Annotated in this window: 51 protein-coding genes and 3 pseudogenes; 37 read left to right on the plus strand and 17 right to left on the minus strand. The window is 60.5% G+C overall.

What is annotated here, in order from left to right:
• Positions 1 to 347, plus strand: a pseudogene (locus NW860_RS00965) (hypothetical protein); the annotation flags it as partial.
• 489 nt (positions 348 to 836) lie between these two features.
• On the opposite strand, the gene NW860_RS00970 reads toward NW860_RS00965, so the two are convergent.
• Both NW860_RS00970 and NW860_RS00975 read right to left on the minus strand, forming a co-directional pair.
• Complete coding sequence (locus NW860_RS00970) at positions 837 to 1,271, minus strand: hypothetical protein (protein WP_414511949.1); 435 nt, start codon at positions 1,269 to 1,271, stop codon at positions 837 to 839.
• Positions 1,261 to 1,956: a hypothetical protein gene (locus NW860_RS00975; RefSeq protein WP_414511950.1), complete on the minus strand. Its 696-nt coding sequence runs from the start codon at positions 1,954 to 1,956 to the stop codon at positions 1,261 to 1,263. Before NW860_RS00975 ends, NW860_RS00970 begins: the two co-directional genes overlap by 11 nt.
• A gap of 209 nt (positions 1,957 to 2,165) precedes the next feature.
• On the opposite strand from NW860_RS00975, the gene NW860_RS00980 reads away from it, so the two are divergent.
• Both NW860_RS00980 and murI read left to right on the plus strand, forming a co-directional pair.
• The gene (locus tag NW860_RS00980) at positions 2,166 to 3,980 is read left to right on the plus strand and encodes an N-acetylmuramoyl-L-alanine amidase (protein WP_414511951.1); all 1,815 of its coding nucleotides are present in this window, start codon (positions 2,166 to 2,168) and stop codon (positions 3,978 to 3,980) included.
• A 70-nt stretch (positions 3,981 to 4,050) separates the two neighbouring features.
• The gene (gene murI, locus NW860_RS00985; RefSeq protein ID WP_414511952.1) at positions 4,051 to 4,929 is read left to right on the plus strand and encodes a glutamate racemase; all 879 of its coding nucleotides are present in this window, start codon (positions 4,051 to 4,053) and stop codon (positions 4,927 to 4,929) included.
• Positions 4,930 to 4,970: 41 nt separating this feature from the next.
• Here murI and NW860_RS00990 read toward each other — a convergent pair whose 3' ends face one another.
• Complete coding sequence (locus NW860_RS00990; protein ID WP_414394184.1) at positions 4,971 to 6,185, minus strand: argininosuccinate synthase; 1,215 nt, start codon at positions 6,183 to 6,185, stop codon at positions 4,971 to 4,973.
• Positions 6,186 to 6,341: 156 nt separating this feature from the next.
• On the opposite strand from NW860_RS00990, the gene NW860_RS00995 reads away from it, so the two are divergent.
• On the plus strand, positions 6,342 to 8,261 hold the full coding sequence (locus NW860_RS00995) for an FAD-dependent oxidoreductase (RefSeq protein ID WP_414394186.1): 1,920 nt from the start codon (positions 6,342 to 6,344) through the stop codon (positions 8,259 to 8,261).
• 15 nt (positions 8,262 to 8,276) lie between these two features.
• Here NW860_RS00995 and secF read toward each other — a convergent pair whose 3' ends face one another.
• Both secF and secD read right to left on the minus strand, forming a co-directional pair.
• Positions 8,277 to 9,242, minus strand: coding sequence for a protein translocase subunit SecF (secF, locus tag NW860_RS01000; protein WP_414511953.1), 966 nt, complete (start codon positions 9,240 to 9,242; stop codon positions 8,277 to 8,279).
• On the minus strand, positions 9,239 to 10,585 hold the full coding sequence (gene secD / locus NW860_RS01005) for a protein translocase subunit SecD (RefSeq protein WP_414394188.1): 1,347 nt from the start codon (positions 10,583 to 10,585) through the stop codon (positions 9,239 to 9,241). Before secD ends, secF begins: the two co-directional genes overlap by 4 nt.
• Positions 10,586 to 10,746: 161 nt before the next feature.
• Between secD and NW860_RS01010 the strand changes: the two genes are divergently transcribed.
• Positions 10,747 to 11,577, plus strand: coding sequence for a hypothetical protein (locus NW860_RS01010; protein ID WP_414511954.1), 831 nt, complete (start codon positions 10,747 to 10,749; stop codon positions 11,575 to 11,577).
• Positions 11,578 to 11,584: 7 nt separating this feature from the next.
• Here NW860_RS01010 and chlP read toward each other — a convergent pair whose 3' ends face one another.
• Both chlP and NW860_RS01020 read right to left on the minus strand, forming a co-directional pair.
• The gene (gene chlP, locus NW860_RS01015; protein ID WP_414394192.1) at positions 11,585 to 12,805 is read right to left on the minus strand and encodes a geranylgeranyl reductase; all 1,221 of its coding nucleotides are present in this window, start codon (positions 12,803 to 12,805) and stop codon (positions 11,585 to 11,587) included.
• Positions 12,806 to 13,026: 221 nt separating this feature from the next.
• A complete protein-coding gene (locus NW860_RS01020; protein ID WP_414511955.1) occupies positions 13,027 to 13,938 on the minus strand; it encodes a cation diffusion facilitator family transporter in 912 nt (303 codons plus the stop codon).
• A 143-nt stretch (positions 13,939 to 14,081) separates the two neighbouring features.
• Between NW860_RS01020 and NW860_RS01025 the strand changes: the two genes are divergently transcribed.
• The 3 genes from NW860_RS01025 to NW860_RS01035 all read left to right on the plus strand — a co-directional run bounded on the left by NW860_RS01025 (position 14,082) and on the right by NW860_RS01035 (position 17,478).
• The gene (locus NW860_RS01025) at positions 14,082 to 15,512 is read left to right on the plus strand and encodes a UDP-glucose dehydrogenase family protein (RefSeq protein WP_414511956.1); all 1,431 of its coding nucleotides are present in this window, start codon (positions 14,082 to 14,084) and stop codon (positions 15,510 to 15,512) included.
• Entirely contained in the window at positions 15,509 to 16,456 is a 948-nt protein-coding gene (locus NW860_RS01030; protein WP_414401785.1) for a UDP-glucuronic acid decarboxylase family protein, read from the plus strand. Before NW860_RS01025 ends, NW860_RS01030 begins: the two co-directional genes overlap by 4 nt.
• A 125-nt stretch (positions 16,457 to 16,581) precedes the next feature.
• On the plus strand, positions 16,582 to 17,478 hold the full coding sequence (locus NW860_RS01035; RefSeq protein ID WP_414511957.1) for a diguanylate cyclase: 897 nt from the start codon (positions 16,582 to 16,584) through the stop codon (positions 17,476 to 17,478).
• Between the two features lie 3 nt (positions 17,479 to 17,481).
• On the opposite strand, the gene gcvH is transcribed toward NW860_RS01035, so the two are convergent.
• Positions 17,482 to 17,871 (minus strand): glycine cleavage system protein GcvH, encoded by a 390-nt coding sequence (gene gcvH / locus NW860_RS01040; protein WP_414394202.1) that lies wholly within the window; start codon positions 17,869 to 17,871, stop codon positions 17,482 to 17,484.
• Positions 17,872 to 17,949: 78 nt separating this feature from the next.
• Positions 17,950 to 18,855, minus strand: a complete 906-nt coding sequence (locus NW860_RS01045) for an alpha/beta fold hydrolase (RefSeq protein ID WP_414394204.1) — start codon at positions 18,853 to 18,855, stop codon at positions 17,950 to 17,952.
• Positions 18,856 to 18,983: 128 nt separating this feature from the next.
• Between NW860_RS01045 and NW860_RS01050 the strand changes: the two genes are divergently transcribed.
• On the plus strand, positions 18,984 to 19,916 hold the full coding sequence (locus NW860_RS01050) for an NAD(P)H-dependent glycerol-3-phosphate dehydrogenase (protein ID WP_414511958.1): 933 nt from the start codon (positions 18,984 to 18,986) through the stop codon (positions 19,914 to 19,916).
• Positions 19,917 to 20,132: 216 nt separating this feature from the next.
• Complete coding sequence (locus NW860_RS01055; protein WP_414511959.1) at positions 20,133 to 20,339, plus strand: response regulator transcription factor; 207 nt, start codon at positions 20,133 to 20,135, stop codon at positions 20,337 to 20,339.
• Between the two features lie 258 nt (positions 20,340 to 20,597).
• On the opposite strand, the gene NW860_RS01060 is transcribed toward NW860_RS01055, so the two are convergent.
• The gene (locus tag NW860_RS01060) at positions 20,598 to 21,974 is read right to left on the minus strand and encodes a cobyrinate a,c-diamide synthase (protein WP_414511960.1); all 1,377 of its coding nucleotides are present in this window, start codon (positions 21,972 to 21,974) and stop codon (positions 20,598 to 20,600) included.
• An 11-nt stretch (positions 21,975 to 21,985) separates the two neighbouring features.
• Positions 21,986 to 22,651: a cob(I)yrinic acid a,c-diamide adenosyltransferase gene (gene cobO, locus NW860_RS01065; RefSeq protein WP_414411294.1), complete on the minus strand. Its 666-nt coding sequence runs from the start codon at positions 22,649 to 22,651 to the stop codon at positions 21,986 to 21,988.
• A gap of 308 nt (positions 22,652 to 22,959) precedes the next feature.
• Here cobO and metK point away from each other — a divergent pair, with 308 nt between their 5' ends.
• A complete protein-coding gene (gene metK / locus NW860_RS01070; protein ID WP_414404830.1) occupies positions 22,960 to 24,219 on the plus strand; it encodes a methionine adenosyltransferase in 1,260 nt (419 codons plus the stop codon).
• On the opposite strand, the gene NW860_RS01075 is transcribed toward metK, so the two are convergent.
• Positions 24,199 to 24,759, minus strand: a complete 561-nt coding sequence (locus tag NW860_RS01075; RefSeq protein ID WP_414511961.1) for a hypothetical protein — start codon at positions 24,757 to 24,759, stop codon at positions 24,199 to 24,201. The genes metK and NW860_RS01075 overlap by 21 nt on opposite strands.
• 126 nt (positions 24,760 to 24,885) lie before the next feature.
• Complete coding sequence (locus NW860_RS01080; RefSeq protein WP_414511962.1) at positions 24,886 to 26,886, minus strand: hypothetical protein; 2,001 nt, start codon at positions 26,884 to 26,886, stop codon at positions 24,886 to 24,888.
• A 381-nt stretch (positions 26,887 to 27,267) separates the two neighbouring features.
• On the opposite strand from NW860_RS01080, the gene rplC reads away from it, so the two are divergent.
• The 22 genes and pseudogenes from rplC (at position 27,268) to infA (ending at position 39,372) form a co-directional block, all read left to right on the plus strand.
• Entirely contained in the window at positions 27,268 to 27,912 is a 645-nt protein-coding gene (rplC, locus tag NW860_RS01085) for a 50S ribosomal protein L3 (RefSeq protein ID WP_414394218.1), read from the plus strand.
• A gap of 11 nt (positions 27,913 to 27,923) precedes the next feature.
• Positions 27,924 to 28,553: pseudogene (gene rplD / locus NW860_RS01090) on the plus strand (50S ribosomal protein L4); the annotation flags it as partial.
• 136 nt (positions 28,554 to 28,689) lie between these two features.
• Positions 28,690 to 28,989 (plus strand): 50S ribosomal protein L23, encoded by a 300-nt coding sequence (locus NW860_RS01095; RefSeq protein WP_414359244.1) that lies wholly within the window; start codon positions 28,690 to 28,692, stop codon positions 28,987 to 28,989.
• A 16-nt stretch (positions 28,990 to 29,005) separates the two neighbouring features.
• A complete protein-coding gene (rplB, locus tag NW860_RS01100) occupies positions 29,006 to 29,890 on the plus strand; it encodes a 50S ribosomal protein L2 (RefSeq protein WP_414511963.1) in 885 nt (294 codons plus the stop codon).
• Between the two features lie 72 nt (positions 29,891 to 29,962).
• Complete coding sequence (rpsS, locus tag NW860_RS01105) at positions 29,963 to 30,244, plus strand: 30S ribosomal protein S19 (protein WP_414394222.1); 282 nt, start codon at positions 29,963 to 29,965, stop codon at positions 30,242 to 30,244.
• Between the two features lie 25 nt (positions 30,245 to 30,269).
• Positions 30,270 to 30,641, plus strand: coding sequence for a 50S ribosomal protein L22 (gene rplV, locus NW860_RS01110; RefSeq protein WP_414394223.1), 372 nt, complete (start codon positions 30,270 to 30,272; stop codon positions 30,639 to 30,641).
• Between the two features lie 32 nt (positions 30,642 to 30,673).
• Positions 30,674 to 31,417: a 30S ribosomal protein S3 gene (gene rpsC / locus NW860_RS01115; protein WP_414411287.1), complete on the plus strand. Its 744-nt coding sequence runs from the start codon at positions 30,674 to 30,676 to the stop codon at positions 31,415 to 31,417.
• A gap of 44 nt (positions 31,418 to 31,461) precedes the next feature.
• Complete coding sequence (gene rplP, locus NW860_RS01120) at positions 31,462 to 31,938, plus strand: 50S ribosomal protein L16 (RefSeq protein WP_414394227.1); 477 nt, start codon at positions 31,462 to 31,464, stop codon at positions 31,936 to 31,938.
• Between the two features lie 15 nt (positions 31,939 to 31,953).
• Positions 31,954 to 32,190, plus strand: a complete 237-nt coding sequence (gene rpmC / locus NW860_RS01125) for a 50S ribosomal protein L29 (RefSeq protein WP_414394229.1) — start codon at positions 31,954 to 31,956, stop codon at positions 32,188 to 32,190.
• The gene (gene rpsQ, locus NW860_RS01130; RefSeq protein WP_414394231.1) at positions 32,190 to 32,441 is read left to right on the plus strand and encodes a 30S ribosomal protein S17; all 252 of its coding nucleotides are present in this window, start codon (positions 32,190 to 32,192) and stop codon (positions 32,439 to 32,441) included. The genes rpmC and rpsQ overlap by 1 nt, the downstream gene beginning before the upstream one ends.
• Complete coding sequence (gene rplN / locus NW860_RS01135) at positions 32,438 to 32,806, plus strand: 50S ribosomal protein L14 (RefSeq protein ID WP_414394233.1); 369 nt, start codon at positions 32,438 to 32,440, stop codon at positions 32,804 to 32,806. The genes rpsQ and rplN overlap by 4 nt, the downstream gene beginning before the upstream one ends.
• Positions 32,806 to 33,204 carry a 50S ribosomal protein L24 gene (gene rplX, locus NW860_RS01140; RefSeq protein WP_414394234.1) on the plus strand — a complete coding sequence of 133 codons (399 nt, stop codon included), beginning with the start codon at positions 32,806 to 32,808 and terminating at the stop codon, positions 33,202 to 33,204. Before rplN ends, rplX begins: the two co-directional genes overlap by 1 nt.
• A gap of 48 nt (positions 33,205 to 33,252) precedes the next feature.
• A complete protein-coding gene (gene rplE / locus NW860_RS01145) occupies positions 33,253 to 33,795 on the plus strand; it encodes a 50S ribosomal protein L5 (protein ID WP_414394236.1) in 543 nt (180 codons plus the stop codon).
• A 55-nt stretch (positions 33,796 to 33,850) separates the two neighbouring features.
• A complete protein-coding gene (rpsH, locus tag NW860_RS01150; RefSeq protein ID WP_414394238.1) occupies positions 33,851 to 34,261 on the plus strand; it encodes a 30S ribosomal protein S8 in 411 nt (136 codons plus the stop codon).
• Between the two features lie 25 nt (positions 34,262 to 34,286).
• Positions 34,287 to 34,832 carry a 50S ribosomal protein L6 gene (gene rplF / locus NW860_RS01155; protein WP_414404822.1) on the plus strand — a complete coding sequence of 182 codons (546 nt, stop codon included), beginning with the start codon at positions 34,287 to 34,289 and terminating at the stop codon, positions 34,830 to 34,832.
• Between the two features lie 8 nt (positions 34,833 to 34,840).
• Positions 34,841 to 35,209, plus strand: coding sequence for a 50S ribosomal protein L18 (gene rplR / locus NW860_RS01160; RefSeq protein WP_414394401.1), 369 nt, complete (start codon positions 34,841 to 34,843; stop codon positions 35,207 to 35,209).
• Positions 35,210 to 35,227: 18 nt separating this feature from the next.
• Complete coding sequence (rpsE, locus tag NW860_RS01165; RefSeq protein WP_414394242.1) at positions 35,228 to 35,764, plus strand: 30S ribosomal protein S5; 537 nt, start codon at positions 35,228 to 35,230, stop codon at positions 35,762 to 35,764.
• A 9-nt stretch (positions 35,765 to 35,773) separates the two neighbouring features.
• Positions 35,774 to 36,241, plus strand: coding sequence for a 50S ribosomal protein L15 (gene rplO / locus NW860_RS01170; RefSeq protein ID WP_414394244.1), 468 nt, complete (start codon positions 35,774 to 35,776; stop codon positions 36,239 to 36,241).
• An 82-nt stretch (positions 36,242 to 36,323) separates the two neighbouring features.
• Positions 36,324 to 37,622: a preprotein translocase subunit SecY gene (gene secY / locus NW860_RS01175; protein WP_414394246.1), complete on the plus strand. Its 1,299-nt coding sequence runs from the start codon at positions 36,324 to 36,326 to the stop codon at positions 37,620 to 37,622.
• The gene (locus tag NW860_RS01180) at positions 37,622 to 38,203 is read left to right on the plus strand and encodes an adenylate kinase (protein WP_414394248.1); all 582 of its coding nucleotides are present in this window, start codon (positions 37,622 to 37,624) and stop codon (positions 38,201 to 38,203) included. Before secY ends, NW860_RS01180 begins: the two co-directional genes overlap by 1 nt.
• Positions 38,200 to 39,018 carry a type I methionyl aminopeptidase gene (gene map / locus NW860_RS01185; RefSeq protein ID WP_414511964.1) on the plus strand — a complete coding sequence of 273 codons (819 nt, stop codon included), beginning with the start codon at positions 38,200 to 38,202 and terminating at the stop codon, positions 39,016 to 39,018. The genes NW860_RS01180 and map overlap by 4 nt, the downstream gene beginning before the upstream one ends.
• Positions 39,019 to 39,144: 126 nt before the next feature.
• A complete protein-coding gene (infA, locus tag NW860_RS01190) occupies positions 39,145 to 39,372 on the plus strand; it encodes a translation initiation factor IF-1 (RefSeq protein WP_414394403.1) in 228 nt (75 codons plus the stop codon).
• Between the two features lie 158 nt (positions 39,373 to 39,530).
• Here the strand turns inward: infA and NW860_RS01195 are convergent, their stop codons facing one another.
• From NW860_RS01195 to NW860_RS01210, 4 genes are all read right to left on the minus strand, one after another.
• Entirely contained in the window at positions 39,531 to 40,406 is an 876-nt protein-coding gene (locus NW860_RS01195) for a PRC-barrel domain-containing protein (protein ID WP_414511965.1), read from the minus strand.
• 97 nt (positions 40,407 to 40,503) lie between these two features.
• Positions 40,504 to 41,625, minus strand: a complete 1,122-nt coding sequence (locus NW860_RS01200; protein ID WP_414511966.1) for a glycosyltransferase family 4 protein — start codon at positions 41,623 to 41,625, stop codon at positions 40,504 to 40,506.
• 53 nt (positions 41,626 to 41,678) lie between these two features.
• Positions 41,679 to 42,134: a ubiquinol-cytochrome c reductase iron-sulfur subunit gene (locus tag NW860_RS01205; RefSeq protein WP_414394406.1), complete on the minus strand. Its 456-nt coding sequence runs from the start codon at positions 42,132 to 42,134 to the stop codon at positions 41,679 to 41,681.
• A gap of 479 nt (positions 42,135 to 42,613) precedes the next feature.
• Positions 42,614 to 43,045 (minus strand): SHOCT domain-containing protein, encoded by a 432-nt coding sequence (locus NW860_RS01210; protein WP_414404816.1) that lies wholly within the window; start codon positions 43,043 to 43,045, stop codon positions 42,614 to 42,616.
• 124 nt (positions 43,046 to 43,169) lie between these two features.
• Here NW860_RS01210 and glmU point away from each other — a divergent pair.
• The 4 genes and pseudogenes from glmU to NW860_RS01230 all read left to right on the plus strand — a co-directional run.
• A pseudogene (glmU, locus tag NW860_RS01215) lies at positions 43,170 to 44,519 on the plus strand (bifunctional UDP-N-acetylglucosamine diphosphorylase/glucosamine-1-phosphate N-acetyltransferase GlmU); the annotation flags it as partial.
• Positions 44,502 to 44,999, plus strand: a complete 498-nt coding sequence (locus NW860_RS01220) for a PPC domain-containing DNA-binding protein (RefSeq protein ID WP_414394408.1) — start codon at positions 44,502 to 44,504, stop codon at positions 44,997 to 44,999. The pseudogene glmU and the gene NW860_RS01220, both read left to right, overlap by 18 nt.
• Before the next feature lie 94 nt (positions 45,000 to 45,093).
• Entirely contained in the window at positions 45,094 to 45,570 is a 477-nt protein-coding gene (locus NW860_RS01225; RefSeq protein WP_414511967.1) for a pentapeptide repeat-containing protein, read from the plus strand.
• 22 nt (positions 45,571 to 45,592) lie between these two features.
• Complete coding sequence (locus NW860_RS01230; protein WP_414394255.1) at positions 45,593 to 45,868, plus strand: lipopolysaccharide assembly protein LapA domain-containing protein; 276 nt, start codon at positions 45,593 to 45,595, stop codon at positions 45,866 to 45,868.
• The last annotated feature ends 155 nt before the right edge of the window (positions 45,869 to 46,023 follow it).

The following is a 46,023-nucleotide window of genomic DNA, read 5'->3' on the forward strand; positions in this document are numbered from 1 at the left end:
CCTCGTGTCCACAGCTAGCTCCAGTTCCAAGCGACACAGCAGCGGCTGGCCAGTTACAGCGGTGCTGCTGGTGCCACAGCTTGGAAGCTAGCACCCTAGAGGACAGCCACATTGACCTGGAGTGGCTTATCTGGCCCACGGTGCCCGGCGGCATTGGCTGTGTCAGTTTACAGAGCCGATCACTGCTGGGGTATTTGCGGGTGAGTCACCCTTGGTTTGAGGTGAGCAAGCCGACGCGCCAGTTGATCCAAGATCCCGCCCTCTGGGTGGCAGCCAGTTTAGCCTGGGTGAGGGGAATCGGCAACAGTTGGAAGTTGGTACTCCGGAGGCTGCCTAAACTAGAATGAATGCAACCTCCACCCTCAGGATCCTGCCAGCAGTAAGATAAGACGAGGATCTCAACTAGCCAGCACCCCTTTCTGCAGGGAGGGAGATGGAAAGCCAGGTCGGCTCCTGCCTGAGTCATGCTGTTTAAATACACCCATCTCTTGCTGTTGTCCCTCCAGGGAGCCGCTGTGCAAATGAGACCCACATAATTCACAACGATTTTCAGGGCATTTTAGGATCCCCAATATTTGTACTACAGCCCTACAGATTGCCACCATCTATCACAGCAACAGAGTTTAATCCCAAGCGCCTGCATGCAGCTCCAGAACATTGACAGTACTGGGCAGGCGTTCTGAGAGAGATCTCCCATTAACCGAGGGTTTCTGGCTCTTTTCTAGTGCCCTCGACAAGTCTATTGGTCTACAGTCGCTTTGAGCAAGATCTAGAGCCTTCGCTGCTGCGCCTCGACTCAGTCTTTTTCCCAAAAAAGGTGAGAAGATATGGCTTTTTTAGCGATGCTTACTCGGTTCAAAGAGAGCATCGACCCAGAGGATAAATCTTGCTTGTAGAGACAACCAAATCTGATTGTTCATGCGCAGTAGAAACAAGATATACAAGCCCAATATGAACAAAACACACCAGTTTCCTAGGCTTCTGTAGGTTTGGACAATTTGGCTTTCGCTCCAACCAAACTCATAAACCAGGCGGTTCATATCCCCAGCAGCATCTCCTTGGCCGCATAGTAGGGTTCCCCAAGGGATTGGGGCTAACCCTTGCTGAATAAGATGCCACTGCCAAAAGCTTTTCCAGAGGCTGCTGCTCGCGATCCCCAACACGACAAATCGCCAAAAATCCCATCTCCAGCGATCTGGCAAGGGAAAATAAAAGCTGGCCATCAGAAAGGTGCTGAGATAAAATTCTCCTCCAACGCCGCTAAAAGACAAACAACATCTCCCAGGTGCGATTGGGCATCAGCCAGGTCATGTAAAACTGCAATAGAGCAAGAAAGATGGCCAGCACCTGCAGCCACCCAATCCGCTCCTTGCGGGCTGACCAGAAGAGTAGAATCAGTAAAAAGAGGATTCCAAAATACACAAAGGGATCCCTCTGCGAGCTAACGCTTGTCCAGCCGATGGGCAGAGGCAAAGCCCGATACCCGCTCCACCAGGCGACGGTGGCATGGCCAAACTCATGAATCCAGATGTGCAAAGGCAAATGCAACAACTGCAATAAGTCGATGTTGTTTACCATCAGGGCCACCGCAAACGCAGCCGGGTAAGCCCAAGCGTTGACTGCCCAGTTATCGAAGGAAAACCGATCCCAGCGCTGCTGGGAGCCTATTCTCAGTCTGCGTCGCCAGAGCAACTGGGAGCCGAGGAAAGCACAAATTTCCACTTGTTCCAGCCGTGGGATCCGCAGCTGCTTCAACATTAGAAAAAGCCGGGCGGTCACCACTTGAGGGGAGGGTTGTCCGGGAAGGGATCCCAGCAGGTAGATGTGCAGGGTGTTATCAGCAAAGCGAACTTGGGCAGGCCACTTTTGCCGCAGCAGCTCCAAGCGGACAACCTGCACAATTGCTTGAATATTACCGGCGCGGGCCAGAGAGAGGGGATCAGGTGGGCCTGTCATTCATTACTTGGCGAAATCTCAGGGGAAGGATCCCCACTATCCTCAGCTAGCTCCGCCGGCAGCAGCAAGAGGGCGCTCCCTTCAGGTCGCCTTGGGGGGAGGTTGGTATAGTTGAGGGCAGCAGGTAGGCAGAGTGGGTGGACGGTATGCCTGGCTTGGACAAGCGGGGAATAAGATGGGATCCCAAGCCGTGCTCCCTTTGGGGAGCAATGCTGCTGTGGGGCCTAGCTGGAGCGGGTCTATTTTCCCCCTTGCCCGTTCAAGCCCAACTGACTACCGTTACCGGTCTGTCTCGCATTGACCGCTGGCACTACGACCCGCAGCGGGGATGGCTGGAGGTCAACACCCAAGGAGAGGTGCGGCCTTTTCTGTTTGTGCTGCAAAACCCTCCTAGGGTGGTTCTGGATTTTCCCAACACCCTTTTTGGACGCGAGCCCCAAAGCCAGACCTTTCCAGGGCGAGTTACCTTGTTGGAGATCAAACAGCTCACCCCGACCATCACCCGCTTTGTCCTCCACCTGCAGCCAGACCAGCCCCTTAGCCTTGACCAACTGCAACTCCTTACCGCCGGCCCTTCCCGCTGGGCTGTTCAGTTCCTCCAACCTGAGCAACCCTCGCCCGCTGCCTCGCTATTTCCTCCTTCCCCTGCTTCCCAAGAGCCCACCGCCTCGTCCCTGCCCCCATCCTCAGGGCCGCCCCCCCGCCCTGAAGCCAGCCCACTCCCTCCTCCTGCAAGCTCCCGTTCCAGCCATCAGATCTTGGCCATCTCTCCCCAGGCGGAGGGCTTTTTCATTCGCACCCAGGGCAACCCTTCCACCACGGTGCGGCGCCTCTTCGATCCAAATCGGGTGGTTGTGGATTTTCTCAACACCACCCTTAGTCCTGCCCTCACCCAGCGGGTCTATCCTGTCAACCGCTTGGGGGTTTTGCGGCTGCGTGTTGGGCAATTCGAGCCTACGATTGCCCGCGTGGTGTTGGATGTGGATCCTTCCAGTGGGGATTGGGAGGCCCGCTACGACCCACAGCAGGGAGGAATCTGGATCCAGCCTGCTGGGGGTGCTGCCCAGGCCAGCCTTTTGCCTGATATCAGCCTAACTGATTCCCAAGGGCCGCTAGCCACCTTGCGCTCTGTGGAGCTGCGGGGAAATCAGCTCATCATCAGCGCCGATGGGTTTATGTTCTACCGGGCTGGCTGGGATCCCGAAAGCGGCAGCTACCGCATCAACGTGGCACCGGCGCGCCTGCCCGAGTCCTTGCCGGATCCCGGCTTGCCGGTCGGGGGACCGGTGCAGCGGATCCGCCTTGTGCAGGAAGATGCCCGCACGGTCAGCATTCTGGTGCAGCCCGCCGAGGACTTCAATGTCTTTGAGCCCAATCCCGGCCAGGGATCCCGCCGCATCACTTTGGAGTTGCGTCCTCTAGGCGCTCCTTTTCCCCCATCCCAGCCGCAGCCGCCTGCCCAGGCTTCCCGTCCTCGCCAAAGCCGGCCGGCTATTGCCCTTGATCCAGGCCACGGGGGACGGGATCCCGGTGCTGTTGGGGTAGATGGGATCTTGGAGAAGGACATTGTGCTCCTTGTTGCCCACCAGGTCCGACACCTGCTGCAGGAGCGGGGCTATGAGGTGGTGATGACCCGCACCGACGACCGTGAGGTGCTGCTGCGGCCGCGGGTGGATATAGCCGTGCAGGCCAACGCCACGCTGTTGGTGAGCATCCACGCCAACGCTCTGGATCGCTCCAGCGTCCACGGCATCGAGACCTACTACCTACGGCCGGATAGCGCCGAGCTAGCAGCAATCTTGCACCGCAGCCTGGTGCGAGCTACTGGCGCTGCGGATCGGGGGGTGCGACGGGCCCGCTTTTTCATGGTGCGGGAAACGCCCGTGGGCATGCCCTCGGTGCTGCTGGAGCTGGGGTATGTTACCAACCCCACGGAAGGGCGAAAGTTGGCCACCCCCGAATACCAGGCCGTTTTGGCGGGAGCCATTGCCGAGGGCATCGAGACCTTCTTGCGCAACCGCTAGAGCGTGCCACCCGTCTCAAGGCAGGGTAGGATACAGCAGCTTAGGCCAAGGTAGTGAGGGAGGAAGGAGCATGCGTTGGGGGTGGACAAGAGAGCCAGATCCCAGTTGGCCAATTGGGGTGTTTGACAGTGGCCTGGGGGGGCTCACCGTTTGGCGGGCCCTGCGGCGGCAATTGCCCCAAGAGCGCCTTGTCTATTTTGCTGATACGGCGCGGCTGCCCTATGGGGATCGCTCGCCTGAGGAGATCTTGACCTTCGTGCGCCAGATCCTACGCTGGATGCAGGCGCAGCCGGTGAAAGTCGTGGTGATGGCCTGCAACACCAGCTCGGCGCTGGCCCTAGAGCAAGTGCAGCAGGAGTTTGCCCTACCCATCCTTGGCCTCATCCTGCCCGGCGCCCAGGCGGCCTTGGCCCAAGGATCCCGCATTGGGGTCATTGCCACGGCGGCTACGGTTAAAAGCCGCGCCTACTCCAAGGCCATCCGTGAGTACAGCGCCCTGGATCCCAAGCGCTTTCCCCAGCCTGTCCACTGCTGGGAGCAGGCCTGCCCGGCGTTTGTTCCCCTCATCGAAGCCGGTCAGTTGAACAGCCTCGAGCTGCAGCAGGCCGCCAAACGCTACTTACAGCCGCTTCTACGGCAAGGGATCGACACCCTTGTCTACGGCTGCACCCACTATCCTCTCCTTGATCCCCTGCTGAAGTCTCTGCTGCCCCCTTCGGTCAAGCGGGTGGATCCCGGCGTGGCCCTGGTGCGCTCGCTAGCCCGTGAACTTAGCCTCTGGGGTCTCCGCCGGCCCCCAACAGCCCTCCGCGACGAACCGCACTGCTTCTATGTCAGCGGGGATCCAGAGCGCTTTGCCCAGTTGGCCACCCCTTGGCTGGGCTTTCGACCTCAGGTGGAACAGGTAGAGTTGCCAGCCCTAGACGTCAACAACTTCCGCCGAACCTAGACAAGAACAGCCATCTGCTCGAGAACGCCGGCGGAATAGGCCTATCTCCCTTCGCGCCAGCGGTGAACCTCAGCCCAGACACGGGTAGGCAAGCCCCAAATATAGATGAAGCCTTCGGCAGCGCGATGGTCGAATTGATCCCCTTCCCCGTAGGTGGCCAGCTCTGGGTTGTAGAGGGAGTAAGGGGAACGGCGGCCCACGCAGACCGCTTGGCCCTTGTGCAGACGCATCCGCACGACGCCGGTGACGCTTTTCTGGGTGGTGCGGACAAAGGCGTCAAGAGCCTCCCGCAGCGGCGAATACCAAAGGCCGTTGTAGATCAACTGGCTGTAGGTGGTCTCGATGCCGTACTTGTAGTGGAGGACCTCGCGGGGAAGGGTGAGGCTTTCCAGCTCGCGGTGGGCTTGAATGAGCACAGTTAGAGCGGGGCACTCGTAGATCTCGCGCGACTTAATCCCCACCAGCCGATCCTCAATCATGTCGATGCGGCCCACGCCGTGGCTGCCGGCCAAGGCATTGAGCCGCTCAAAGAGGACTCGGGGGCCAAGGCGCTGCCCGTCCAGCTCCACTGGGATCCCCTCTTCAAAGGCAATCTCCACATAGGCGGGTTCGTCGGGGGTTTGAGAAAGAGGCCGGGTGAGGGCATACACTTCCTCCGGCGGCTCTTGGTCGGCGTCCTCCAGGATCCCGGCTTCGACGCTGCGGCCTAGAATGTTGAGGTCGATGCTGTAGGGGCTGGACTTCTGCACCGGCATGGGGATCCCGTAGCGCTCCCCATAGGCAATGGTCTCCTCGCGGGTCATGCCCCACTCGCGCGCTGGGGCCAGCACCTTTAGCCTAGGGTTTAGGGCGGCAATGGCCAGGTCGAAGCGCACTTGGTCGTTGCCTTTGCCGGTGCAGCCATGGGCCACTGCGTCGGCACCCACTTCCTCTGCCACCTCTACCAGCAGCTTGGCAATCAGGGGCCGGGCCAGGGCAGTGGAGAGAGGGTAGCGCTGTTCGTAGAGGGCGTTGGCCTGGAGGGCGGGGAAGGCATAGTCGGTAATTAGGGTCTGGACAGCCTCCCGCACCAGCGATTGCTCTGCCCCTGCCCTAAGGGCCTTGGCCTGGATGGCCTCCAGCTCTGCTCCTTGCCCCAGATCCACCGCCAGGGTAACCACCGATTCCACCCCCCACTCGTGTTTGAGGTAGGGGATACAGACGGAGGTGTCAACGCCGCCGGAGTAGGCCAAAACCACCTTCTTTGCCCGTCCCATAGTGCTGTGGATCCCTGTTGGAGACAAGTTGCTAGCCCATTATGCCCTGTAGCTTGCCCAGTCTGACCCCTGGGGGCAGCTTGTCGAGTATTCTCCTCATAGGCTTGGGATCGCTGTCTAAGCAGGTGTTGGCGCGGCGTGGGGGGTGGGGCTCCAGTGAGCAAGGCCAGCAGAGGGATCCGAGCAGCGCAGCGGAGACTTAGCCAGAAACGAGCTCTGGGACTGGGGATCCTGTCGCTGCTGAGCTTTGTGGCCGGGGCAGGGTTTGCCGCCCTCTCCCAGCCGGAAGGGGGATCCCCGCCAGAGCTGCCCCGTTTTACCGCCCACGGCTGGCCCCTGCTGGATCCCCTGCCGCAGCCGGAGGAGATCTGGGAGTGCGAGCTGGTGGTGGTGGGCGGATCTCTGGGGGGCGTGGCGGCAGCAGGCCAAGCCATGCGGGGGGGCGTGCAAACCTGCCTCATCGAGCTCACTCCCTGGCTAGGGGGGCAGATCACTTCCCAAGGGGTATCGGCCCTCGATGAGTCTCTCCTCATGCGGCAGCGGGGCAATTTTTCCCGCCACTGGCTGGAGTTTAAGGCCCTCATTGAAAGCCAGCCGGTGCATCTCCCGTCCTGGACAGGGATCCCGCCCGGCACCCGCGTGGCCAAGATCAACAGTTGCTGGGTAGGGAGCTTGTGTTTTCCGCCCCAGGCAGGTCTGCAGGCGGTGGATACCTGGCTGCGGCAGGCAGCTCAGCATGCTCCCCAGAGTCGCTGGGCCACCCAGACGGCTTTTAAGGGGGCCACCTTCAGCGCCGACGGCTCCCGGATTGAGAGCATTTATGCTGTGCAGCGACAACCACGGGATCCCAACTTCGTGCCGCCAGGACGGCTGTGGCGCGAATTGGTGAGCTGGTATAGCTGGCAGGAGACGGAAGTGTTTGCCAAACGGGTGCTGCGGCTACAGGCACCGCCGGGCCGTCCCTTCTTCGTCATCGACGCCACCGATACCGGCGAGCTGGTGGGCTGGGCTGGCATCCCCTACCGGCTGGGCTCGGAAGGGCGGGATCTAACCGGAGAGCCCAATGCCGCCCCGGCCAGCAACCCGGAGTGTACCCAGGCCTTTACCTTTCCCTTTGTGCTGGCCATCCGCGACGATGGCGGCCGCTCCCGCGCCGAGCTGGCCCAGCTGCAGCCGGGCTACTCCCGCGCCGAACACCGCCGCCAGTTTGACCTGGAGGGCTTTCCCACCTTCAGCGGTCGGAGCTTTTTCAACTATCGCCGCATCGTCAGCAAGGGCCGCACGGATCCCTTCTACGGCACCCCGGTTCCCGGAGATCTGACCCTGGTGAACTGGAACCGCGGCAACGACTGGGGGCTGATGAACCCGCCCCTGATCCTGACCGAAGAGCGGCTGGTGGCCTCGGGGCAGCGCCACAACTGGTTGGGGGGGCTGGACGTCTCCGCCCTCAAAGATGGAGAAAACCACGCCCTGTTGTTTGCCGAGTGGCTGATGGAAACCCAATCCCGGCCCGGCTATCCCCTCTCCCTAGTGTTTGCCGAAGACTCCTTGCTGGGCACCCGCTCTGGCCTCAGCCTCTACCCCTACATCCGAGAGGGACGGCGCATCCTGGGGAGAGCTGCCTACGGCCAGGCGGAATTCATGATACTGGAGCAGGACATCCGAGTTGGCGCCAGCGGAGGGCGGGATTTCAGACCTACCGTTGTCGGGATCACCCACTACGCCATCGACATGCACGGCTGTCGCTACCGCAACTGGGAGCCCTCCCGGTCGGCCAGCTCCGCGCCGGTCAGCGAGTTTTCCGTTCGCCCCATTCTCATTCCCTTGGAAGCTTTGATCCCGCAGAAGGTGGATAACCTGCTTATCGGCGGCAAAGGGATCGCCGTCAGCCACATTGTTAACGCCGCTACCCGCACCCACTACGGGGAGTGGACCATCGGCTCGGCAGCTGGGCTCATCGTGGCCTGGTTGCGCAGCCAGGATCCCAGCTTGACCCCGGCCCAAATCGTGCCGCAGGGCAAGATGGCCGATTTGCAGCGCTACCTGGTTGCCCATGGACAGCGACTGCACTGGTAGGCCGCTGCTGCCGTCTTACCCCTCTGCGCTGGAAGGCACCCTTCCGCCATAGCGCCGCTGCCGCCACCACACCAGCAGGGGGCTGGCGATAAAGATGCTGGAATAGACCCCCAAGCTAAAGCCGATGAGCAAAGCAATCGCAAACCCCTTCAACGTGGCCCCGCCAAAAATGGCAATGGCCACCAGGGGCAGCATCGTCGTCAGGGTGGTGTTTAGGGAGCGGGCAAAAGTTTGGTTTAAAGACAGGTTCACCACCTCGGCAAAGCTGACCCGGCGGCTGACTAGACGCAGGTTTTCCCGGATGCGGTCGTAGATGACCACCGTGTCGTTGACGGAAAAGCCGATGATGGTTAGCAGCGCCACCACAAACAGGCTGTCCGCCTCCATGCCCACCGTCAGGCCCAAAAGGGCAAACAGCCCTGTGGTCAACACCACATCGTGCAGCAAGGCCACAATGGCAAACACTGCGTAATCCCACTGAAAGCGCAGGGCCAGATACACCACAATGAGCCCAAAGGAGATGAGCACGGCCACGAGGCCGGAGCGCAAGAGCAAACGCCCCACCGTCGGGCCCACCGTCTCCACCAGCCTGCGCTCAAAGGATCCCACCCGCTGCCGCAGCGTGTCTTCCACTGCCAGGCGCTCTTGCTCCGTCAAAGGGGGCATGCGGATCAGGGCTTCCTGGCCCGTCTGGGTGTCCAGTTGGATGATGCTGGTTCCCAAACCATGTTCCTGCAGCGCCCGCCGCAGCTCGTCGGTGGTGACAGGCCGCTCAAAACGCAGATCCAGCAAGGTGCCGCCGGCAAAATCCAGCCCCAGCCGCAGGGGGGTTCCTAGAGAGGCCAGAGAAAAAGCCATGCTGGCCAGCCCCACCAGCAAGACCGCCAAGGAAAGGGTAAACCAGAGCTTGCTGCGCCCGACGATGTCGAAGCGGTAGTCGAGCAACCGCGAGGATCCGCCTGCTAGCTCTTGCGCGGTCATGGTTGGGCCGCCTCCATGCGAACGCCGTAGAGTTCAGGTTTGCGCAGGGCAGGGATCCCCATTGCCGCCAACAGCAGGGTGCGGGTGCAGGTGATGGCCGTAAAGAAGCTTACCGAAACGCCAATAGCCAGGGTTACGGCGAAACCTTTCACCAGCCCCATCCCCAACCAAAAGAGCACGCCACAGACCAAAAGGGTGGTGACGTTGCTGTCGAGAATGCTGCTAAAGGCGCGGCTAAACCCTTCCGAGATGGACTTGTAAATGGACTTGCCCGCCCGCAGCTCCTCTTTGATGCGCTCAAAGATTAGCACATTGGCGTCCACCGCCATGCCAATGCTGAGAATGAAGCCAGCGGCTCCTGGCAGGGTCATGGTCACCCCCAGCAGTTGGAACAAAGCAAACGTACAGAGGGCATAGATGAGGAGAGCGATGTCGGCAATGAGTCCCGGCAGGCGGTAGTAGGCCACCATGAACACAAACACCAGCACCAGGCCGCCGATACCGGCATAGAGGCTGCGGCGCACACTTTCTTCTCCTAGGGTGGCCCCGACGGTGCGGTTTTCAATCACCTGAATTGGAACCGGCAGCGCCCCCGCTTTGAGCTTTATCGCTAGGTCGGTGGCAGTTTCCACCGTGAAATTGCCTGTGATCACCGCCGTTCCGCCAGTAATGCCAGTGCGGGCAAACTCCGGCCCCACGATCGGGGCGCTGATGAGCACCTCGTCCAGAAAAATCCCCAAGGGGCGATCCGTGCCAGCCAGCTCTCGGGTGACCTGGGCAAACTTCTCAGCCCCCTCCGGCTTAAACTCTAGCAGCACTTCCCAGCTCTGGGAGCCGCGGCGAGGGGCCTGGGGATAGGCGTTGCGCAGCAGATCCCCGGTGAGGCCGACCCCTTCAAACAAGGCTTCGGGGTTCTCTCCGGCTGTTACCTCCCCCCGTTCGTTGCGGGGCAGGGCGCTGACCGGAACTAGGCCCTTGCGAAATTCCAACTGGGCTGTGTCGCCCAAAAGAGCAACCGCCCGATCCGGATCTGCTACCCCAGGCAGTTGCACGAATAGACGATCCCGGCCACTGATTTGAATCAAAGGCTCAGTCACCCCCAGGCCGTTGATCCGCTGCTGGATAACAGCCTCCACTCTCTGCATCACTTCGGGAGTAATCTCAGGCACCTCCTGCGTCGGCAGAGCTTGCAGGGTAAGCTGCGTCCCGCCTTTGAGGTCAAGGCCGAGGCGAACTTCTCGGCTAAAGCCCAAGTAGGTGAGAGCCACTACCACTGCTAGGATAAAGACTAGGCCTCGCAGGAGGGCAAGCCGATTGAGCCACGAAGCTAGGGATCTAGCCATACTGCCTAGTTAAGCGAGGAACACGGCCGCACTGGTCGGCAGGCCCAAAGTTTTGTAACGCTTTGAACTTCTCGATTTTACCCTAGACGGACTTAGTTGACGCTAGAAGCTGTTGCCAGGGGCAGGCAGTGTCCCAGATCTGCAAGGGAGGAAAAGTGAAGGTGAATTGGCGACGAACTTGCCCAGTGGCGGCGTTGCTTTCTATGCTCACCTTCTGCGGATCCCCTGCCTGGGCGGGAGAGTACTTCACGGAAGAGGTGACTCGCCCCAGCGTAGAAGTTATCCATGGCTGGCGAGAGGTGGTGTCCGGCACTCGGGTTACCATCACCAACACCAGTCCGGGCTCCTTTCGGGTGCCCCTGGAAATTGAGCTGGCGGATCGGGCTAGCTGTGAGCGGGCGGACTTGGTGCTGACCAACAAGAGCACCTTGCCGCTGGGATCTTTTCAAGATTGCATCCTTAATCTCTTTCCCTATCTGGATAAGTTCATCAACCAGGAGGTTGCCAGCATCCGGGTTACCCTAAAAGGGCCAAATCCCCTCCTGGAGATCCCTCTGAGCGAAGCGGATCGGCTGATCCTGGCCCAGGTGGCCAACCAATCGCGGGAAGCGTTTGTCTTCTTTCAGCAGGAGCTGGCCCGCGTTTTGGAGCTCTTGAAGCAGCAAGGCGCCACCCCCCAACCCTCTGCCCCTGCAAGCCCAACGCCTGCGGCATCCGGACCCAACCCGGGCGAGTTGGTGATTGTGGGCTCAATCCGGGAAGAGCGGGTAGGGGCTGGCAGTCGCCTGAGTGTGGAGGCCATCAACCGCAGCAACCGCACTGTCCTCAACGCCCGCGCCCGTTTTACCTTCTACCGTGGCGGAGAAGTCGTCGATACGCGCGTGGCCGCCTTTGAGCCCAGCAATGTACCTCCTGGCCAGAAAGCTTCTGCCAGCGTGCTGAAAACGGACGCCAACTGGGATCGGGTTACTGTTACCTTCCAGTGGCAGTAAAGCTCCCTCAGGGAGCCAGGGCGTTGCCCCGCAGCAAGCTGCCCAGGGTTTTAACGGTAATCTTGAACTGCACCCAGGGGCTCATCGGCACCACCGTCTTATAGAGGTAGCTGGCAAAGGTTAGCCGCTGCACATCCCGGTCGGCGCACATCTCGACAAAAGCTTCGCGGGTGGCGTTGGAGCGGTAGAACACCCGCTGCAGAATGTCCAAGACTTTGTAGGTTAGGCCGTACTGGCGATCCCAGCGCTGGAGATAGAGCTTGAGATCCTCTTCTGTGGGGATACGCTTCCCGCCGTTGGAAGTTTCAACAATAGCCTCGGCGCACATGCGGCCCGACTTGGCAGCAAAGTAAATCCCTTCGCCGCTTGCCTTGGTTACATACCCTGCTGCGTCTCCTACCAACGCGGCCCGGCCCACTACGCGGCGCGGACGGGGATGCTCTGGAATGGGATGGGCCTCCACCTTGATCACCTGGCCCCCACGGATCCGGTCAGCAGCGCGGGCGCGGATCCCGGCTTGCAACTTTTGGATCTGGGCTTGGTTGGCCCTCATCGTGCCGGTGCCCACCGCCACATGGTCGCACTTGGGAAACACCCAGGCATAAAAGTCGGGCGAGACATCGTCTCCCACGTACATCTCTGCCCGCTCAGCATAGTAGGCCATTTTGTCCTCGGGGAGGCGAATGCGCTCCTGAAAAGCCAGGGCATAGTTGTAGTCCCCGGCACCAATGGCCTCTGCCACCTTCGAGTGGAACCCATCCGCCCCAATCACCACATCCACCGCCAGCGAGCGAGGTACCCCCTGCTGCGCGTTGCCAGAAAAGTCGACGTAGTGCAAGACGTAGGGATCCTGGCCATTTTTGGGGACTTCCAGGTGCATCACCTTGCCGTGAATGAGCTCTGCCCCCTTTTGACGGGCGCGGTTGCGCAAGAAAGCGTCAAGGACTTCGCGGCGGCACATGCCAATGTACTCGCCTTCATTTTCGAGGGCGATGTCCACCTCGTAATTGGAGGGCGAGATCATCTTCATCTTGCGCACCTTGCGGTCGATGATCTCCTCCGGCAGGTCGAACTCCGAAACCATACAGAGGGGAATAGCGCCTCCGCAGGGTTTGGCGTTGTCCAGCTTCCGCTCAAACAAAAAGGTCTCGATCCCGGCTTGAGCCAGAACCTCGGCTGCAGAAGCCCCTGCTGGCCCGCCCCCCACCACGGCAACTCTCAGGCTCAAGGCGCCCTCCTTTTTCTTTTTTCCAATTCCTAGGACTTCCCAAAAGGGAAGCTAGCCTGCAGCATACAGGAGTGCAGCAACAGGTACGGGTGCTGCGGTCTCTTGTCTACCCCCATTAAACCCGGGCGGGGCAAGGAATGCAAGGAACCCAAGAAGAGCTCTGGTGAGGAGGCCCTGTGGCGCAAGGCGAACTCTGCGGCTTGGGCGGATTGACCGTGGGGCTAGGTTCGGGATCCCTCAATGTGGGAGTAGGGCTCCAGGTGGATGGTGACCCGCACCGGCCCGTAGCGCTCCTGCAAGAGGCGTTCAACTTCCTCAGTGAGGCGGTGGGCGGACTCAATGTCCTGTGGCTCCACCACCAGGTGCATCTCGATAAAGACCATTTCCCCGGGGATGCCGCGGGAAGTGATGTCATGACAGTCAAGCACGCCTGGCACGCTCAGGATCAGATCCCGCAGGGCCTCGGCAGGAATCGCCACCCGGTCGGTGAGGTAGGGAAGATTCTCCTGCAGCACTTCCCAGCCGCTTCGGAGCACCAGCAGCGCCACCGGCAAAGCCAGGGCTTGATCCAACCAAGGGATCCCCCAATAATGCATGCCGGCCAACCCCAGCAAGACCGTCAGCGTTACCCCAACGTCGCTGAGGGTATGGCGCGCATCGGCCAACAGCAGCGGGCTGGACAGAGCTTTGCCCCAGCGGTGCTCGTAGAGGGTGACAAAGACATTAATGCCCAGCACGCCCACCATTACCCCCAAGGTCAGCTCATCGATCTGCAGGTGGGGCTGGGGCTCCCAAAACCGCTCCACGGCTGTGCGCAGGATCTCCAGGCTGGCCATCCCCAAAAAGGCGGCGATCCCCAGCGCTCCAATGGCTTCAAACTTGCGATGGCCGTAGGGATGGTCGTCATCGGGCTCTGGCGAAGAAAAGCGCACGGCCACCAAGCCCAAAATGTTGCTGGCGCTGTCGGTGGAGCTGTGCAGGGCATCGGCAATGAGGCTTAGGGATCCCGTCGCCAGCCCCAGGGTTAACTTGATGGCAAACACCAGGCTATTCAGCCCCAACGTAACGTACAGCACCCTCTGCACCTGGCGCTGACGGCGGCTGGCTATGGCAGCAGAATCCAGAAAGCTCACTGCAGCTCGAGCGGGGATCCACAGATATCCTGCTTTATTCTGCCACCGACCTCAATAGGGGTAAGGGATCCCAGGGGAGTGGGGTATCCTAACGGTGAGCTGCGGGGGCATGGGGGCCATCCGTTCGGGAGCGAACTCTGAGTATGCACGTTGCTGTGGTAGGCGCTGGCTATGTGGGCCTGGTAACAGGGGCTTGCCTGGCTCACCTAGGAAATAGCGTTATCTGTGTGGACAACAACCCCGCCAAGATTGAAGGGCTGCAGCGGGGTCGCCTGCCCATCTACGAGCCCGGCCTGGAAGACCTGGTGCGGGCTGGAACTGAAGCCGGTCGGCTGCACTTTACCACCGATCTTGCCCTGGGGGTGCAGGCCAGCGAGGTCATCTTCATTGCCGTAGGGACGCCAGCTCTGCCCAGCGGCGAGCCAGACCTGCGCTACGTAGAGGCTGTAGCGCGGGAGATCGGCCAGCACCTAGACGACCGCTACCGGGTTATTGTTAACAAGTCTACTGTCCCCATCGGCTCCGGCGACTGGGTGCGCATGCTGATTCTGGACGGGGCGGCAGAGGCCGCCAAGCAGCGGCTAGGCAGCCAGGCAGAAAAACAGAAGATGGCCATAGCGGGCGGGGATCCCACCCCCTCCTCCCTGGCCACCCTGGACAGGTCTCCCTGGGTGCCGCCCTTCGACGTGGTGAGCAACCCCGAGTTTCTGCGGGAGGGCAGCGCCATCCACGATACCTTTTACCCCGACCGCATCGTGATTGGCTCCAACAGCCCCCGGGCCATCGAGATCCTGCGGCAACTTTACGAGCCCATCCTTAGCCGCCAGCAAGGCTTGGGCGGGGATCCCGTGCCCTTGCTGGTCACCGACCTGGCCTCCGCCGAGATGATCAAATATGCCGCCAACGCCTTCCTAGCCACTAAGATCAGCTTCATCAACGAGATTGCCAATATCTGCGAGCGCACCGGCGCCGACATCCTCCAGGTGGCCGAAGGGATCGGCCTCGATAAGCGCATTGGCCGCGCCTTCCTCAACGCCGGCATAGGCTGGGGGGGGAGCTGCTTCCCCAAGGATTTGGCCGCTTTGATCCAGACGGCGGCTGACTACGGCTACGAGGCCAAGCTGTTGCGGGCTACTGTCGAGGTCAACCGTGAGCAGCGGCAGCGCTTGGTGGAAAAGCTGCAGCAGGCCCTTAAGGTGCTTAAGGGCAAGACCATTGGCCTTTTGGGCCTCACCTTCAAGCCCCACACTGACGACCTGCGGGATGCGCCGTCTCTAACCTTAATTGAGCAGCTCCACCGCCTGGGGGCCAAGGTAAAGGCGTATGATCCCATTGTCTCGGCTTCGGGAATGCGGGAGGGCCTAGCCCATGTGGTGGTGGAAACAGACGTGTTCCGCCTGGCCCAGGATTGCGACGCCCTGGTGCTGGTGACAGAGTGGCCGGAGTTCTTGTCGCTGGATTACCGGCGCCTTGCCGAGTTGATGCGGCGGCCTCTTATCGTCGACGGCCGCAATTGCCTAGACCGGCAGGCCCTTCAACAGGCGGGCATCACCTTAATTGGAGTGGGCTGGTGAAGGTTCTGGTAACGGGTGGTTTGGGGTTTATCGGCTCCCATCTGGTTAGCCGCCTTCTGCAGGAAGGCCACGCGGTTATCTGCCTCGACAACGGCTACACGGGGCGAGAGGAGAACGTGCGGGCCCACCGCAACAACCCCGCCTTTACCTTGCTGTGGCACGACGTGGCCGAGCCGCTGCCGCCGGAGCTGGAAAAAGCTGGCATTGAGCAAATCTACCACCTGGCCTGCCCTGCCTCTCCCCCCCACTACCAAGCGGATCCCATCCGCACCATCCGCACCAGCGTCTGGGGCACCTACCACCTCCTCGAGCTGGCCCAAAAGACGGGGGCCCGCTTCCTCCTAGCCTCCACTTCGGAAGTGTACGGGGATCCCCAGGTGCATCCCCAGCCGGAGGACTACTGGGGCCATGTCAACCCCATCGGCCCGCGGGCCTGCTACGACGAGTCCAAGCGCCTGGCCGAAACCCTAACCTTTGACTGGCAGCGGCAGTACCAAACGGAGATCCGCGTGGCCCGCATCTTCAACACCTATGGGCCCGCCATGCGGGAAGACGATGGTCGCGTGGTCAGCAACTTCATCGTCCAGGCGCTGCGCGGGGATCCCCTCACCGTCTATGGAGATGGCTCCCAGACCCGTAGCTTCTGCTACATCTCCGACCTCATCGAGGGCCTGGTGCGCCTGATGAACAGCCCTTATCCCGGCCCCTTTAACCTGGGCAACCCGCAGGAGGTCACCATTCTAGAGTTGGCTCGGCAGGTTTTGGCCCTCACCGGCAGCTCTTCTCCCATCGTCCACCGGCCTCTCCCAACCGACGATCCCAAGCAGCGCCGGCCCGACATCAACAAGGCCCGCGCCTTGCTGGGGTGGGAGCCCCAGATCCCTTTGCCAGTGGGCCTGGAGCTGACCATCCCCTACTTCCGCCGCCGGCTGGGGCTGGAGTAAAGGAAGACCTCTGGGAGATTTTCCCCAGAGCTGGCCAACTTTGCGGAAGAAAGCAGCCAGGCTGGCATGATACCCGTCATAATACGGAAAAGACATGTTAACTCAGCTAGGGGATCCCTACGCCTGTGGATACTTCTCCGGAAGAACCAACCACCCCCGTGCCCCTGGAAACCTACGGGCTGGAGGTGGAGAGGAAAGCAGTGGGCGCCTTTTTGACGGTGCTTCAGGGATCCAATAGGGGCAGGACTTTCCGCCTGGGGGAGACCGCAGTAGTGGGGCGCAGCCCCCAGGCCGACGTTCAGCTTTCCGACCCCACCATCTCTCGGCTGCACTGCCGGCTGAGGAAGGAAGGGGAAAACTATGTCCTCATCGATCTCGGCAGCCTCAACGGCACCTATGTCAATGGGGAACGGGTAAATTGCCGGGTTTTGGCGGATAGGGATCGCATCCAGCTGGGGAATAGCCTCCTGCAGTTTGCCTATTATGACCGGCTGGAGGAGGCTTTCTTTTTCCAGGTCGCTGCCGCCGCTCTCTACGACCCGCTCACGGGGCTGCACAACCGTCGGTTTTTCCTAGAGCACCTGCAGAGGGAGATGGCCTTTGCCCGCCGCCATAGCTTTCCCCTCCACTTGCTTTACTTGGACTTGGACAACTTCAAGCTCATCAACGACCGCTGGGGGCATTTGGCCGGGGATCAAGCCCTGATCCAAGTAGCCCAACAACTGCAGGATCAGGTTCGCCGCGAGGATCTGCTGGCCCGGCTAGGGGGCGACGAATTTGTCCTCATGGTGCGCGGGGTTCCGGAAGCTCAAATCCTGCAGTTGGCCAAGCGCCTGCGGCAGGCCATCCAATCCCTCCCTCTGCAGGTGGGAGCAGAAGTTATCCACCTCACCTGTAGCATTGGCGTCGCCTCTTTGCTCAGCCTTTCAGCAGAAACTTCCGTCCAAAGCTTTCTAGAGGCAGCTGACCAAGCCCTCTACCAAGCCAAAGTGCAGGGGGGCAACCGGGAAGTGTTGCTGTAGGGCTTAGGATCCCTCCACCAAGCTGGCGTAGGCCTCCGCGCTCATCGTGTCGTCAAGATCTTCCGGGTTGGTCATGCGCACCTTGATCAGCCAGCCATCTCCATAGGGATCGTCGGCAATGCTCTCTGGGCTGTCCACCACCGCTTTGTTTACCGCCACCACTTCCCCCGAGACAGGGGCATACAGATCCTCTACGGCCTTGACGGACTCCACCGAGCCAAAGCTCTCCCCCTTTTCAATTTCTGTCCCTTCCTCGGGCAGGCCGACGAAGACGATGTCCCCCAGCTGATCGACGGCATAGGCCGTGATCCCAATCACCGCAATGTCATCCTCAACCCGGATGTACTCGTGGGTGTCCACGTAGCGCAGATCGGGTGGGTACTCCAGGGCCATGCCACTTTCCCCGCTTAAATCCAGTGGACTATTCTAGGGCAATCCCTGAGGGCGGTAAAGCTCTCTCAGGCGGGAGGACTAGAGAAACTCTAGGAGCAGCCGATTCACAGTTTGGGGCGCCTCCTGCTGCGCCCAATGGCCGCACTCGGGGATGTACTCCTTGCGCAGGCCGTTGGGGAAGAAGGGATCCATTCCCTCGGTCAGCTCGCGGCTAAGGGCAAAGTCTTCTTCTCCCCAGATGAGCAGGGTGGGGGCGAAGATCGGACGCAGGGGCTGCAAAAACAGGTTCTGCAGAGTGGGCAGGCTAAACAGGTGGCGGTAGTAGTTGAGGGCAGAGGTGAGCACCTTGGGCTTGGCAAGGGCCTCTTGGTAAACCTTTAGGTCGTGGCGGGTGAAGGCGCTTTTGCGCACCGAGGTCTCTTGAAAAATGCGCCGCACCCACTCCTCGAGGTTCCACTGCAACACCCACTCTGGCAGCCAGGGCAACTGGAAGAAAAACAGGTACCAACTGCGGCGCATCTGGTCCAAATTGGTCAGGAACTCCCGGCGAAAGCAAGCGGGGTGAGGAGAGTTGAGCACGGCCAGCTTGCGGATCTCCTGGGGAAAAAGTTGCGCCCAGTGCCAAGCAATAGCCCCTCCCCAGTCGTGGGCCACCACCACCGCGCTTTTGGCCCCAAAATGGGCCAGCAGGCCGCGGACATCCTCGGTGAGGGTGTCCAGGTCGTAGCCGTAATCCGGTTTGTCAGAGTCGTTGTAGCCGCGCAGGTCAGGTGCCACGACGCGAAACCGCTGCGCCAACACCGGGATCTGGTGCCGCCAGGAATACCAAAACTCTGGGAAACCATGCAACAAGATTGCCAGCTCCCCTTCCCCCTGGGTGACATAGTGCAGTTGAATGCCATTGGTCAGGGCATAGCCGTGCCGCCAGCTCCCCATCCGGGCGGCCACCTCAGCAGGAAGGCGTTGGATCCCTGCTTCTGCCATGGTCTCTGCTCTTAGGCCAAACCTCTAGTTGGTATCCAACCATGCTAACGTTCTTTCTCTGGCGGGGGCTTTTTCAGAGGCTAGAGCAAGCGGCATTCTGGGAAAGAAGCTGCGGCTGGAAAGTTTGGATGAAAGCTTCTACACCATCCCCCCAGAGGATTGCCCTTCTAGGGGCGGGGGCCTGGGGAAGTACCCTGGCTCTGTTAGCCCAGGCTCGGGGCCACTGGGTGCAGGTTTGGGATCGGCGCAAGGGCTGGGATCTCAAAGAGGTAGTCCGGGGATCGGACATCATTATTTCGGCAGTCTCCATGGCCGGCGTGCGCCCCGTGGTCGAGGCCGTGCGCCAGGTGGGGATCCCCCCCCAAGCCATTCTGGTCTCGGCCACCAAGGGGTTGGATCCCCTGCAGCTCTTGACACCAGCCCAGATCTGGGCAGCCACTTTCCCTACTCATCCGTTGGTGGTGCTCTCCGGGCCAAACCTGGCCGCTGAGATTCGCCAGGGTTTGCCAGCAGCTGCAGTGGTGGCTAGCCGCAATCCCGAGGCAGCAGTGCAAGTGCAGCATGCCCTTGCCTCCGAGCGCTTTCGCCTCTACACCAGCAGCGATCCCCTAGGGGTGGAGCTAGGGGGTATTCTCAAGAACGTTATTGCCATTGCTGTGGGGGTGTGTGACGCGCTGCAACTGGGCACCAATGCTCGGGCTGCCCTGGTTACCCGCGGCTTGGCCGAGATGATCCGGGTGGGATCCCGCCTAGGGGCGCGGCCTGAGACCTTCAACGGCCTCTCAGGGCTAGGGGATCTCCTAGCCACCTGCCACAGTCCTTTAAGCCGCAACTACCGCGTAGGCTACGGCTTAGGCCAGGGCAAACCTCTGAGCCAGGTGTTGGCCGAGATCGAGGGAACCGCCGAGGGGGTTTACACTGCTCCCGTGGTGGTTCAGATCGCCGCCCAGCACGGCATCCAGGTGCCCATCACCCAGGAGGTGCATTGGCTGCTGCAAGGGCAGACCACCCCCGCTGCCGCCCTTTCCCGCCTGATGGAGCGACAACTCACCTCGGAATGAGCTCCTCTCCCTGAGGGGAAAGAGAGCTTGAGCTACCTGGAATAACCGCAAGTCTTCCCAGAATGAGCCATTTGGCGGAGTTTTTCTCTCCGAAGTTTCCCTATACTGCCTCTGTAGCTCTCCTAACTGCTCTCGCATCAACCTGGATTTCAGAGGTTCGGGGAAGCCAGAGCTTGGCTTGAGCGATGTGTGTCTCCTGCTTTTTCACAACCTCCCATGGCTAAACGCATCTTGGTGATCGAGGATGATCCCTCTATCCGCACCTACCTGCAGAAAGTGTTGCGGCAAGCTGGGTACGATACGTTGGCAGCTAGAGACGGGGAAGAAGGGCTGCAGATGGTGCGCGCCCTCCTGCCAGACTTGGTGCTATGCGATGTAGTCATGCCCAAGCTCAACGGCTATGCCGTGCTGGATGCTGTGTGATGGGATCAAGCCACAGCCCACATCCCCTTTGTCTTTCTCTCCTCCAAAGCTTCTCGAGAAGCTGTGGAACAAGGGCTACAACTTGGTTCCAACGCCTACCTCACCAAGCCCATTGATCAAAACCACCTCACTGAAGGCAATTGCCGCCCACCTAACTTAAACTGTTGCTAGCAGCCTTGTCCCCACTGCTTCCCCCTAGCAACAGAAGGGAGCACAGCTAATTCCTCTCCCCAGCCTCCCTGGCAGGGAAAAACCTCTCTACAACGGGGGATCAAGAGCGTTTCTAGCCACCCTCAAAAAATTCTGGAGTAGCCGCGCTGCGAGGTCGGGACGGGATCCCCAGTGGAGATGCAGGTAGGAAGCATGCAAGCGCTCATTGGCCCAGCCTTCCTGCTGGGGCGGGGATCCCCAAGCGTAAACTGGGCTTGGGCAGGGGGGGCTGCTGCGGGAGCGGTGAAACTCGTGTCCCCGCAGGCGATCCCCAGCCGGTGCCAGGAGGGTGGGGCGCAGGACGGTAGCCTCGCGATAGCCCAGGTACAGCCGCTCGCCCATGTCCACGGTGATGGGCAACAGGCCGGCCATGGGGTAGGTCTTTCCGTCCCAATCGGTGAGGGACTTTCCCAGTACCATCAAGCCGCCGCATTCGGCATAGAGGGGGGGGTGGATGGGTGGCGGAGTTTGCTGGGCTATTTTTTCAGAGAGGGCCGCGGCAAACAGTTCTGGAAACCCGCCCCCCAAGAGCAGGCCATCGCAAGGATCCGGCGGCCACAGCCCTACCTCCAGGGGGGAGTACTCCAATAGCTCCGCCCCCCAAGCCCGCAGGAGATCTAAGTTGTCGGCGTAGTAGAAGTTAAAGGCGGCATCGCGGGCCACTGCCACTCGCACGGGCGTTGCAAGGGGGCAGATCCCTGGCCAGAGCTCCCCCACTGCCGGCGGCAGGGAGCGGATTAGGGGCAGAAGCTGGTCCCAATCTAGGTGTTGCTCCGCCAGCTCAGCCCAGGCCTCCTGCCAGCGGGAGAAGCCAGCCAGTTCTGAGACGGGTACCAGCCCTAGGTAGCGGCTGGGCAGGCGCAAGTCCTCGCGGCGGGGGAATTGCCCCAAAACCGGGATCCCCACGGCTGCTGCTGCCTGCTGTAACATCTGGCCATGGCGCTCTGAGGCCACCCGGTTGAAGATGACGCCGGCAATAGTCAGGCGGGGATCGAAGTGGCTTAGGCCGTAGAGCAGGGCGGCCGCCGTCGTTCCCATGCCGCTGCTGTCGATGACCAGCACCACCGGGATCCCCAGCAGGCGAGCCACATGGGCGCTGCTAGCCCAGGAAGGCTCTGTCCCGCCGGGCAGGGATCCGGACCCTCGCCCATCGAAGAGGCCCATCGCGCCTTCTACAATCGCCCCATCTTTGTCCTGGCAGTGGTAGCGAAAGCAGCGCTGCACAAAGTCCTCGTCGGTTAAAAAGGGATCCAAATTGCGCGAGGGGATCCCGGCCACTGCCGTGTGGAACAGGGGATCGATGTAATCGGGCCCCACCTTAAAGGGCTGGATGCGCAGGCCCCGCCGCCGGAGCGCAGCCAACAGGGCTAACGTGACGGTGGTCTTGCCACTGCCGCTTGCCGCTGCTGCCAGCAGGATCGCCATTTGTCCGAGGGCTAGAACTCGATACCCATTTGGGCTTTGATCCCTTGGTCGCGAAAGGGATGCTTGACCAAGGCCATTTCCGTTACCAGGTCAGCTCGCTCAATTAGCCCTGCCGGTGCGCCTCGCCCAGTGAGGATCACGTGCACCCGTTCAGGTTTTTCGGCTAGGCCAGCCAACACTTGCTCCAGCGAGAGATATCCCAGCTTAAGGGCAACGTTGATCTCATCCAAAACCACCAGGTGGTACTCGCCGCTGCCAAATAGCTCCCGCCCCTTTTCCCAGGCTGCCTGGGCGCAGGCAATGTCCCGCTCGCGATCCTGGGTCTCCCAGGTAAAGCCTTCCCCCATGGCATAAAAGGCAACTTTTCCCAGCCCCAGTTCGGGATGGGCAGCCAACTTGCGCAACAGTTTGGCTTCGCCTGGATCCCAGGCCCCTTTGATGAACTGCACCACCCCCACCGATAAGCCCTGGCCGAGGGCGCGCAAGACAGTACCAAAAGCCGCCGTGCTTTTGCCCTTGCCCTGACCTGTATAGACGATAACTAAGCCTTTGTTGTCACGCATGCCTGCCAGGCGTTGCCGCTGGATTTGCTGGCGGCGCTGCATTCTTTGGCGGTGCTGCCGGTTGCGCTCGGCTTCCAGTTCCGGGTTGGGGGCGGTTGGAAAAGGGTGGGTCATGGTTGCAGCGGCAAGGACTTGTAGGAGCACTCTAGCAGGCCAGACTCCGAATTCGGCTTCCGGTTTTCTAGATTTTCCGAGAGCTGCCGCTGTTGGATTAGGATTTGGACAGAGCCGGGGGGATCCCTCCGGGCGGCGCTTTTTTATTAGGGGTGCTCTTCCCCAGGGCCGCAAAAATGGCGAGCGGCTGAAGCAGATCCTCACTGGCTGAGGGGGGTATATTAGTAAGGCTGGGCATGCCTTGCTGCAGATGAACCCAGAGGCGGGTTCTACCAGCTTGCGTGGGTTTCGTCTTGAGGAGAGGTTCCTTGTCCAAGTCATTCCTGTTTTCTTCCGAGTCGGTGACAGAAGGGCATCCCGACAAAATCTGCGATCAGATCTCCGATGCCGTTGTGGATGCCCTCTTGACGGCAGATCCCTCCAGCCGGGTGGCGGCAGAGGTAGTGGTGAGCACGGGCATGGTGATCCTCACGGGGGAGATCACCTCGAAGGCGCATGTCAACTTCACGCGCTTGGTGCGGGACAAGCTGACCGAAATTGGCTATACCGATGCCGAGAATGGCTTCTCTGCAGACAGCTGCGCGGTGCTAGTAGCCTTCGATGAGCAATCTCCCGATATTGCCCAAGGGGTGAGCAGGTCACTGGAAAGTCGCACCGTCTGGGAAGATGAATTCGACCTGCTGGGAGCTGGCGATCAGGGCTTGATGTTTGGTTTTGCCTGCAACGAGACCCCCGAGCTGATGCCCCTGCCCATCAGCTTGGCTCACCGCCTCAGCCGCCAGTTGGCTACGGTTCGCAAGAACGGTACCCTGTCCTATCTGCGCCCTGACGGCAAGACCCAGGTAACGGTAGCCTATGAGGGGGGGCGTCCAGTGGGCATCCACACCCTGCTCATCTCCACCCAGCACACGCCAACCATCGGCGACATTACGGAGGAGACGGCAGTGCAAGAGCGCATCCGCGCCGATCTCTGGGAGGCGGTGGTAAAGCCTGTGTTTGCCGAGCTGCCCATCAAACCAGACAGCAATACCCGCTTCCTCACCAACCCCACTGGCAAATTCGTCATCGGCGGCCCCCAGGGGGATGCCGGCCTGACAGGGCGCAAGATTATCGTCGATACCTATGGGGGCTATGCCCGCCATGGGGGTGGCGCTTTCTCCGGCAAGGATCCCACCAAAGTGGATCGCAGCGCGGCCTACGCCGCCCGCTATGTTGCCAAAAACATCGTGGCTGCCGGCCTGGCCCAGAAATGCGAGGTACAGGTCAGCTACGCTATTGGAGTGGCTCGGCCCATCAACCTGTTGGTGGAAACCTTTGGCACAGGGCGCATCCCTGACGAGGAGCTTCTGCGGCTGGTGCAGCGCCACTTCGACCTGCGGCCAGCAGCTATTCTGGCCCACTTTCAACTGCAGGAGCTACCCCGGCAGCGAGGGGGACGCTTCTACCAAAATGTAGCCGTCTACGGCCACTTCGGGCAAACCCATCTGGACCTGCCTTGGGAGCGCACCGACAAAGCCGACCTGCTGCGCGAGGAAGCTCTCTCCAGCTCAAGTGTCGCCCTGCCCTGAGCAAGAGGGGGAAACCTGGGATTCTTTCAGGGAAGCAGGAGCAGGAGAGTCGACAGGCTGGAGCTCCAAGGTAACCGAGAGCTCTGACTCGCAGGCCAGGGAGGCGGGTTGCAGCTCCCGGAGCAGGTGGCGGAGCTTGGGGGGAAGGTCCTGCAGCTCTGCTAACAACAGCTCAAGGGAAATGGCAGCTTCCTCCGCAAAGCGGGATCCCTTGCCAGAGGAGGCTGAAAGAGGTGAAGGAGGTCGGACAAGGAAGCTGGCGGCAGTTGGACTCAAGGAGCGGATCAGCTCTTCTTGTTCTCGCCACAGGGATCGGCTCATTTCCGGGGGAAAGGTGAGGTGGGGAGCACCGCGGCGCTGCCAGAGGCGGAGGATCTGCTCTACGGACGTGGCCTTGTAGCGACCTTGGTAGAGGGCCTCCAGCAAAGCGGCTGGGATCCAAGGGCTTGGGAACTGCCTGCTCCAGCGCTCTACCCACCTTTGGCTTGTCTGACCCTGCAGCTCGAATCCGTAGCGCTCCAAAAAGGTGGCGGAATCCATCGGCCGCTCCTAGCGCCAGGAAACTCACCCCAAAGCTAACCCAAAAGCAGTGAGGAAGTGCTCGAACTACCCCCGTCTGTCCCCTGCTACCCAGCCGCAGGTCAGCCACCTGACCCAGTCCCGCCCCTAGGAGCAAGCCGTACCTTTTGCCGCCTTCAACACCAGCAAGTCTAGGGTGCCGGTGTTCTCTTCGCCGCGGTAGTTAAAAGTGGAGCGCACCAGCCACAGGCCCTGCCGTGCTCGGCAGCAGAGGTTGAGCAGGGTGCGAGCTAGGACTTGCTGGCGTGCCTCTCGATCCCGAGCCGCATCGAAAACTCCCCCATCCCATTCCGGTGTCAGCACATGGCTGTTGTAGAGCCCGCGCCAGAGAGAGGGGGACCAGCTGGGGTTGGTGATGTCAAACCAAAACTGGTAGTCGGCCTCCAAGCCGCGATGGATGTAGGCCGCTGGCGTGGCTACCACCAGGTAGCGGGAGTAGTCGGGCTCAAAGCGGCTGTTGCTAGGGGTTTGTCCCGAGCGAATCATGGCCAAAAAGGCAGGATCCCCTGCTGTAGGAAAGGCGTGGCGAAATCGCTGGGCCGCATCCGTTAGCAACTGCAGCAGCTCTTGATCCTGAGGGGAAGCAGTGACCAGGTGCTCGGCAAAGAAGCGCTGGAAGAAAGCTGCCAAGGAAGGCCCAGGCCGGTAGCTGCGCAGCCAATCCAACAGCTTCTGGTAGCGCTCCAAGTTGGCAAAGCCCACCCGCTCTGGCTGCCGCACGGCGGTTTTGGGCCGCAGGGCACGTCCTACCGGGTCCAGGGTATCTTCAGCCAACAGCGTTGCTCGAACGGGATCTAGATCCAACACGCTGCTGAGCAGCAGCCGCCAGGCTGGCAAGGTGGGAAATGCTCCCCAGTGGGGATGGGCCACTTCTGCTGCCGTCAGGAGAGCCCGCACCAGGGGGTAGCGGATAAGAGCGGGGAAGGGAGCAATGGGCAAGACCTCCGGCAACTGCTCCTGGAGGCTTAGACTTATTCCGGCATCCATGCGAGGCAGGAGGACGGCGATGCGAGAGGGAGGGATCCTTGCTGCCAAAAGTTGTCGGATTTGGGCAACCATAGCCTCTAGGGCCGCAAAGGGGGTTTCTCCCTCCAGCACTTCCACCCTTGGCAGCCTCCCTGCCGGTGGTTCTGGCAGCCGAGAGGAAAGCTGGGGAGCCACAGCCCGCGCTATCTGCAGCCCCAAGCGGACCAGGCCGGCTGCGCTACAGGAGCTGGCTTCTGGGAACCGAACCTGCGTGTTTTCCAGGAGAAAGCAGGCTACTGCCTCCGGGATTGCCGTCAAAGAGATCCCGCCGCCGAGGGTGTAGCTGAAGAATTGGCTCTGCAGGTGGGCTTGCCCCTGGCGGTAGAACTCCAGCGCCACCCCGCAACTGTCTTCCGCCTGATCCACGATGAGGTGATCCCACTCCTGCCAAAACTCCGCCAAGGGCAGGATGTGCTCCTGAAACAGACGAATTTGCAGGCCAAAATCCAGCGCTCCCAACTGCAGCCCCGCCTGCCATAGTCGCTCTACACAGCAGCCCAGCGCTCCCAAGGCCTCTGCCCGGGCCGGATCCCTGTTCTCCGGCCAAGCTGCTGCTAGCCGGGATCCCACCGCTTCTGCCGTCAAGCCAGAAGCTCCGGCAATATAGGCAGCGCTGCTAACTTGATCCCAAATCTGGAACTCGTCCAGCCCAATATTCGCAAAGACCTCCCCGTGCCGCGGGCACAACGCACAGACTCGCCCACAGAGAAACTGAGTGAGATCCTTAGCCAGAAGCACAGGCTCAAACGAACACGGCAACTGGGGAACGAGAGCGCATACCTGCGGCCAATACTCAGCCAAAGCGCGCCCCACCCGCTGCAAAAACGTCTCAACCCGCCACGGGCCCACCAAACCCGAGCTGAGCGCCTGCAGGCGCCGCAACACCTCCGCCCTCTGCCGCCGGCTACGCACCAAAAACAAGATCCGCGCCGGATTGGCCCCGGCCTGCAGCAAATGCCAGTAGCGATCCACACAAGCCTGGGTCAGCCCACTGCGCGCCCACCCCATCACGCTCTGAAACTCTCTGTCTCCCAGCGTGGCTTTCCCAGGTGCTGAACCCATTTTTTAGCAAAACCTAGACAAGCAGCCTGTCACCTCATTATGATGTAGTACTGTTGTCAATTGAATCCGCCCGCAGCAACAACGGTTCTAGGCAACTTAACGTGCTGCTAGCGCAGATACTGCCTCTTTGCAGGCAAGTCTGAGCAGCCCCTAGAAGCAGTTTGGCGTCAAGGTCATCAGGCAAAAAGGGCAGCGCTATTGGCGCTGCGGGAGCGTTGGGGGTACAGGCGCTCCCTCTCTACGGCTTTTTTGCCTGGGCAGGCAGTCTTCGCTATCCTAGGTTTTCTGCCGCCGCGCCTACTGCCTGGATTTGGCTTAGGGAACCGGTTGCAAGCTGTGAAAGCAACAAAGCAAGCCGCGCAGGCTTGAGAGGAGGTTTCTGTGGCGCTTGGCATCCTTGGAAGAAAAGTTGGCATGACCCAGATCTTCTCTCCGGAAGGGTTGGCCATTCCCGTGACCGTCGTGCAGGCCGGGCCTTGCACCGTAACCCAAATTAAAACCCAAGCCACGGACGGCTACAACGCGGTGCAGTTGGGCTACTGGCCCACCACAGAGAAGCACCTGACGCGAGCCCAGCGCGGCCACTTGCGCAAAGCGGGAGTGACGGAGCTGCTGCGTTACCTGCGCGAGTTTCGGGTCGACCAGCCAGAAGCCTACCAATTGGGGCAGAAGATCACTGTTGAGATCTTCTCTCCTGGTCAGTTACTGGACGTGGCTGGCACCTCTATCGGGCGGGGGTTTGCCGGCTACCAGAAGCGGCACCACTTTGGCCGGGGCCCCATGTCCCACGGCTCCAAGAACCACCGCCGGCCGGGTTCCATTGGCGCTGGCACGAGGCCTGGCCGCGTGTTTCCAGGACTGCGTATGGCTGGCCGGATGGGCGGTCGCCGCGTCACGATCCGCAAGCTGGAGTTGGTGAAGGTGGATCCAGAGCGGAATCTCTTGGTAATCAAAGGCTCAGTCCCCGGCGTGGAGGGAGGGCTACTGGAGATCACCCCTGCCAAACAGGTGGGCAAGAGACTCTAGCGGAGGGAGCCATGGCAAGTTGTGTGGTGAAGAATTGGCAAGGGGAAACCGTGGGCAGCGCGGAGCTGAGCTTCAAGGTGGCTCGCCCCGAGACGGCCAGTCACGTTCTCTACCTAGCTTTGCGCCGTCAGATGACCAACGCCCGCCAGGGCAATGCCCACACCAAAACGCGGGCTGAAGTGCGCGGCGGAGGGCGCAAGCCGTGGCGGCAAAAAGGCACCGGGCGGGCTCGCGCTGGCTCCATCCGCTCTCCTCTTTGGCGCAAGGGAGGGGTGGTTTTTGGCCCCCGCAAGCGGGAGTACAACCTGGCCATGAATCGCAAAGAGCGGCAGCTAGCGCTGCGCACTGCTCTGCAAGGCCGGGTGGAAGACCTAATCGTGGTGGAGGATTTCCAGGATCAGCTTAACCCGCCCAAGACCCGCGTTATGGCCCAAGCTCTGCTGCGCTGGGGAGTGAGAGAGGATCAATCGGCTCTGCTGATTGTTGCCGAGCGCTCGGAAATGGTGGAGCGGGCTGTGCGCAACATTGCCCGCGTCAAGCTCATTGGGCTAGATCAGCTCAACGTCTTCGATCTGCTCAAGGTCGATCGGGTGCTAATCACCACCTCTGCCCTAGAGAAACTCAAAGCCCGCTGGGGATCTAGCGCAGCAGCCGCCGCTCCAGACCAAGCCAATCCCCTTGAGGGCCAGGCTCAGGTCGCAGAGCAAGAAGCTCAGCCAGTTGAACAAGAAGAGCCGTAGAAGAAGCCGAAAGCCGCAGGGGAAAAGGAGGAGGACGATGACGGAGAGCAAGCGAATTCTGGCTGATGTCCTGTTGCGCCCCGTTATTACCGAGAAGACGACGGCTTTGATGGAGCAGCGCAAATACGTCTTTGAAGTGATGCCCAACGCCACCAAGCCGCTCATCCGGGCCGCCGTTGAGGAAATGTTTGGAGTACGGGTTACTTCCGTCAACACCCTGAAGCTGCCCCGTAAGCAGCGGCGGGTAGGTCGTTTTGTCGGCTACCGCAGCCGTCCCAAGCGAGCGGTGGTAACTTTGGCCGAAGGCGATTCCATCGTCCTCTTCCCTGAAACCTAGCACTCCTGGTTGAGCCATGGGCATTCGCACGTTCCGACCCTACACCCCCAGCGCCCGCCACATGACAGTCTCCAACTTTGAGGAGCTGTCGCGGGATGAAAACGGCAAGCGACCTCGACCGGAGAAGTCGCTGCTGCAATTTATCCACCGCAAAAAAGGCCGCAACAACCGCGGCGTTATCACCTGCCGTCACCGGGGCGGCGGCCACAAGCGGCTCTACCGCATCATCGACTTCCGCCGCGACAAACGCGGGATCCCAGCCACCGTCAAGACCATCGAGTACGATCCCAACCGCAGCGCCCGCATCTGCTTGGTGGAGTACGCCGATGGCGAGAAGCGCTACATCCTTGCCCCTCGCCACATCCAGGTGGGAGCCACGATCATGGCTGGGCCTGAAGCTCCCTTCGAGGTGGGCAACGCCATGCCCTTGGAGCGGATCCCCCTGGGGACGGTGGTCCACAACGTCGAGCTCTATCCCGGCCGCGGCGGACAACTTGTTCGCGCTGCCGGAACTGGCGCCCAGGTGGTAGCCAAGGAAGGCAAGTATGTCTCCCTAAAGCTGCCCTCGGGCGAGGTTCGCATGATTCGAGGGGAATGCTATGCCACCATCGGTCAAGTAGGCAATGTGGACCACAACAACATCAGCCTCGGCAAGGCGGGACGCAGCCGTTGGCTGGGTCGCCGTCCCCACGTGCGGGGCTCAGCAATGAACCCTGTGGATCACCCCCACGGCGGTGGGGAAGGAAAAGCCCCCATTGGCCGCAGTACTCCCGTTACCCCCTGGGGCAAGCCTACCCTGGGGCACAAAACCCGCAAGCGCAACAAGCCCAGCAACAAGTTTATCGTGCGCGGTCGCCGTCGGGGTGGGCAGGGGGACAAGGGCGGGGTGGCGGTGCAGTAGCAGCCAGGCCAGCCACCTGCTGCCTACCGAATTGCTTGAGCTTGAACCAAGGTGTTAGAGGGGGAAACTCCTATGGGACGTTCTCTTAAAAAAGGTCCGTTTGTAGATGCCAAGCTGCTTCGCAAAATCGAGAAGCTCAACGAGCGCAATGAGAAGCAAATGATCAAAACTTGGTCGCGGGCCAGCACCATTCTCCCTGTGATGATTGGTCACACCATTGCCGTTTACAACGGCAAGCAGCATGTGCCCATCTACATCACTGACCAGATGGTGGGTCACAAGCTGGGGGAGTTTGTCCCCACCCGCACCTTCCGCGGCCACGCCGGCAGCGACAAGAAAGCTGCCCGATCTTGAATTCAGCAAGGAAGAGGAGAACGCCATGGCCGATCCTTCCCCTGAAGTTAAAGCGGTAGCCCGTTACGTTCGCATGTCTCCCTACAAGGTGCGGCGCGTCCTCAACCAAATCCGGGGGCGCACCTATGCCGATGCCTTAATTCTGCTGGAGTTCATGCCTTACGCTGCCTGCGAGCCGGTGCGCAAGGTGCTGCGCTCAGCGGTAGCCAATGCCGAACACAACAACGGCCTGGATCCCCGCAATCTTGTCATCAGCAAAGCCTACGCTGACCAGGGGCCGACGCTGAAGCGGTATCGCCCCCGCGCCCAAGGCCGGGCCTACCCAATCCGCAAGCGCACCTGCCACATCACCATTGCTGTCCGGCCTCTAGAAGCTAAGGCGGAGACGGCTCCCTAAATTTCCCGACCTCTACCCTTTAACCGCGTACCATGGGCCAGAAGATCCACCCTTTCGGCTTGCGCCTCGGCATTATCAAGGAACACCGCAGCCGCTGGTTTGCCGACCCAGCTCACTACCCAGCCCTGCTGCAGGAGGACGATTTCATCCGCACCTATATAACCAAGAAGCTGAGCAACGCTGGTCTAGCTGACATTCAGATTGAGCGCAAAGCCGATCAGATCGACCTGGAAATCCGAGCTGCACGACCGGGTGTCGTGGTCGGCCGTGGCGGGTCCGGCCTTGAAGAGCTGCGCCAGGGCTTGCAAAAAGAGCTAAGCCTGCGCGGCAGCCCCAATAGAACCATCCGCATCAATGTAGTCGAGGTTACCCGTCCTGATGCGGAGGCAACGTTGTTGGCGGAAAACATTGCCCAGCAGTTGGAGCGGCGGATTGCCTTTCGTCGCATTGTCCGCCAGGTTATCCAACGAGCCCAGCGGGCTGGCGTGCAAGGGATCAAGGTTCAAGTTGCCGGGCGGCTGAACGGTGCTGAGATTGCTCGCAGCGAGTGGACGCGGGAAGGCCGGATCCCTCTGCAGACTCTGCGGGCAGACATTGACTATGCCGAGCGCGTTGCTCAGACCACCTATGGCGTCATTGGGGTCAAGGTCTGGGTCTTCAAAGGAGAAATCCTTCCTGGCCAAGAAAGTCTCGAACCCAAAGTTTCCTTGCAGCCGGCCAAGCGTCGGCAGCAACGGCGGCGGCCTACCTTTGAAGACCGCTCAGCCAAGGTCTGAGGGCCAAGAGCGGAACCCCTACTGCAGTTACTCAAGGAGCGGCCATGTTAAGCCCCAAACGAACCAAATACCGCAAGCAGCAGCGTGGGCGCATGAAGGGCAAGGCAACCCGTGGCAACCGCATCAGCTTTGGGGAATATGGCCTTGTGGCCCTAGAGCCCGCTTGGATTACCGCACGACAGATCGAAGCCAGCCGTCGGGTTATGAGCCGCTACATTCGGCGGGGAGGCCAGATCTGGATCCGCATCTTTCCCGACAAGCCCGTTACCCGGAAGCCTGCCGAAACCCGCATGGGATCCGGCAAAGGCAACCCCGAGTACTGGGTTTGCGTCGTCAAGCCAGGCCGCGTCCTTTTTGAAATGGGGGGAGTTCCTGAAGCAACAGCCCGGGAGGCCATGCGCCTGGCCGCTCACAAGCTTCCCATCAAAGTTAAGTTTGTAACCAAAGCTGACTTTGAGAAGCCAGAACCTGCTCAGGAAGCAGCTGCAGAATCTCCGGAAGTAGCAGCTAGCGCTAGCTAGAGGAGGAAAGTTACCATGCCCATGCCCAAAATTGCCGATGCACGCGCCCTATCAGACGAAGAATTGGCCCAAGAGATCTACGCCGTCAAAAAAGAGCTGTTCGAGTTGCGTCTGCAGCAAGCCACACGGCAGCTTACTCAACCCCACCTCATTCGCCTGCGCAAGCACAAGCTAGCTCAACTGCTGACCGTGGAGGCAGAGCGCAAACGTGGCAAATCCTTGCCCTCAACTCAGGTCAAGAAGGAGGAGTAATGCCTGCTCGCGAAAAGATTGGCGTTGTTGTCAGCAACAAGATGCAAAAGACGGTGGTTGTTGCCGTAGAAAACCGGGTTGCCCACCCAAAGTACGGCAAAATCGTCGTCAAAACCAAAAAGTTTAAAGCCCACGACGAGGAAAACCGCTGCCAAGAAGGGGATCTGGTGCGCATTGTCGAAACCCGTCCCCTCAGCCGTACCAAACGCTGGCGGGTGGTTGAGATCCTACGGGAGATGAAGAAGCTATGATTCAACAGCAAACCATGCTCACGGTAGCCGACAACACCGGCGCCCGCAAACTCATGTGCATCCGCGTCCTGGGCAGCAGCGGCCGTCGCTATGCCAGCCTGGGCGATGTGATTGTTGGTGTTGTCAAAGAGGCTCTGCCCAACATGCCAGTTAAAAAATCCGATGTGGTCAGGGCCGTTGTCATCCGCACGGTGGACACGGTACGCCGCCCTGATGGTACCTGCATCCGCTTTGACGACAACGCTGCCGTGATCATCAACGACGATGGCAACCCCCGGGGAACCCGCGTCTTTGGCCCTGTAGCCCGCGAGCTACGGGAGAAAAACTTTACCAAGATCATCTCGCTTGCGCCGGAGGTCCTGTAATGGTTCGCCCTCTTAAGCCCAGCCAAATCCGACGACTTCTCCGCCAACCTGGCGTTCGCAAGCACCGCAACAGTCTGCGCTATAAGATGCGCATCAAAAAAGGGGACTTCGTCCAGGTAATTTCGGGTGACGACAAAGGCAAAGTCGGCGAGGTGTTGCGGGTCTTTCCTGAACGCAACATGGTTTTGGTGGAAGGAGTTAACATCGTTACCTACCACCGCAAGCCCCAACGGGAAGGCGAAAAGGGCCGGATTGAGACCAAAGAAGCCCCCATCCACGCCTGCAAGGTGATGCTTTATTCCAAAAAGCACGAGGTTGCCAGCCGGGTCGGCTACCAAATTACCGCCGATGGCCGCAAAGTCCGCGTTCTCAAGAAAACCGGCGAGATCCTTGACTAGAGATTTCGAGAGCTCTGACCCAGCCCAGAGCGGGAAGGAGAACTTACCATGCCCCAACGTCTGCAAGTCCTCTACCACACGGTCATCGTTCCCAAGCTGCAAAAGGAGTTGGGCTACACCAACATCCACCAAGTGCCTCGCTTGGAGAAGATTGTCATCAATCGCGGCTTGGGAGAGGCCTCCCAAAATGCCAAGGCCCTGGAATCTTCCATTGCAGAAATTAGCGCCATTACTGGCCAACGTCCCGTAATTACCCGCGCCAAGAAGGCCATTGCCAGTTTTAAGATCCGCAAGGGCATGCCCGTTGGCCTGATGGTAACCCTGCGGCGGGAGCGAATGTATGCGTTTTTGGATCGCCTCATCAACCTGGCTTTGCCCCGCATTCGCGACTTCCGCGGCGTCAACCCCAAATCCTTTGATGGGCGCGGCAACTACACCCTTGGAATTCGCGAGCAACTGATCTTTCCCGAAATCAACTACGACGCCGTTGACCAGATTCGAGGCATGGACATCTGCATTGTCACCACCGCTAGGACCGACGAAGAGGGCCGTGCCCTGCTTAGGGAGTTTGGCATGCCCTTTGCCTCTTAGGCTTACCCCTACCCACAATTCCCTCAACTATCTTCCCAGGAGCACTAACCCACCCATGGCCCACACCAACGACACGATTGCCGACATGCTCACCCGCATTCGCAATGCCACTATGGCTCGGCACGAATCGGTGGCGGTTCCGGCCACGCGCATGACCCGCAGCATTGCCCGCGTTCTCCACGAGGAAGGTTTTGTCAGCAGCTGGAAGGAGGAGGGAGAAGGGATCCAAGCGCGGATTGTGCTGCAGTTGAAGTACAAAGGCAAAGGCAAAGACCGCCGACCCATCATCAATGGCCTCAAGCGGGTAAGCCGGCCTGGCCTGCGGGTTTACTGCGGCCATAAAGAACTGCCCCGGGTGCTGGGAGGAATTGGAATTGCCATCATCTCCACCTCCAGCGGCATCATGACCGACCGGGAGGCTCGCAAGCGGGGCATCGGCGGCGAAGTGCTCTGCTACGTCTATTAAGGTTTCTCTGGTCAGGAGTGCCTCCATGTCTCGTATTGGCAGACGCCCCATTCCCCTTCCCCCCAAGGTTGAGGTTCACATCGAGGGTCAACAGATCTCGGTGAAAGGCCCGAAGGGGCAGCTACTGCGCACCTTGCCTCCCTTGATTGCCGTGCGTCAAGAAGACCAAAGACTCCTAGTCAGCCGGGTCAACGAGTCTCGTCCGGCCCGCCAGCTGCACGGCCTCTGCCGCACCTTGATTGCCAACATGGTCGATGGAGTATCCAAGGGATTTGAGCGCAGGCTGGAATTGGTGGGCGTGGGATACCGAGCTTCCACGCAGGGCAACAAGTTGATCCTAAACGTCGGCTACAGCCACCCCGTGGAGATCCCTTTCCCGCCCGGGATTCAAATTTCGGTAGAAGGCAACAACGTCATCGTGGTCTCGGGCATCGACAAAGAACTGGTGGGCAATACAGCAGCCCGCATTCGAGCTGTGCGTCCGCCCGAGCCCTACAAGGGCAAAGGGATCCGCTACCTCGGGGAACAGATCCGTCTCAAAGCAGGTAAGTCCGGCAAAGGGAAGAAATAGCCATGAAAATAAAAGCCAACCGCAAACTCACAACCCAACGCCGCCATCGCCGCATTCGCCGCAAGATTTCCGGTACTCCCGAGCGGCCCCGTTTGGCTGTGTTTCGATCCCACCGCCACATCTATGCTCAGGTGATCGACGATGTAGCCCAACGTACTCTGGTTTCTGCCTCCACCCTGGACAGAGAGCTGCGGGGAGCGTTCCAAGGGGTTGGCACAGCCACCCGAGAGGCTGCTGCGATTGTGGGGCGCGCGGTTGCTCAGCGAGCTCTACAGGCAGGCATTTCTCGAGTCGTTTTCGACCGCGGCGGCAAGCTCTACCACGGACGGGTTCGGGCCCTGGCAGAAGCTGCCCGAGAAGCAGGCCTACAGTTCTAGTTTCTGAGAAAACGGCATATGGCTGAGCAAAAAGAACCTCGCAGAAGCAAAAAGAGCCGCGAAGAACAAACCGGCGAGTGGCAGGAGCGGGTTATCCAGATCCGACGCGTCTCCAAAGTGGTCAAGGGCGGCAAAAAGCTGAGCTTTCGCGCGGTGGTTGTAGTGGGCAACGAGCGTGGACAGGTGGGGGTTGGCGTGGGCAAAGCCAACGATGTGCTCGGAGCAGTGCGCAAGGGAGTAGTAGACGGCAAAAAGCACTTGATTGAGGTGCCCCTGACCAAGGGCTTGTCGGTACCCCACCCCATGCGAGGCTCTGGCGGTGCGGCTACCGTGTTGGTGATGCCGGCAGCTCCTGGCACAGGGGTCATTGCTGGGGGGGCGGTGCGCGCCGTTCTAGAACTGGCAGGGGTGCGCAATGCCTTGGCCAAGCAGCTAGGCTCCAGAAACCCTCTCAACAACGCCCGTGCCACCATTGACGCCCTGCGGCGGATGCGCACCTTTGAACAGGTAGCTGAAGATAGAGGGATCGACGTGCGCCGCCTGTTGAGTAAGTAGGAGGTTAGTATGCGACTGGAAGATATTCGCCCCCAACCAGGCTCGAAGCGGCGGCGGCGGCGGCTGGGCCGTGGTATTGCTGCTGGTCAGGGAGGTTCCTGCGGCAGGGGAATGCGAGGCCAAAAAGCCCGCAGCGGAGGAGGCCCTCGACCAGGCTTTGAGGGAGGTCAGACACCCCTCTACCGGCGGTTGCCCAAGCTCAAGCATTTCCCCCGCTACGTACGTCGCCCGCAGTACACCCTGGTTAACCTGCGCGCTCTGGCAACCCTGCCTGCTGGCAGCGAGGTGACTCTAGAAAGCCTAATGGAGTTGGGGATCGTGACCACCAACGACGGCCCGCTGAAGATCTTAGGGGACGGGGAAGTGCGCGTGCCCCTGACCATCCGGGCTGCTGCCATTACTGCCTCGGCCAAAGCCAAAGTGGAGGCCGCCGGAGGCCGAGTGGAGATTGTGGGATCCCGGCCCGCTCGCTCCTAGGTTGGCGGCAATTTTGGTTTTGCCGACTTCCCCACCGGCAGCGTAGAGTGGTAAGTAGCTCACCTGGCTCTTTGCTAAATCTATGGCTGACACACGAGGCTCTACTCCCTCCGCTCAAGAGACTTTCATGCAGATGGCGATGGCCTCGGGCCTGCGCAGCCGTCTGCTCCTGACCCTGGGCTTGTTGTTGTTGGTGCGGCTGGGCATCTATATTCCCATCCCCAGCATTGACCGAGTTCGCTTTGCTGCTGAGGCGGCCAACAGCCCAGTGTTTGGCTTTCTGGATATCTTCTCGGGGGGCGGCATTTCTGCCTTGGGGGTCTTTGCCCTCGGCATCCTGCCCTTCATCAACGCCTCGATCATCATGCAGCTGCTGGTTTCAGCCATCCCAGCCTTGGAGAACCTGCAGAAAAACGAGGGGGAACAGGGCCGGCGGCAGATTTCCCAGTACACCCGTTACGTCACCCTTCTCTGGGCCATCATCCAAGGCATTGGCATCTCCTTCTGGGTGCGGGAGTTTGCCAATACCAGCAACGAGCTGGCCTTTATGGCCTCCACCACCCTGGCGCTGGCAGCAGGCTCCATGTTTGTCATGTGGCTGGGGGAAATGATCACGGAGAAGGGGGTGGGCAGCGGGCCGTCGCTGTTGATCTTCGTTAACATTGTTGCCACGTTGCCGCGCGCCCTGGGTCAAACCATTAGCCTGGTTCGCGCCGACAGCAGCACGATTGGGGGTATCCTGGTGTTGACGGCTGTTTTCCTAGCCACCATTGTCGGCATTGTCTTTGTCCAGGAGGGCAGCCGCAAAATTCCCATCATCTACGCCAAGCGCCAGGTGGGCAACAAGCTGTTCCGCGAGCAGAAGAGCTACTTGCCCCTGCGGCTTAACCAGGGGGGGGTGATGCCAATCATCTTTGCCTACTCGGTGCTGTCTCTACCTTGGGCTTTGGCCCAGTATACGCAGAGCCCAGCCTTGATTCAGGTGGCCAACCTCCTCTCCCCTACCTCCTGGTTTTACATCCCCTTCTACTTCCTGCTCATTCTCTTCTTTAGCTACTTCTACGCTTCCTTGATTATCAATCCAGTAGAACTGGCCCAGAACTTGAAGAAACTGGGTGCCAGCATTCCAGGCGTGCGTCCTGGCAAGGCCACGGCTGAGTACATCGAAGGGATCCTCAACCGGCTGACACTGCTGGGGGCCTTGTTTTTGTGTGCGGTGGCCATTATTCCCACGACAGTAGAGCGGGCAACCGGCATTACCACTTTCCAAGGCTTGGGAGCCACCTCGCTGCTCATTTTGGTGGGGGTAGCCATTGAAACCTCCAAGCAAATCCAGACTTACGTTATTTCGCAGCGTTACGAAGGGATGGTCAAGCAGTAGTGCTGAGGTTAATCTTTTTAGGACCGCCAGGAGCAGGCAAGGGTACGCAGGCAGAGCGGCTGTCAGCCATCTACCACACACTCAAAATTTCTACAGGCGATCTGCTGCGGGCAGAGGTCAAAGCTCAGACCCCGCTGGGACGGCAGGCCAAGGTGTACATGGATGCAGGGGAGCTAGTGCCCGACGAGGTGTTGATTGGGATGGTCAGAGGCCAGTTGCAGCAGTCGCCGGAGCAGGGCTGGATTCTAGACGGCTTTCCCCGCACCTTGGCGCAGGCAGAGGCTTTGGAAGAGCTGCTGCAGGAGCTGAGGCAAGACTACGACCACGTCTTCAACCTAGAAGTGCCCGACGAGGTGGTAGTGGCGCGGCTGTTGGCCCGCGGCAAGGAGCAGGGGCGCAGCGACGATGCTGATGAGGCCGTCATCCTCAAACGCTTGCAGGTGTATCGGCAGCAAACCGCTCCCCTAATCGACTTTTACGAGGCTAAGGGCCGTTTGCGGCGGATTAACGGCAACCAGCCGATGGAAGTGGTCCAGCAGCACCTACAGGCCCTTTTGGAGAGCTGTAGGAGGACGGCATGACCAAGGCCAGCAAGCCGGGGCTGGGATCTTTGCGGCGAGGCCTGCAGCTTGGTGAGATCAAATCTCGCCGGGAAGTGGAGAAGATGCGGCGGGCTGGGCGAGTGGTGGCCCAGGTGCTGCAGGAAATTGCCGAGCGCCTGGAGCCGGGCTGGACAACCGCAGACATCGATGCCTACGCTGAGCGGCGGGTAGCGGAGTTAAATGCCCTGCCCAGCTTCAAGGGCTACTACGGCTTTCCCGCCTGCGTCTGCGTCAGCATCAACCATGAAGTGGTGCACGGGATCCCCAGCCCCCGCAAAGTGGTGCAGCCAGGAGACATCGTCAAGGTGGACTTTGGCGCCATGGTGGAAGGCTGGCATGCGGATTCTTGCATCACCATTGGCCTAGAGCCCCTCAGCGATGCCGCCCGCGACCTCATCGACACAGCGGCCCAAGCCCTACAGGTAGGCATAGAGCACGTTCGCCATGGGGTCTGGCTGCAAGATGTCTCAGGCGCCATTGAAGACTATGTGCGGGAGCGGGGCTACTCCGTGGTGAGGCAGTACGTTGGCCATGGCGTGGGTCGCAACTTGCACGAAGAGCCGCAGTTTCCTCACTACCGCACCTCTGAGCTGCCCAATCCCAAGCTTCGCGCCGGCATGACGCTGGCCATTGAGCCAATGGTCACTGCGGGGGGAGAGGCCACGCGAGTGTTGCCGGATCGCTGGACGGTGGTAACAGTGGATGGCTCCTGGTCAGCCCAGTTTGAGCACACCATTCTGGTTACCGAGGCCGGCGCTGAGATTTTGACAGATCGCACCCCCTTTCAGTCCTAGAGAGTTCCCCCATGAAGGACTGCAACAGCTAGGATAGAAGAGGTGGAGTATTGTTTCGGCTCTTAACCCCCTCTTAACAGGAGAGGGGAGGGCCATAGAGTTGCGTTGTCTGAGAAGGAGGGCTACTTGGCTAAGGAAGACGCTATTGAAGTGGAAGGGGTAGTTACGGAATCCCTACCCAATGCCATGTTCCGGGTGGACCTGGACAATGGCTTTAACGTTCTCGCCCACATCTCGGGCAAGATCCGCCGCAACTACATCAAGATCCTGCCCGGCGACCGGGTAAAGGTGGAGCTCAGCCCCTATGACCTCAACAAGGGGCGGATTACCTACCGCCTTAAGAAAAATGAGTAGGTGTTTTCCAGATCCTACTGGGGCGGGTGAGAAGGAAGCGCGAGGGGGCAGTCATCTCCACGAACCCCTCGCTTTGCTTATGTGCATCCGGGGCAGTTTGCCTGGGGGTTGTCGAAGCCCAGCCCACTGCTAGGTAAGGTGGGTACCCACTCGGCCGCTCAAGCTGGTTCGCCAGCATTCTCTTCCCAGGGATCGCTATCCCTGGAGGGGGGGGGAGCTGGCTCAGGAGGAGGAGGGGAAGTTTCTTCTTGGGGATACTCCTGTTCCCACGCCGGCTGTTCAGAGACAGGAGAGGACGCGGGCCGAGGGGGTGGGGGTTCAGGCTCTGCTTCGGCGTAGACGTCCTCTTCCTCTGCCTCTTCCGCTGCGTATTCCTCGGCGTAGGCTTCCTCGTAGCGTTCCTCCGCCTCAGCCTCAGCGGTAGACCTAGGCAGGGCAGGGGCAGAGGCGCCTGCAGCTAGCCAGGGGGGCTTGCCTAGCCCCAGGGTCTCCAAGATTCCTTTGGCCAGTTGGGTCAGGCGGGTCTCAGCGCCATCAGCCACAATGAGGCGATCGCCGCCTACGGAGACGATCTCATCAGCAGGAAGCAGATAAGTGCTGAGGATAAAGCCAGGCAAAAAGGTGAGGCCAAGGCTAGAGAGGATTAAGCCACTGATTAGACCAGAGACAGAGTTAAACTCAAAGTCCTTAACCTTACCGAGGCGGATCCCTTCTTCCGTTACCACTTCGCTGCCGACTACCCGGCTGAGACCCTCCAAATTCAAGTCTTCGAAGACTTCATCGCTGGGGACGAGGATAGCGTCTTGCCCTAGGGCTGTGACCTGCTGCAGCTCTAGTAAACGGGGCGATCCAGCAAAGGCTCTTTCCAGCACCCCCAGCACCAGGACCTGCCTAGCTTCCAGATCTGCCCAAACTTCGCTAACCACTCCGAGCCGGGCCCCATTGGCTTGGCTAATCACCTGCGTTCCCAGAACCTGTGACCGCCGACGAACCTCTGGTCGTGCTAGTGCAACAGATCCTTTCTCCGTTGTCATGGTGGTTTCCCCGTCGTAAGTCGAAGTGTTGGCGTGAGTGGGCTGGTCAGCCGGCCCCAGGCATCAAAATCCAATAGTACCACTGCCCGTCTCTTCTCTAGCGGGCTGCCGGGATCGGATCCCGGCCAATTTGCCCGCTCCAGGCTAAAAACCGCTCTGTCATGCCCTGGAGGGAATAGTGCTGTTCTGCGTGGTGTCGGCAGTGGCTGCGGTCGATGCAATCCAAGTGTTCTACGGCCCTTGCTAAGGCCGCCACATCGTCCGGCTCTACCACCCAGCCAGTTTCTCCATCGCTGACAATTTCCGCCGGCCCGCCGCGACGGTAGGTGATCACGGGCACACCGCACGCCAAAGCTTCCACCGCCACCAGGCCAAAGGCTTCCACCCACTTGGGGGTCATGATCAAGGCCGAGCATTGGCCCAAGAGCCGCTGCAGCTGGGAGGTGGGCAAAAACCCCCGGTAGTCCAATTGAGCCCGTGGGTACTGTTCCCGAATCTGCTGCCAGTAGGCCGGGTCTTGCAGGTGGCCCAGGATCAGCACTGGCCTTCCCGTCTTCTCCGCCAGGGCGGCGCAGTCTTCCAGGCCCTTTTCCGGGGCAATGCGGCCAATCCAACACAGGGATCCGTTCCCCTTGGGCACAAACTCGTAGCGGCTGAGGTCGACGCCACAGGGCAAATAGACAAAGGGATCCCGGCCTGCCGACATCTGGGCGCGGGCAAAGGCAAAAGTCTGGGCTTGGGCTCGCGAGTGCACCGCCAGCCGACCTGGGTAGCGGTGGGCAATGTGCTCCAGGACCTGATCCACAGCATCGCTGAGGGATCCCATGCTGAGGATATGGGCCACCGGCGTGCGGAAAAAATCGGTCAGGTAGAACGAGAGCCAGTCGTAGCTCCAGTTCACGATAAGCTCAAACTGCTCCTGCAGTTGGGCAGCTCGCTGCCACAGGTTGGCCACCAGAGAAGGGGTGGAAAAACAGACCGGCTGGTCGCGGCGCTGGCTCTGGGCATAGGGCGGGGGGAGGCCTGGGACGGTCTCGATAACTCCCTCCGGCAAGTCGGCACTGTGGGATCCCTCAGGCGCTAGCACGCGCACTTGGGCCCCTCTCTCAAGCAGGCTACGCGCCAAGTTGACAAGGTTGAGCTCCACCCCGCCGCCCGCCCCCGACCCAAGAGGCCCAACGGGGGTGGAAACAAACAGGAAGCAGTGAGGACGACCCATGCAGCCTTCCGGCCCAACCCCTTGCTGAGCTGGGTTAATCCCTGAGGGGGGGATCAGGTTCTAGACACGAAGATTTCCTCTTTCTCGACCTTAACCTTGTAGGCAGTTAGGTCGGCATCGGCTGGGCCGCGAATACGGCTGCCATCAGCAGCAAAAGCTGAGCCATGGCAGGGGCAGACGAAGTTCTTGCCCCGCCAGTCCACCTCGCAGCCAGCGTGGGGACAGGTTGCGTCCAGAGCCAGTACCGAGTCCGCTTTTTTGGGATCCTTGACCAGCCACAGCGTGGCAGTGTTGTTGCCAAAGGCGTTTTTCACCTTGAGGGGACCTTTCTCCAGATCAGCAAGGGTTGCAACCTTTACAAATTTCGGCTCAGCAGCCCTAGGACTGACAGGGGCGCCCTGCGCAAGGGCCCGGTCGAAACGGCGCCGCGTCAAAGCAGGCAGCAGGCCCACTAGCGCGCCCAAGCCAAGCGCTATCCAGCGCAGAAAACCACGACGGTTGCTGTACATGGCCACTAGATCCTCAAGACAAAGCGAAGCGTCAGCCAGGAACCTTCCCAAGGGGGTGCCAGCACATTGGCCACCTTCCAATTATGGCTTCAGCCAGCGCAAACCGCACTTTTGCAGGCTCTGCAAATCGCCGTGTGCGCGGCCCGCGGTTGTGTCCTGCCTTTGGGGAGGGCATGAGGTCGTTAACCAAAGCGCGAAATTGACATTCTCCCTGCCCTAAAGGACAAGGATTCTTTCTCAGACAGCAGGATGAATCCTGCCGGCTGAGCTACAAAGTGCTCCGCGCCGCCGTAGGCGAAAGAGCATGAGGTTTAAACCTCAGCCCTATGGGGGATGCCATAACCCCAACTACTGGGCCGGAGCCCAGATACGTTTGACTGCACGCTGCACTCTTCTTATGAATGGATGGAGCGACTGTTGCAGTCTAGCAAAAGCCGCCCTAAAGGGCGGGGCTTGTACCCAGTTTTCTTGGTCAACCTCTAGTGGCCTTTGGGATGCCCCCGAAGATGTTGGCGGCGTTCCTCATATTCTGCGCGGGTGAGCAGGCCATGCTTCCACTGGATCTCCAACTGCTGCTCGGGATCCCGGACTTCCCGACTTTTCGCACTGGTCCATTCCAGCTCGAGGAGATCCCGGTTGAAGCGGAAATCGAAGTCCTCATTGGTCATGGTGAGCAACCACAGGCCCTCCAGCAAGCAGAGAGCTCGCAGCCCATAGCTGAGGATCTGCAGGGGAAGAGAGGGAACCCACACCATCAGCCCCACCAGCAAGTACACCCACCCCCAGCGCTTGTGGCCCATGTAGAAGCGCTGCAATCCCGGGATCACCACCCCCAGCACTGCCAACCAACCGGCCGCCTCGCGAACCAGCCGCTGGCGTGGCGGTGGGGGCGCCTCTCGGCCCTCGGCCATGCTCTGCCCTACCTACACCTGCCACCAGGCTAGCGCAGTTTCCAAGTCCTTGGCAGAGGGAGAGAGAACCCAAGCTCCAAGCGCCTTCCGCCTATACTTGATGGGGGCAGATGGAAAGCAAAAAATGGCGGAGCGGGAGCTAGCGGTGGCGATCCTGGCAGCGGGCAAGGGCACCCGCATGCGGTCGCAATTGCCCAAGGTGCTGCACAAGCTGGGATCCTTGTCTTTGATCGAGCGGCTGCTGCGGACAGTGCTGGCTCTGGAGCCCCAGCGCTGTCTGGTAATCGTAGGCTACCAACAGGAGCAGGTGCGACAGACCTTACGGGAGTACCCGGTTGAATTTGTAGAGCAGGCCCAGCAGTTGGGCACCGGACATGCGGTGCAGCAGCTTTTGCCTGTTCTAGGCGACTTTCAGGGGGATCTGCTGGTGGTCAACGGGGATGTGCCCCTGTTGCGGGTGGAAACCCTGCAGGCCCTGGTGGAACGCCACCGCCAAGTCCAGCCGGATGTGACGTTGCTCTCGGCTCAGGTGGCGGATCCCTATGGCTATGGGCGGGTGTTTTGCGATGCCCAGCAGCGAATCCTGGAGCTGGTGGAAGAGCGCGACTGCACCCCGGCCCAGCGGCAAAATTGCCGCGTCAACAGCGGCGTCTACTGTTTCCATTGGCCGGCCCTGGCACGGGTGCTGCCGAGTTTAGAGCGGAACAACGCCCAGCAGGAGTACTATCTCACCGACGCAGTTAAACTGCTGGAGAAAGCCATCGCCCTGGACGCTGAGGATCCGCGGGAAATCGTCGGCATCAACGACCGCCGCCAGTTGGCCCAGGCCTACCAGATTCTTCAAGAGCGCCTCAAAGAGGCTTGGATGGAGGCGGGGGTGACTTTTGTGGATCCCGACAGCGTCAGCCTGGAAGAGACGGTGGAATTGGCCCCCGATGTGGTGATCGAGCCCCAAACCCATCTGCGAGGGCCGTGCCGCATTGGGCCGCGCACCCGTCTGGGGCCGGGCAGTTGGATTGAGTCCAGCACCATCGGCTCCGATTGCCACATCCTCTACTCGGTGGTCAGCCACAGCCAGATCGGCAACCACGTCTGGGTAGGGCCCTACGCCCACATCCGCCCCAATAGCTGCATTGGCGACGGCTGCCGCATCGGCAACTTTGTGGAAGTCAAAAACACCCAGATTGGATCCCACACCAATGCTGCCCACCTGGCGTATCTAGGCGACGCCAAGTTGGGATCCCAGGTCAACATCGGCGCCGGCACGGTTATTGCCAACTACGACGGCCAGCAGAAGCACTTCACGGAAATCGGCGATCGCAGCAAGACAGGGGCCAACTCGGTACTGGTGGCTCCCCTCAAGATAGGATCCGATGTCACCATCGCCGCCGGTTCCACCATCCCTGCCCGCTACCCTGTGCCCGACGACTGCCTGGTGATCGCCCGCGCTTACCCGGTGGTCAAGCCGGGCTGGCGACCAGGGATCTCCGCTGCTAGCCGCCCCCAGCCTCTACCCCCAGGATCCCTGCGCATCTACCCCTTGCGCCTCTTGCCCGGACAAGACCTGAAGCAGGAGCTGGAGCGCTTTGCCCGCCAACAACCCCTGCAGGCAGGCTTTGTTCTCAGCGCCGTTGGCAGCCTCCGCCAAGCCACCCTGCGCCTGGCCGACCAAACCGAGGATTGCCTGCTGGCCGAGCCCCTGGAGATCCTGTCCCTGAGCGGATCCCTCTGCCCGGACGGCGTCCATCTTCACCTTGCCGTTGCCAATGCCCAGGGCCGAACTTGGGGAGGGCACCTGCGCCCTGGCTGCCTCATCTACACCACCGCCGAAATTGTCCTCGCCGACAGCCTGGAGTACCGCTTCTCCCGCCAACTGGATCCAGCCACCGGCTACTTGGAGCTGCATATCGAAAAGGTGGCCAAGCAAACGCTCCAGGCAGCGGAAGACACCTAAGCAGCGAGTATATTGGCTAACATAGCCTTAGGTCAGGACCACCCCGACTAGCCCTAAGGGTTGCTGGCACAAGCTGAGAAGGGGAGTATTCCCTATGCCCCGAGTGAGCACTGCCGAGGAGCTACTGGCAAGCTACGCTGCTGGCGAGTGCAACTTTCAAGAATCCAACCTGGTGGGCGTAGACTTGGTGCGCGCCATGCTGCAGGGGGCAAACCTGAGAGGGGCCAACCTCTCCTTTGGCAAGCTGAGTGGAATTAACTTGCAGGAAGCCGATTTGCGGGGAGCCGATCTCAGCTCCGCCAACCTCATAGGGGCAAACCTGCGCGGCGCCAACCTCTGGGAAGCCAACTTGATCGGCGCTGACCTTAGCTTTGCCGACCTGCGGGAGGCCAATCTCCATGGAGCCTACCTCTGGGAGGCCAAGCTAACCCGTGCCCAGCTGCAGGGATCTAACCTGAGCGCAGCCAAGTTGGGGGGAGCGGTGCTGATTGGCGCTGACCTGAGCGGAGCCATCCTACCCGATGGCACAGTACAGCCCTGGTCTGCTCCCTCGGCAAACAAGGCAGAATAGAACCGGTGCAAGCGGCTTTCCTATGTTTTTGCTATTTAACCTGCTCTTGACTCTGCTGCTGGCTTTGGGAGTGGCAGTCCTAGCTGGCCAAAACCCGACCTTGCGGACAGTGCAGTTTCTGCTGTGGCGCTCGGTGGAGCTGCCCTTGGGATTGCTCATCGCCGCCGCCATTGGCCTAGGCCTGCTGACCGTGGGGCTGGGCTCTTTTCTCTGGCCTGAACGCAGTTTTTCCCTTGTCGCCCGCCAGTTGCAGGAACGGCTGCAGCAACTGGAAACGCAGGAGCAGCCGCCTGCCTAGGGTGTCCTGTTGCTGGAATGGCCCGCATCCCCAAGAGAGGGCGTAAGCTGAGAGAGTGTTCTCAGCAGTGCCTAGCCGAGGTGACAGCCATGCCTCATTCAGACCCGCGCGCCCTGCGCAAAGCCCTGCGCAGCTCCAGCACCTACTTTGCTAAA

It is taken from the genome of Synechococcus sp. F70.1 (genome assembly GCF_047502745.1).
Taxonomy (GTDB): domain Bacteria; phylum Cyanobacteriota; class Cyanobacteriia; order Thermostichales; family Thermostichaceae; genus Thermostichus.

Bases quoted from the DNA above. Each gene is read 5' to 3' on its own strand.
- NW860_RS00975 (WP_414511950.1), bottom strand. From the start codon at position 1,956: ATGACAGGCCCACCTGATCCCCTCTCTCTGGCCCGCGCCGGTAATATT.
- NW860_RS00980 (WP_414511951.1), top strand. From the start codon at position 2,166: ATGCTGCTGTGGGGCCTAGCTGGAGCGGGTCTATTTTCCCCCTTGCCC.
- murI (WP_414511952.1), top strand. From the start codon at position 4,051: ATGCGTTGGGGGTGGACAAGAGAGCCAGATCCCAGTTGGCCAATTGGG.
- NW860_RS00990 (WP_414394184.1), bottom strand. From the start codon at position 6,185: ATGGGACGGGCAAAGAAGGTGGTTTTGGCCTACTCCGGCGGCGTTGAC.
- secF (WP_414511953.1), bottom strand. From the start codon at position 9,242: ATGACCGCGCAAGAGCTAGCAGGCGGATCCTCGCGGTTGCTCGACTAC.
- secD (WP_414394188.1), bottom strand. From the start codon at position 10,585: ATGGCTAGATCCCTAGCTTCGTGGCTCAATCGGCTTGCCCTCCTGCGA.
- NW860_RS01025 (WP_414511956.1), top strand. From the start codon at position 14,082: ATGCACGTTGCTGTGGTAGGCGCTGGCTATGTGGGCCTGGTAACAGGG.
- gcvH (WP_414394202.1), bottom strand. From the start codon at position 17,871: ATGGCCCTGGAGTACCCACCCGATCTGCGCTACGTGGACACCCACGAG.
- NW860_RS01045 (WP_414394204.1), bottom strand. From the start codon at position 18,855: ATGGCAGAAGCAGGGATCCAACGCCTTCCTGCTGAGGTGGCCGCCCGG.
- NW860_RS01050 (WP_414511958.1), top strand. From the start codon at position 18,984: ATGAAAGCTTCTACACCATCCCCCCAGAGGATTGCCCTTCTAGGGGCG.
- NW860_RS01055 (WP_414511959.1), top strand. From the start codon at position 20,133: ATGGCTAAACGCATCTTGGTGATCGAGGATGATCCCTCTATCCGCACC.
- NW860_RS01060 (WP_414511960.1), bottom strand. From the start codon at position 21,974: ATGGCGATCCTGCTGGCAGCAGCGGCAAGCGGCAGTGGCAAGACCACC.
- cobO (WP_414411294.1), bottom strand. From the start codon at position 22,651: ATGACCCACCCTTTTCCAACCGCCCCCAACCCGGAACTGGAAGCCGAG.
- NW860_RS01075 (WP_414511961.1), bottom strand. From the start codon at position 24,759: ATGGATTCCGCCACCTTTTTGGAGCGCTACGGATTCGAGCTGCAGGGT.
- NW860_RS01080 (WP_414511962.1), bottom strand. From the start codon at position 26,886: ATGGGTTCAGCACCTGGGAAAGCCACGCTGGGAGACAGAGAGTTTCAG.
- NW860_RS01095 (WP_414359244.1), top strand. From the start codon at position 28,690: ATGACGGAGAGCAAGCGAATTCTGGCTGATGTCCTGTTGCGCCCCGTT.
- rplB (WP_414511963.1), top strand. From the start codon at position 29,006: ATGGGCATTCGCACGTTCCGACCCTACACCCCCAGCGCCCGCCACATG.
- rpsS (WP_414394222.1), top strand. From the start codon at position 29,963: ATGGGACGTTCTCTTAAAAAAGGTCCGTTTGTAGATGCCAAGCTGCTT.
- rplV (WP_414394223.1), top strand. From the start codon at position 30,270: ATGGCCGATCCTTCCCCTGAAGTTAAAGCGGTAGCCCGTTACGTTCGC.
- rpsC (WP_414411287.1), top strand. From the start codon at position 30,674: ATGGGCCAGAAGATCCACCCTTTCGGCTTGCGCCTCGGCATTATCAAG.
- rplP (WP_414394227.1), top strand. From the start codon at position 31,462: ATGTTAAGCCCCAAACGAACCAAATACCGCAAGCAGCAGCGTGGGCGC.
- rpmC (WP_414394229.1), top strand. From the start codon at position 31,954: ATGCCCATGCCCAAAATTGCCGATGCACGCGCCCTATCAGACGAAGAA.
- rpsQ (WP_414394231.1), top strand. From the start codon at position 32,190: ATGCCTGCTCGCGAAAAGATTGGCGTTGTTGTCAGCAACAAGATGCAA.
- rplN (WP_414394233.1), top strand. From the start codon at position 32,438: ATGATTCAACAGCAAACCATGCTCACGGTAGCCGACAACACCGGCGCC.
- rplX (WP_414394234.1), top strand. From the start codon at position 32,806: ATGGTTCGCCCTCTTAAGCCCAGCCAAATCCGACGACTTCTCCGCCAA.
- rplE (WP_414394236.1), top strand. From the start codon at position 33,253: ATGCCCCAACGTCTGCAAGTCCTCTACCACACGGTCATCGTTCCCAAG.
- rpsH (WP_414394238.1), top strand. From the start codon at position 33,851: ATGGCCCACACCAACGACACGATTGCCGACATGCTCACCCGCATTCGC.
- rplF (WP_414404822.1), top strand. From the start codon at position 34,287: ATGTCTCGTATTGGCAGACGCCCCATTCCCCTTCCCCCCAAGGTTGAG.
- rpsE (WP_414394242.1), top strand. From the start codon at position 35,228: ATGGCTGAGCAAAAAGAACCTCGCAGAAGCAAAAAGAGCCGCGAAGAA.
- rplO (WP_414394244.1), top strand. From the start codon at position 35,774: ATGCGACTGGAAGATATTCGCCCCCAACCAGGCTCGAAGCGGCGGCGG.
- secY (WP_414394246.1), top strand. From the start codon at position 36,324: ATGGCTGACACACGAGGCTCTACTCCCTCCGCTCAAGAGACTTTCATG.
- map (WP_414511964.1), top strand. From the start codon at position 38,200: ATGACCAAGGCCAGCAAGCCGGGGCTGGGATCTTTGCGGCGAGGCCTG.
- NW860_RS01195 (WP_414511965.1), bottom strand. From the start codon at position 40,406: ATGACAACGGAGAAAGGATCTGTTGCACTAGCACGACCAGAGGTTCGT.
- NW860_RS01200 (WP_414511966.1), bottom strand. From the start codon at position 41,625: ATGGGTCGTCCTCACTGCTTCCTGTTTGTTTCCACCCCCGTTGGGCCT.
- NW860_RS01205 (WP_414394406.1), bottom strand. From the start codon at position 42,134: ATGTACAGCAACCGTCGTGGTTTTCTGCGCTGGATAGCGCTTGGCTTG.
- NW860_RS01210 (WP_414404816.1), bottom strand. From the start codon at position 43,045: ATGGCCGAGGGCCGAGAGGCGCCCCCACCGCCACGCCAGCGGCTGGTT.
- NW860_RS01225 (WP_414511967.1), top strand. From the start codon at position 45,094: ATGCCCCGAGTGAGCACTGCCGAGGAGCTACTGGCAAGCTACGCTGCT.
- NW860_RS01230 (WP_414394255.1), top strand. From the start codon at position 45,593: ATGTTTTTGCTATTTAACCTGCTCTTGACTCTGCTGCTGGCTTTGGGA.